The organism is Streptomyces sindenensis (assembly GCF_014649035.1).
Classification (GTDB): Bacteria; Actinomycetota; Actinomycetes; order Streptomycetales; family Streptomycetaceae; genus Streptomyces; species Streptomyces sindenensis.
Window position 1 is genome coordinate 57,672 of the sequence record NZ_BMSG01000026.1, and the last position, 56,566, is coordinate 114,237.

The window sequence follows — 56,566 nt, forward strand, 5'->3', positions numbered from 1 at the left end:
GTAGCCCCGCAGATGGTCGGCGCGGATACGGTCGGCGAGGTGGTCCTCCACCACGGTGACCGCCGAGCGGGGGTCCAGATTCCCGTAGTAGACGCCGTCGGGTACGACGACGACGTTGGCGGCGAAGCGGTCACCGCCCACGTGCGTGCACTCCCACACCAGGTCGGGCCAGCGCGCGCTGAGGGCCTGGCCCACGGGCCGGCCGCGCACCGCGCAGCAGGCGTCGTGCAGGCCGTGCGCGCAGACGAGGACGACGGGGGCGAGGCCCGGCTCCCCCGGGGAGTCCAGGGCGGCCACGATCCGCGCCAGGTCCTGGTCGCGGCGCCAGCTGCCCCATCGCTGGCGCAGCGTGCCGGAGCCCTCGTGGTGCAGTACCGCCCACCGGTCGCTGCCCTCGATGCGGCGACGTCCGTGCCGCCTGACGAGGAGGATCCGGGCCCGGTTCGCCCGGGCGGCGGCGAACACGAGGTTCTTGGTCTCCGGATCGAGGGCGAGGCCGTCGAAACCGTTGGCGGGCCAGGCGCGCCGGCACTCGATGAGGACCCAGGCGGAGCCGAAGGGGGCCGTGCCGACGAACGCGTCGTCACGGGCCCTGGCCGCGTCGGCGCAGAAGAACCGGTCCGGCGGGGTCACCGGTCCGCGGGCACCAGCACGCCCGCCCGCAGCAGCCGCCCGGCGAGCGCGAGGCCGAGGTCGCCGGCGGTGCGCACCCGGCCGTCGAGCAGCCGTGCCACGGGTACGAGATCGGATGCCGGGAGGTCGAGGTGCCCGACGCGGGTGTGCAGGCGTGTTCCCTCCAGCCGGGGCTCCAGCGCCTTGCGCAGCCGTACGGGTGAGGTCGTCGCGAGGCCCCTCAGCGCGGAGAGCTGCGCCACGGGGCCCAGTGGCGCCGGGCGGGCCTGGGAGCGGCGGGCGCGGTGGAAGAGCGGAGCCGGGTCGGCCTCGGCCACGGCGGACAGCAGGCGCTCGCGCACCAGGCCGAGGAGGTCGTCCGGGCCGGTTCCGCCACCTGGCTCGTTCGGCTCCGCCAGCGGCAGTGACCGGCGCATGGACGGATCGTCCCCCAGCGCCGCGAGGGCGGCCCGGGTCAGCTGCTCGGCCAGCGCGTAGCGGGTCCAGGCGTGGACCCCCAGCGTCAGATGGATCGAGACCTCCCCCTGGGCCTGCGCCGAGTGCAGCCAGCCGCGCGGCAGGTACAGCACATCGCCGGGGCGGAGCATCGTGTTCAGATGGGGTGTGCCGTGGGCGGCCCGGTCGGCGACGGCCGCACGGTGATCGGTCCACGGCTGATCGCGCAGCGGGTCCGGCAGCACGGGTTCGTGGATCACCCACCGCTTCGCCCCCTCGATCTGGAGGACGAAGACGTCGTGCACGTCGTAGTGCGCGTCGAATCCGCGGTTCTGCGGCGGGGTGACGTAGGCGTTCGCCTGTACGGGGTGCCCCAGCTCCGTACTGAGTCCGGAGACCAGGTCCGCCACCGGCTCCCAGGTGCGGTGCAGCGCCTGCAGGACGAGCGTGGCGCCGTCGGCGAACGCACGCCACAAGGCCGTGTCGTCGAGCTGGTCGGCGACGGTCGCCCCGACCCCCGCGGGTGCGGTGAAGGACGAGGAAGGCAGGGTGGCTCCGTCCTTGGCGACCCGGAGGAACGGCGTCCGCAGCCCCCGACGGGAGATCAGCTCGTCCACGGCGGACGGGGAGAAGACATCGGTGAAATCGCTCGCCTCCCGCGTCAGCGAGGCCGTGCGTGCCCAGATGTCACGAGCGAACTCCTCCCGGCTGAGCCCGGTCAGACGGGATTCCAGGATCCCGGCGCCTTCCCGCGCGCCGGGATCCCGGAGTTCGGTGCGGGACACGCTCAAGAGCGGCTGCCGGCCCCGTCGGCCCCACCGTCCGCGCCTCCGTCGGCTCCACCGTCGTGGACGCCCGGGGTGCCGGCCGCGCCACCGTCGGCGGGACCCTCCGCTCCGCCGTCCGCGCCCCCGTCCGCACCACCGTCGTGGACGCCGGGCGTACCGGCCGCGCCGCCGTCGGCGGGTCCCTCGGCTCCGCTGTCGGCGCCACCGTCGGCCCCGCCATCGGCTCCGCCGTCGTGGACGCCCGGGGTTCCCGCCGCGCCGCCGTCCGCAGGTCCCTCCGCCCCGCCATCGGCTCCGCCGTCGTGGACGCCGGGCGTACCGGCCGCGCCGCCGTCCGCAGGTCCCTCGGCTCCGCTCGCGTCGTGCTCGGTCATCATTCCTCCTGGGATCACACCATGGGGACGATGGTTTTCCGCTGTCCGGAAACCCGGTCGCCGGGATGTCGGTCTGCGCCGAAATGGCCAGTAATCACCGTATCCCTGTGGCTGGGAAACATCGATTCGGGCGGTGCGAAGTCGCCCGAATGCCGGACCTCACGCCCCCTCCGCGCCGCGCCGTCCACCTCCGCCCTGCGCTGCCGGCCGCGGTCGGCTTCGACGTCGGGAACAAGCACCGGGCAGGGCTGACCGGGGCAGCGGACCGCTTGATCGTCCCCGGGCGGGGTAGCGAATCGGTATGACCACTGACAGAACATCGCCCGCGACCGGCGGGTACGTACAGCCGGAGCTCGACGTCCGGGCGCTGGCCGGGGTGCTCGACGGTGAGTACGCCGAGGTCCGTGACCTGGTCCGGGCCAATCTGGTCAGGCACGCCTCGGTGCTGGACGAGGCCGACGAGCTCGACATGGACGCGTACCGCGAGCGGGTGCGCGAACTCGTGGTCGAGATGGCGGCGACGGGCCAGACCGGCATGGGCTTCCCGAAGCGGTACGGCGGAGGCGGCGACGTCGGGGCCTCGATCGCCGCGTTCGAGACGCTCGCCTTCGGTGATCTGTCGGTGCTGGTGAAGGTCGGAGTCCAGTTCGGGCTCTTCGGTGGCGCGATCCTGCATCTGGGCACCGAACGCCACCACGACGCCCATCTCCCCGGCCTGATCACCGGGGAGCTGATGGGCTGCTTCGCGATGACGGAGACCGGGCACGGCTCCAACGTCCAGGCGCTCGGCACCGTCGCGCGCTACGACGCCGACGCCCAGGAGTTCGTCATCACCACCGAGGGCGACCAGGCGCGCAAGGACTACATCGGCAACGCCGCCCGCCACGGTGAACTCGCGGTCGTCTTCGCCCAGTTGGAGGTGGCCGGGAAGTCCGAAGGAGTGCACGCCCTCCTCGTGCCGATCCGGACCGACGGCGGGACCGCGCCCGGGGTCCACATCGAGGACGACGGCCGCAAGATGGGCCTGAACGGCGTGGACAACGGGCGCATCCGGTTCGACGACGTGCGGGTGCCACGCGAGGCGCTGCTGAACCGCTTCGCCGACGTCACTCCCGAGGGCGTCTACGAGAGCCCGATCGACAACCCGGACCGGCGCTTCTTCACCATGCTCGGCACCCTGGTCCAGGGCCGGGTCAGCGTCGGCGGCGCAGGGGTCGGTGCCGCCAAGGTCGCCCTCGCGATCGCCACGCAGTACGCCCTGCGGCGCCGGCAGTTCGCGGCCGGGCCCCAGGGGGAGGAGCAGTTGCTCCTGGACTACGGACTGCACCAGCGGCGTCTGCTGCCGCTCATCGCCCGTACGTACGCACTGCACTTCGCCCAGGACGTCGTCCGCACCCAGCTCCACGAGGTCTTCTCCGACCTGGAGGACGACCCGCAGGCGCGCCGCCTGCTGGAGGCCCGGGCCGCCGGAACCAAGGCGCTCGCCACCTGGCACGCCACCCGGGTGATCCAGGAGTGCCGCGAGGCGTGCGGCGGCGCGGGCTATCTCGCCGTCAACCGGTTCGCCGCGCTCAAGGCCGACAGCGACATCTTCACCACCTTCGAGGGCGACAACCACGTCCTGCTCCAGCTCGTCGCCAAGGGCCTGCTCACCGACTACGCGAGCGAGTTCGAGGACCTGGACCAGCTGGGCATGGTCCGCCACGTCACCAACCTCGCCGTCGAGACGGTCATCGAGAAGACGTCGGCCCACAAACTGCTCGAACGGGTCCGCGACCTGCTGCCGGGCGGCGACGAGTGGGACCAGGAGGCCGGTCTGCTCGACTCGGAGTACCAGCTCGCCATGGTCCGCTACCGCGAGGAGCACATGCTCGCCGGGGTGGCCCGCAGGCTCAAGGCCGGCATCGACCGCAAGCGCGATCCGGGCGCCGTCTTCTCCGAGGTGCAGGACCACGTCATCGCCGTCGCCCGCGCCCACATGGAGCGGCTGGTCCTGGAGGCCTTCGTCGAGAAGACGCGGACGCTGCCCGACGGCGGCAACAAGGTCGCCCTGGGCCTCCTGTGCGACCTGTACGCCCTGTCGACGATCGAGGCGGACCGGGCGTGGTTCATGGAGCACGGACGGCTGACCGTCCAGCGGTCCAAGGCGATCACCCGTGAGGTGAACGATCTCTGCCGCAAGATCCGGCCCCTGGCCGGCGGACTCGTCGACGCCTGGGGGATCCCGGACGCCATGCTGCGCGCCCCGGACCTGGTGGGCGGTGCCTGAACCGGCGTCTGCCATGACCCCGGGCCCGTAGCCGTCGTCGCCCACGGCATGAGGGGGGTGCCTACGGCCCGGATCCGGACGAGGTCGCCGCGAGCACCAGGTCCACGCAGTGCGCCTCCAGCCGTTCGCGCGGTACGTCGAGCGTGCCGTGCAGCCACCCCGCGAAGAGGTTCGCCAGACCGCCTACCAGGGCGTGCGCGGCCAGGCGGCGGTCGATGTCGTCCCCCGTGCCGGCGAGCTGGCCGCCGACCAGGTCGGTGAAGGCCGGCATGAGCAGGTGGCTGCGGGCCCCGAGCACCGGGTCGGCGAAGGGCTCCAGGAGCAGCAGACGGCCCTTGTGCGGCGCGTCCAGGACCAGGGCGACGAAGGCGGAGACGGCGGCCCGGGCCCGGACCTCGCGCTGCGGGTCGCCGATCGCCACCGCCCCCTCCAGTGCACTTCGGGCCTCGTCGGCGACCCGCTCGAAGGCGGCGAGGAGCAGGTCGTCGCGGCCGGTGAAGCTCTCGTAGAAATAGCGGTCCGTCAGGCGCGCCCCACGGCAGACGGACCGGACCGTGACGGCCGCGCACCCCTCCTCGCCGGCCAGGCGCTCGGCGACGTCCAGCAGCGTTCGCCGACGGGCGGCGCGACGATCGGCGAGCTTGGTGCCGCCCCAGCTCCGGTCCGTCAACTCCGGTTCCCCCATGTTCTGTTCACGTAATCGATCACTGCTCAAGCAATTGACGACAGGTGTCCGCACATTCTAGCCTGAGGACAGGTGTCATCAGATTGCTCTCCACGGCCTCGCAACGGAGAACCCCAGCGGAGGTACACGTGACAGCGTCACCGCACGGACCGCACGGATCCCACCCGACCGGCCCGACCGGCCCGACCGGCCCGAGAAGCCCCGAACCGCTCGGCCCCGATTCCCTCACCTGGCGCTGGTTCGGCGACTGGAGGGGCCTCCTCCTCGCCCCCTGGGCCGGATCGATGCAGAACATGCACCCCGAGCTCGGCGCGGGCGTCGCCGAGCACTCACGCTTCTTCGAGGAGCGCTGGGAACGCCTCTTCCGCTCGCTGTACCCGATCGGGGGCGTGGTCTACGACGGCCCGCTCGCCGCCCGCACGGCCCGCGAGGTGCGCGGCTACCACGCCGCGATCAGCGGGACCGACGCGCACGGCCGCCCGTACCACGCGCTCGACCCGGGCACGTTCTACTGGGCGCACGCCACGTTCTTCATGCTGACCGTGCACGTCGCCGAGCGTTTCGGCGGCGGCCTCAGCGAGGCGCAACGGCGCACGCTCTTCGACGAGCACGTCCGCTGGTACGCGCTGTACGGCCTCTCGATGAAACCGGTCCCCGGCAGCTGGGAGGAGTTCCAGCGGTACTGGGACCACATGTGCGCCGACGTCCTGGAGGACAACCGGCCGACCCGGGACGTCCTGAACATGCGACGTATCGCCCGGCCGCCCCTCCTGCGGTGGCTGCCGTCGCCACTGTGGGCCCTCGCCCGCGTCCCGCTCGTCCGGCTGACCCTGTGGATCACGGTCGGCCTGTATCCGCAGACTGTCCGCGACCGCCTGGGGCTGCGCTGGACGCCCCACGACGAACGCCTGCTGCTGGTGCTGGGCCGGTCGGTGCACCACGCCTGGCGGTACGTCCCCGAGCGGTACCGCTTCCACCCGCGCGCCCGGGCGGGCTGGGACCGCGAACGGGGCCGGTCCGTACCGGGCCCCGTGGAGACACCGGCCCGGAACCTGCCGCCCGAGGACCGGCGAGGGCTCCCGCAGCACTACGTACCGAGAGGCGGCCTTCGCGACTGACGGCACTGTGCACCGAGCACCGGCCCTCGTGACCGACGCGGCCGACGGGCGAGCCCCGCCCCCCCCGGGAGCCCCGCCCCGGGAATCCCGCCCCGGGAGTCCCGCCCCCGGGCGCCCGCACCCTGTACGTCACCCGCTTTGCTCCGTCGTACCACCCTGCGGCTAGTTTGTGTGCAGCACGGATGAGCAGGCCCGTGGTGGCGGAGACGGACACACGGGGAACGGGAGGTCGGGGAGAGTGTCGCTGCGCGGAGGTGATCCAGCCGAGATCGGCGGTTATCCGCTGGAGGAGCGGCTCGGCTCGGGTGGCATGGGCACGGTCTTCCTGGCCCGTACGAGCTCCGGCCGGCGCATCGCGATCAAGCTGATCCACCAGCATTTCGCGGGGGACGACGAGTTCCGCATCCGGTTCCGGCAGGAGGTGGCCGCCGCACGGCGGGTGAGCGGAGCGTTCACCGCGGCCGTGGTCGACGCCGCCCCCGAGGCCGACCAGCCGTGGATGGCGACGACGTACATCGAGGGGCCCACGCTCGCCCAGCGCATCACCGACCAGGGCCCCCTGAACGGGCCGGAGCTGCGGAGCCTCGCCATCGGTCTCGCCGAGGCGCTGCGCGACATCCACCGGGTGGGCGTCGTCCACCGCGACCTGAAGCCCTCGAACGTGGTCCTCTCGGCCGAAGGCCCCCGCGTCATCGACTTCGGCATCTCGCGCGCCGTGGACCAGGAGACGCTGACGATGACCGGGCGGGTCATCGGTACGCCGCCCTTCATGTCGCCCGAGCAGTTGCAGGCGCCGCGCGGCGTGGGGCCGCGCTCCGACGTCTTCTCGCTGGGGACGCTTTTGGTGTACGCCGCGACGGGCCACGGGCCCTTCGACGCGGACAGCCCCTATATAACGGCCTATCAAGTGGTGCACGACGAGCCGTCGTTGGGCGCCGTGCCGGATGCCCTGCGCGCGGTCGTCGAACCGTGCCTGGACAAGGAGCCCGAGGGGCGCCCCTCGACGGACGAACTCCTCGTACTGCTGCGTGACCTGCCGGCCGACCTGGGCGGGCCCGCCACCGGCGGGCCGGGGGCGGGCCGGACCCGCGACATGCTCACCCAGCACCACCTCATGACACCGGAGACCCCGCCCCCGACCACCCCCGCACCGGCAGTCCGGACCACGCCCGCCGCTCCCGACGCCGGCCGCACCGGCACCGCGATCGGCGGCCGGCTGCGGCGCCGGTGGCGGCCCGTGCTCGCCGCGGCGGTCGCGGTGGCGGCGATCGGCGGGGGAGTCGCCGCGCTGACGACGAGCGGCGCCGACGGGAACGGCGACGGCACGGACGGCCGGGGCGCGGACGCCGGGCGGAGCGCCGCCGCACCGGGCGGCACCCTTCCGGACGGCTTCGAGCCGTGGCGGACGACCGTGCCGGGCGGCCGCGAGGACATCCCCGACGAGTTGCGCTGCGTGGCCCGCGACGACGCGCTGTTCTGCGGGGGCGGAGGCGTCATCGCGACCCGGGTGAACCCCGCGGACGGATCGCGGGTCTGGACCGCGAAGAGCCCGGGCGTCCCGGCCCAGGGCATGCACATGGTGGGCGCCACCGATGACACCGTGATCGGCTACCGCATCGCCGACCAGGACGCCCCGCAGGGCCCGCCCACCGAGGTGGTGGCCCTCGACGCGGACAGCGGCGAGGAGCTGTGGTCCACCCCGTCGGGCGCCCAGTCGACGGCTGTCACCGGCCGGACCCGGGACGCCGTCGTGGCCGGTTCCGCCGTGGTGACCGTCGACGCCTCCAACTCCCGCTTCGAGGCCCGGGACGCCCACAGCGGCGAGGTCGCCTGGACGGCGCCGTTCCCCGCCGGCACCCAGTGCGCGCCCGTGCCGGAGGGCCCGAGGCTTCTGGCGATGTGCGCGACCGACGCGGAGATCGACGCCCTCGATCGGCGCAGCCCCACCCTGCGTACGCTCGCCCTCGACTCCGGGGAGCTGGGCAGGCCCATCACGGTCGAAGGACCCGTTGTGCCGGTCGGCGACGCCGACGGCTCCCTCGTACTCCTCTCCCCGTCCTTCGAGGGCGTCGCGCACGCCGGGTACGACGGGTTGGCCCGCGTCGACCCCGCCTCGGGGAAGGTGACGTACTCCCGGTTCGACAAGGTGTACGACGGTACGCCCGGCATGGCGGACGGCACGGTCCACCTGAGCGGGCAGACAGGTCTCGTCACGGCGTTCGACGCTGCGACGGGCGAGAAGAAGTGGGAGCGGCAGACGGGCGTGGAAGGCGCGTCGGGGCCCGCCGCGGGTGACGGCGCGGTGTACTTCAGCTCCGCCAGCGGCCGGGTCGTCGCGCTGTCGCCGAACGACGGCAGGACGCTGTGGTCGACGGACCCGCGGGCCGACGGGCTGGCGGGGGAGCTGAACGCGAGCCCGCGCGTGACCGTCTCGGGGCGCGTACTGTTCGTGGCCGCGGCGAAGAACACCCTCTTCGCCATCGACGCGCGGAAGCCGCCGAGGTCGAGCTGACCCCGGCGGCTCCCTGCCCGCCCTCCTCCGCGATCCGCAGCCGCGGCCGCCGTCCGGCGTCGTCGAGGGCGGCGGCCATCGAGGCGCTGCCGGGACCGGTCAGGAGGCAGGTTCCGACGCCCTCCCGGAGGGGATCGGCCGTCAGACCGGTCAGCAGGAACACCAACGGACCGCCCTGCTGTCTGCGCGGCCCGCTCAGTCGCCGAGGATCCGCTCCCACAGCAGCCCGTCCCGCCAGCTCCCGTCGAGGAGGATCGCGGCGTGCGCGACGCCGTACGGGGTGAACCCGTTGCGGCGCAGCACCCGTTGGGAGGGCAGGTTCTCCAGATTGGTGGACGCCTCGGCGCGGTGCAGATTCAGCTCCTCCCGCATGACGCGGAGGGCGAGCCCGACGGCGTTCCCGGCGTGGCCCCGGTTCTGGGCGACGGAGGCGATCCAGTAGCCGACGGAGCCACGGCGCAGATGCGGCTGCGGCAGGATGCCCCCGATGGTGACCTGACCGATCACCTCGTCACCGGCGAGCACCGCACCCGGCCAGACCGTACCGGCCCGGTACCCCGCCAACAGGCCCTCGATCCGCTCCTCCTGGCCCCGAGGGGTGAAGAAGTCGTCCGGCTGGGCCGGTTCCCACGGCCGGAACGCCTCGGCGTCCCGTACCCGGTGGGCGGCGATCGCGGCGGCGTCGGCGGGCTCTATCAGGCGGATGCTGGTGGTGCTGGGCATGGGCCGGTCCTCGTCGGGATGGCGGGAGGGACCGGCCCAACCTACGCGAGCGCGTCAGGACCTGCGCATCAGGACCTGGGCGAGCCGGTCAGGACCCGTGCGAGCGTGTCAGGGCACCTTCACCCAGTCGAGGGTGCGCTCCACCGCCCGCTTCCAGCCCGCGTAGCCCTCCGCGCGCTGCTTCTCGGACCACTGGGGCGACCAGCGCTTCGACTCGTGCCACTGGGCGCGCAGTTCGTCGGTGTTCTGCCAGAAGCCGGCGGCGAGACCCGCCGCGTAGGCGGCGCCGAGAGCGGTCGTCTCGGCGACCACGGGACGGCTCACCTCGACGCCGAGGACGTCCGACTGGATCTGCATGCACAGGTCGTTGGCGGTGACGCCGCCGTCGACCTTGAGCACGTCCAGATGGACTCCGGAGTCCTGCTCCATCGCCTCGACCACATCGCGGCTCTGGTAACAGATGGCCTCCAGCGTGGCCCGCGCCAGGTGGGCGTTGTCGTTGTACCGGGCCAGGCCGACGATCGCGCCGCGGGCGTCGGAGCGCCAGTACGGCGCGAACAGGCCGGAGAACGCGGGCACGAAGTACATCCCGCCGTTGTCCTGGACGCTGCGGGCCAGCTCCTCGCTCTCCGGCGCGGACTTGATGATCTTCATCTGGTCGCGCAGCCACTGCACGGCGGATCCGGTGACGGCGATGGACCCCTCCAGGGCGTAGACCACCGGTTCGTCGCCGAACTGGTACGCCACCGTGGTGAGCAGGCCGTTCTCGGAACGGACCAGCTCGGAACCGGTGTTGAGCACCAGGAAGTTGCCGGTCCCGTAGGTGTTCTTGGCCTCGCCGGGGGAGAAGCACACCTGGCCGACGGTGGCCGCCTGCTGGTCGCCGAGGACACCGCCGATGGGAATGGCGGCGCTCAGCGGCCGGGAGGTGCGCGTGGAGCCGTAGGCGTCGGGGTGCGACGAGGGGTTGATCTTCGGGAGCATCGCCCGGGGGATGCCGAAGAAGTCCAGGAGTTCCTCGTCCCAGTCGAGGGTCTCCAGGTTCATCAGCATGGTGCGGCTGGCGTTGGTCACGTCGGTGGCGTGGATACCGCCGTTCGGGCCGCCGGTCAGGTTCCACAGGACCCAGGCGTCCGTGTTGCCGAAGATCGCGTGACCGGCCTCGGCCGCCCCCCGTACGCCGTCGACGTTCTCCAGGATCCACTGGATCTTGCCGCCGGAGAAGTACGTCGCCGGTGGCAGCCCGGCCTTGCGGCGGATGACCTCGCCCTTCCCCGAACGCTCCAGGTTCGCGGCGATGACGTCCGTACGGGTGTCCTGCCACACGATGGCGTTGTAGTAGGGCCGCCCGTTGCGCGGGTCCCAGACCACCGTGGTCTCCCGCTGGTTGGTGATCCCGATGGACACCAGGTCGGTCGGTGACAGGCCGCCGTGCCGCAGGGCGTTCTGGATCACCGAGTTGGTGCGCTCCCAGATCTCCACGGGATCGTGCTCCACCCAGCCGGAGCGGGGCAGGATCTGCTCGTGCTCCAGCTGGTGCTTGGCGACCTCGTTGCCGCCGTGATCGAAGATCATGAATCGGGTGCTGGTGGTCCCCTGGTCCACCGCGCCGATGAAGTCCGCCATGATGTGCTGCCTCTCCGGGCGCTGTGGTCAGTCCTGGGGCGCCGGGACCCGGCCCGGCGGTTCGGGTTCGGCGGACGGCAGGAAGCGTCCGACGAGGAACTTGTAGAGCCCCGCGCCCAACAGGCCGCCGAGCAGCGGGCCGATGATGGGGACCCAGAAGTAGAGATTCCCGTACTGGTCCCGCCACGCCCCGCCGTACCCGGTGAGGAAGCTCGCCAGCCGGGGGCCGAAGTCACGGGCCGGGTTGATCGCGTACCCGGCGTTCGTTCCCCAGGCCATGCCGATCGCGACCACGATCAGGCCGATGATGAACGGGCCCAGGTTCGCGCCGGGCGGGGTGTTGAGCATGTCGGTGACGGCCAGGATCAGCAGCAGCAGGATGGCGGTGCCGATGATCTGGTCGCGGAAGGCGCCCCATTCGTGCACCGGCAGCGCCGGATTTCCGTTGGCGGGCAGGGTGGAGAACACCCCTTGCGTCTTGATGGTGTGTCCGGGGTCGGCCTTCGCCAGCGCCTCGCTGTAGTTCCAGCGGACGATCAGCGCGCCCACGAACGCCCCGGCCGTCTGTGCCACCGCGTAGGGGGCGACCTTCTTCCACGGGAACCCCTTGAACGCGGCCAGCGCCAGGGTCACCGCGGGGTTGATATGGGCCCCGCTCAGCCGCGCCGCGACATAGACGCCGAGCGTGACGCCCAGCCCCCACGCCCAGGCGATGCTGTCGTGGTCCCCGAGTCCGCCGGCCGGATCCGTCAGGGCTCCGCCTGCTGCCACCTGGGCCACGACACCGCAGCCGAAGAGGATGAGGATCATCGTGCCCGCGAACTCGGCCGACAACTCGCCGACCAGTCCGGACTTCTTACGTAGCTCAGCCATGGAAGCTCGCCCTCCGCCGACGGTGCCGGCTGTCGACTATCCGAGCAGTGTCAGCAGGCTAAGGCGATTCGGCGGAAGGGGCATTTCGGGCGATACGAACGCGCGGGGGTGCCGGTGCGGCGCCCTGCGCACGGGGAACCGACGGACCGGAGACCGACGAGGGCGTCCCCTCGCCGACGTACGCGCATCGGTTGCTGACCGACGACGTCCGGAACGTGTCGGCGAGCGGACCGGCTACGGCCCGCAGGTCGTGGACCGGGCCCACCACGTGACGGAGTGAGCGTGCAGGCGGCTCCGGTACCGCCCCGGAGCCGCCGGACCGGACCATCCGCCGACCGGTGGCCGCGCCCCCGCCTCAGGGGCGCGGCCACCGCTCTGAGAGGCTGTCCCGGCACATGCCCGACCAGGCGTTCCCGTCGGCGGTCGCCCACCCCGCCTGATCCACCCGCAAGGAAGACATGCAGGGAGTTCTCACCGGATTCACGGTGATCGCCGCCGTCGTCGCCGTCGGATACGTCATAGGACGCCGCGGCTATGTGGGGCAGGACGGCCGCACCGTGCTGACCCGGCTCGCCTTCAACGTCGCGACCCCGGCCCTGCTCTTCACCATGCTCGCGGGCGCCGACCTGTCCGTCGTCCTGTCGCGGCGGCTGCTGGTCACGGCCATCGCCACCGGTGCCGCGGCCGTCGTGTTCGTCGCGGTGGCGGGGCCGTTCCTGCGCTGGGACGCCGGGCGGGTCACGATCGGCGCCCTGTGCTCCAGCTACGTCAACGCCGGGAACCTGGGCATCCCGATCGCCGTCTACGTGCTCGGCGACGCCTCACTCGTCGCGCCGGTCCTGCTGCTCCAGCAGATCGTGGTGACCCCGCTGGCCCTGACCGTCCTCGACCTCAGCCGCCCCGGGGAGCCCGTGTCGGTCCTGCGGCGGCTGACCACCCCCCTGCGCAACCCGATGGCGATCGGATCGCTGTCCGGGGTGACGGTGGCGGCGTCCGGCCTGACCCTGCCCGGCCCGCTGCTCGAACCGCTCGTCCTCATCGGCAACATGTCGGTCCCCGCGGTCCTTCTCGCCTTCGGGATGTCCCTGCGCGGCGCCGAGAGGCCCGGCCGTGGGCAGGACCGGGGCGTGCTGTATCTCTCCGCCCTGCTCAAGACCGTCGCCCAGCCGATCGTCGCCTGGGCCGTCGGCGCGGGCCTGTTCCGCCTGCGGGGCGAGGCGCTGCTGGACGTCGTCGTGATCGCGGCGCTCCCGGCCGCCCAGAACCTGTTCACGTACGCCTCGCACTTCCGGGTCGCCGAGCGGTTCGCACGGGACTCCATCCTGCTGTCCACGCTGCTGTCGGTCCCGGCGCTCATCACCGTCGCGGCGCTGCTGGGCTGACGGCCCGCCACCCGAGCGGCGCTGTAGCCGCCGACGAGGCTCGCGGGTGCCGGACCCGGCGCCATCCCGGCAGCCGGTGCGAGAACCTGATCGCCGAGGACACACCTGTCCCGCGAGTTTGCCGGAATGGCAACGCCCATGGCGCCGGGCGACCGCCGCGCCGCATGATCGGTCGGTATCCGCAGGCCGCCCGAACCGAGGAGAAGCGCCATGGGATCCGAGCCGACCGCCGTACTTCGCCACCGCACCGTCGAGACCCCGGCCGGGCGCCTGCACCTGGTCGAACAGGGCAGCGGCCCGCTGGTCCTGCTCGTGCACGGTTTTCCCGAGTCCTGGTACTCCTGGCGCCACCAGCTCCCGGCCCTGGCCGCGGCCGGCTACCGGGCCGTGGCGATCGACGTGCGCGGCTACGGCCGGTCCTCGAAGCCCGCCGCGGCCGACGCCTACCGCCTGCTCGACCTGGTGGAGGACAACGTGGCCGTCGTGCGCGCCCTCGGTGAGGAGAGCGCGGTGGTGGCCGGCCACGACTGGGGCTCCACCATTGCCGCCACTTCCGCACTCCTCCACCCGGAGGTCTTCAGCGCGGTCGGCTTGCTGAGCGTTCCGTACGCGCCGCCCGGCGGCCCCCGCCCCTCTGACGTCTTCGGCCGGATCGGAGGCCCCGAGCAGGAGTTCTACGTCTCCTACTTCCAGGAGCCCGGCCGCGCCGAGGCGGAGATCGAGCCCGACGTACGGGGCTGGCTCGCCGGCTTCTACGCCGCTCTCTCCGCCGACACCATGCCGGATCGGGGCGAGCCCGACCCGCACTTCGTCGCCCGCGGCGGGCGGCTGCGCGACCGTTTCCCCTCCGGTCCGCTGCCTTCCTGGCTGACCGAGGACGACCTCGACGTCTACGCCGGGGAGTTCGAGCGCACCGGACTCACCGGCGCCCTCAACCGCTACCGCTCCATGGACCGCGACTGGGAAGACCTCGCTCCCCACCGCGGCGCCCCGATCACCCAGCCCGCCCTGTTCATCGGCGGCACCGCAGACGCATCCACCACCTGGATGGCCGACGCCATCGACGCCTACCCCACCACCTTGCCCGCCCTGTCCGGCTCCCACCTCCTGGATGGCTGCGGACACTGGATCCAGCAGGAACGCCCCCATGAGGTGAACAGCCTGCTGACCGGCTGGCTCGCCACCCTCCAGGGCTGAACCCGGCAGGCCGTGCGTCCGGCCCGGCGGACCGGACGGGCCGGGCTCAGGAACGGGTGGCGGTGCCGCAGCCCCGGTCGCCGCCCTCCCGCATCCGCTCCTCGATCGGCGTGCTGCGGTCGTACGGGTCGACCGCCGGGCCGTCGCCCCCGGCGGAGGTGGTGCGGTCGGCGAGGAACGCGGGGACCAGATAGCCGGTGTAGGTGTCGCAACCGCCGTTGGTGGTGTCGACCTTGTAGGAGGCGAGGGAGAACGTCCCCGGCTCGATCACGATCTTCGCCGGGTCGTCCCAGCTCAGCACCACCTCGCGGCGCACGATGGTGCGCGCGACCTCGTCGTCGCCCGTGGCGCGCATGACCGGGTAGACGTAGGTGACGTCGGTGGACATCTCCACCGCGCCCTTCTCGCCCTCCCGGAAGGTGACCCGGCCGCGCGTCTTGACCACGTCGCCGACCGGCCGCACCTCGGCGGACCGGAAGCGGCTGAACAGCAGGAGCGGGTCGTTCTCGCGGTCGGGCGCGCGGAACGCCTTCTTCAAGTAGGCCTGCACGTCCGCCTGGTGCGGGTTGATGAGCGCCATGGCCTTCGTGGGGCGCTCGCCGTGCCGCACGGCAGGGTCGAGGCTGGAGGCGACGAGGAAGTCCCGGGTGCGGTCCAGCGCCGTGCCGACCTCCGCCCTGCTCATCCAGCCGGTCGCGCGGGGCGCGGGCAGATGGATGCCCGCCGCGCCGTCGGCCCACCGTGCCGCGGGGGATCCGGCGAACGGCTCGTCCTGTGTGGGAAGCGGGCCTTCCCCTTCCTGGGCGGGCGGCCCGTCCGGGCGCTCCGTCTCCGCGGTGAGGGGCAGGGTATCCACCGCGTCCCCGCCGTCGAACCAGCCGGCGATCCGGCCGGGGGCGACGGCCACGGCGACCAGCAGGACCACGACGACCGCCAGGCCGGCCGCGTACCAGCCCCTGCCGCGCCGGGGCCGGGGCGGCTGGTGCGTCCGCCACCCCTGCGGCGGCCCGGGCTCCTCCTGGAGCCGCCGGGCCACCATCCGGGCCCGCGCCGACGGTTCCTGGGGCGCGCCCGGGCTGCCCGCCTCGGACTCTCTCAGGAACCGCTCCCACTCCTCGTCCGGTACGGACGCCCCGCCCTTGCTCAACTCGCCGCTCCCGTCGCTGTTTCCGCGCCCGGTCCCTCCCCAGGTCCGCGCAGCTCACGGGGCATCATCACATGGCCCCGCGACAGCGACGACGGGCGGCCCGGTCACCCGCCGGGCGCCCCCGTGCGCAGCCCGTCCATGACGAGATCCAGGAGCCGGCCGGCCCTCGGCTCCCAGTCCTCCTGCGGATCGATCTGCCAGAGACCGGCGATGGCGAGGAAGAAGTCGTCCGGCGTCACCCCCGGGCGGATGGCGCCGGCGTCCTCGCAGGCGCGGAGCAGGGTTCCGGCCGCCTCCATCACCGGGGTGGGGCCGGGCCTGGCGGGTCCGCCCGGCGCGCTGGTCACCAGCCGGATCGCGTCCGCCAGACCCGCCTTCGTCATCGCGAAGCGGGCGAGGCGGTCCATCCACTCGCGCAGGGCCCTCTCCGGCGGCCGGGTCTCCAGCAACTCGCAGGCGGCGTCGGCGACCTGCTGCATCTCGTAGCGGTAGACCTCCAGGACCAGCGCCTCCCGGTGGGGGAAGTTGCGGTAGAAGGTGCCCTGCCCGACCCCCGCCTTCTTGGCGATCGCGCTCAGCGGGGCGTCCGCGCGCAGCGTCAGCTCGACCGTGGCCACCCGCAGGATGCGCTCGCGGTTGCGCTGGGCGTCCGAACGCAGGGCGGTGTCCTTCTTCGGCTGCTGGGACACGGATCCTCCTCGGGGAGTGTGGCCGGACTCGGGGGGCGTGGCCGAAACCCGTCCTTGTTAACCGGACAACTGTCCGTTACGTTTTCCGGGTAAGCGGACAGTGGTCCGGTTAGGGCCACCTTACTCCCGGCCGGGGCCCGCGGTCGCCGACCGAAGCCCTGGTTCTCCTCGTCACCCGACACCAGAGAAGGCTGAACATGGCCCCAGCGCCCTCGTCGACGTCCAGTGCGATCACCCTGAACATCAACGGCGAGAAGCACCACCTGCCCATCGACCACCGCACCACGCTCCTCGACGCCCTGCGCGAGCGCCTCGACCTCACCGGCACCAAGAAGGGCTGCGACCAGGGCCAGTGCGGCGCCTGCACCGTCCTGGTCGACGATCGGCGCGTCGTCTCCTGCCTCAGTCTCGCGGTCGCGGCCGAGGGACGCCGGATCACCACCATCGAAGGCGTGGCCGAGGGGGACGAACTCCATCCCGTCCAGCAGGCCTTCCTCGACCTCGACGGCTACCAGTGCGGCTACTGCACGCCCGGCCAGATCTGCTCGGCCATCGCCGTCATCGAGGAGCACGCGGCCGGCTGGCCGAGCGCCGTCACCGACGACCCGGCCCCCGAGGCGGGGCAGCCGCCGCTGACGCCCGAGGAGATCCGCGAGCGGATGAGCGGCAACCTGTGCCGCTGCGGCGCGTACGTCTCGATCGTCCAGGCCGTCGCCCGCGCCGCCGAGGAGCGGGCTGCCGGCAAACCCGCCGCCGAGGAGGCCGCCGCATGAGGGAATTCGACTATCGGCGCGCCCACGACGTCACCGGCGCCGTCGCCCTCCTCGCCGCCGACCCGGACGCGCGCTACCTCGGCGGCGGCACCAACCTCGTGGACCTGATGAAGACCGGCGTGGAACGCCCCGCCCTCCTCGTGGACGTCCGCGAACTCCCCCTGGACCGCATCGAACCCACGGCGGACGGCGGCCTGCGCATCGGGGCGACCGTCACCAACAGCGACCTCGCCGTCCACCCCGAAGTCCGCCGCCACTACCCGGCGTTGACCCAGGCCCTGCTGGCCGGAGCCTCCGGGCAACTGCGCAACATGGCCACCGTCGGCGGCAACCTCCTCCAGCGCACCCGCTGCGGCTACTTCACCGACCTCTCCCAGCCCTGCAACAAGCGGGCCCCGGGCACCGGTTGCCCCGCCGTCGCGGGCGAGCACCACAACCACGCCGTCCTCGGCGCCTCCGACCACTGCGTGGCCGTGCACCCCTCCGACATGGGGGTGGCCCTCACCGCGCTCGACGCCGTCGTCTCCTACGAGAGTGCCGACGGCCCCGGCGAAGTCCCGGTCACCGACTTCTACCTCCCCGTCGGCGACACCCCGCACCGGGAGACCGCCCTGCCGCCCGGCGCGCTGATCACCCAGGTGACCCTGCCCGCCGCGCCCGTCGCCGCACGTTCCCGCTACCGCAAGGTGCGCGAGCGCGCCTCGTACGCCTTCGCCATCGGCTCCGTCGCCGCCGCGCTCACCATCGAGGACGGCCGCATACGCGAGGCGCGCCTCGCCCTCGGGGCCGTCGCCTCCCGCCCCTGGCGCGCCCGCGCGGCCGAAGCCGTCCTGACCGGCGCTCCGGCCGACGGCGCGACCTTCGCCGCCGCCGCGGACGCCGAGCTGGCCGCCGCCCGGCCGCTGCCCCACAACGGATACAAGGTGACCCTCATGCGCAACCTCGTGGTCTCCGTCCTGACCGAACTCGCCGGGGAGGACGCCCGATGACCACCACCACCCCGGGCCCCTCGGTGTTCCGCGGCGCCGTCGGCACCGCCCGCACCCGCATCGAGGGCCGCGACAAGGTCACCGGCGCGGCACGCTACGCGGGCGAGATACCCTTCGCCGACCTGGCCCACGGCTGGCTCGTGCTCTCCACCGTCACCCGTGGCCGCGTCCTCGACGTGGAGACCGCGCCGGTCCTCGCCATGCCGGGCGTGCTCACCGTGCTCCACCACGGCAACGCCCCCCGGCTCAACACCGATTACGTCGGCATGCTCGGCACCCCGCCCGACCCGACGTGCGCCGTCTTCCAGAACGACCGGGTGCCCTTCGCCGGCTGGCCGGTCGCCCTGGTCGTCGCCGAGACCCCGGAGGAGGCCAGGGAAGCCGCCGAGGCGCTCGTGGTGACGTACGACAGCGAACCGCACGACACCGCGCTCCACCCGGACCACCCCGGCGCCTACCCCGCCGCGGGCCACATGCCCGCCGAGACGGAGAAGGGCGACCTGGAGGCACAACTGGCCGCCTCCGCCTTCGTGGTGGACGCCGAGTACACCACCCCCGAAGAGCAGCACAGCATGATGGAGCCGCACGCGGCGACCGCCCGGTGGGAGGGCGGCCGGCTGGAGGTCGTCGACTCCAACCAGGGCGCGGGCTGGGTCCAGAGCGAGTTGGCCGCGATGTTCTCGCTCGACGCGTCCTCGGTGCGGGTCCGCTCCGAACACATCGGCGGCGGCTTCGGCAGCAAGGGGCTGCGCGCCCACCAGGTGTCCGCCGTGATGGCCGCCACCGCCCTGCAACGCCCGGTGCGCGTGGTACTGACCCGGCGTCAGACGTTCTCGCTCGGCGGCTACCGCAGCCCCACCACCCAGCGGGTCAGGCTCGGCGCGGCCCCCGACGGCCGGCTGCTGGCGCTGGAACACCGCTCGCTGAACCAGACGTCCACGGTGTACGAGTTCGTCGAGCCCAGCGCGGGCGTCGCCCGGGTGCTGTACGACGCCGACGCCCACCGCACCGCCAACCACGTCGTCCGCCTCGACGTGCCGTCCCCGACCTGGATGCGCGCACCGGGGGAGGCCCCGGGATCGTTCGCGATCGAGGCGGCCCTCGACGAACTCGCCGAACACGGCGGCATCGACCCGATCGAACTGCGCCTGCGCAACGAGCCGGAGGCCGGCCCCGTCTCGGGACTCCCGTTCGCCGGCAACAACCTCGCCGCCTGCTTCCGCGAAGGAGCCCGCAGGTTCGGCTGGGCGGACCGCGACCCGCGCCCCGGTGTCCGCCGCGAGGGACGCTGGCTGCTGGGCACCGGCACGGCGGCGGCCTCCTTCGGCGCCGGGGCCGCCCCCTCCACGGCCCTGGTCACGGCGGAGGCGGACGGCTCCTTCACCGTACGGATCACCGCCGCCGACATCGGCACCGGAGCCCGCACCGCGCTCACCCTGATCGCCGCCGACGCACTGGAGACCGCACCCGAACAGGTCCGGGTCCGCATCGGCGACAGCGACTTCGGCCCCGCGATGATCGCCGGCGGATCCATGGGCACCCGCTCCTGGGCCTGGGCGGTCACCGCGGCCGCCGCCGAACTGCGCGAGCGCCTCGCGATGACCACGTCGATCCCCCCGGAGGGGATCACCGTACGGTCCGACACCACCGAGGCCCTCGGCGCGCTCGCCCGGAAGGAACGCCATTCGTTCGGCGCGCAGTTCGCCGAGGTCGCCGTCGACACCGCCACCGGCGAGATCCGGGTGCGCCGCATGCTGGGCATCTTCGCGGCGGGCCGGATCGTCAACCCGCTCACCGCCCGCAACCAACTCGTCGGCGGGATGACCTGGGGCATCTCCATGGCCCTGCACGAGGAGGCGGTCCGCGACCACAACACCGGCGGCCACTACGCCCCCGACCTCGCGGGCTACCACGTCGCCACGCACGCCGACACCCCCGCCATCGAGGTGGACTGGGTGGACGACCACGACCCGGACGACCCGGTCGGCATCAAGGGCGTCGGGGAGATCGGCATCGTGGGCGCGGCGGCGGCCGTCGCCAACGCGGTCTGGCACGCCACCGGCGTACGCCACCGGAATCTGCCGATCCGCCCCGACCGGGTCCTCGCCGCGACCGGGCCGGCGCACGCCGGGGGAGCGATGGATGCTTGACATCGCCGGTGAGCTGCACCGATGGATGGCGGAGGGCCGGGAGTTCGCGGTCGCCACCGTCGTCTCCGTCGGCGGCAGCGCGCCGCGCGGGCCGGGGGCGGCCCTCGCCGTCGACAGCGAGGGCACCGCGATCGGCTCGGTCTCCGGCGGCTGCGTGGAGGGCGCGGTGTACGAACTGTGCGCCGAGGCCCTCACCTCCGGCGAGAGCGTCCGGGCGAGCTTCGGCTACAGCGACGAGGACGCCTTCGCCGTCGGCCTGACCTGCGGCGGAGTCCTGGACCTCCTGGTCACGCCCGTACGGTCCGGCGCACCGGAGCGCGAGGTGCTGCGGACCGCCCTGGCCGCCGCGGTGTCCGGCGGGGCGGCGGCCCTCGCCCGGGTGGTGGACGGCCCGGACGGGTTCCTGGGGCGAGCCCTGCTCGTCCACGCCGACGGCTCCCACGAGGGCGGGCTCGGCGGCCACCCCGAGCTGGACCGTACGGCGGCGGCCGAGGCCTCGGCCCTGCTGGACACCGGCCGCACCGGCACCGTCGCCCTGTCCGAGGACGGCTCGCACTGCCCCGGCGGCCTCACCCTGCTCGTCGAGACCAGCGTCCCGCCGCCCCGCATGATCGTATTCGGGGCGGTCGACTTCGCCGCCGCGCTGGTCCGGGCCGGCAAGTTCCTGGGCCACCATGTGACGGTGTGCGACGCCCGGCCCGTCTTCGCCACGCCCGCCCGGTTCCCCGAGGCCGACGAGGTCGTCGTCGACTGGCCCCACCGCTATCTGCGGCGCACCCGCACCGACGCCCGTACCGTGCTGTGCGTCCTCACGCACGAGGCCCGGTTCGACGTGCCGCTCCTGACGGAGGCGTTGCGGATGCCCGCCGCGTTCGTCGGCGCGATGGGGTCGCGCCGCACCCACGAGGACCGGACCCGACGGCTGCGCGAGGCCGGTCTCGGCGACCGTGAGCTGGAGCGCCTGCGGTCGCCCATCGGCCTGGACCTCGGAGCCCGGACCCCGGAGGAGACGGCGCTCTCCATCGCGGCGGAGATCGTCGCGGCCCGGCGCGGCGGCACGGGCCTGCCACTGACCGGGGGAGCGGAGCCCATCCACCGGGAGCCCGGCCCGGCACGACGGGACGTCAGCCGGCTCTGAGGCCGCCCCGGATCCGCTCGACGACGGCCGGGACGACCGCGCCGAACCGCTCGTCCGGGGTGGGGAGCCGCAGCGCGGCGGCCTCCCGGAGGGTGGGGCTCGGCCATGGGCTCCGCCACCGTCGCGTCGACCGGACTCTCTGCGGCCGCCTCGGCCTCCTGTCCGTCGGTCGGAACGGGGAGATCAGCGTACGACGACCCCCCGAATGGCGGATCGCGCGTTTGGCGGAGCCGAACGCGGTCACTCCGGTAGAGCGGCGCGAGCCGCCGAGCACCGGACCGCCCGGTGACGGACCCCGGGCTCCGCCCCGCTGGCGAGGAGACATGAACCGCTCGACCGTGGAACTACTGCTGACCGCACAGGAGGACACGATGCGTGACGTAAGCAGGATCTTGCGGGCAAAGATCCTGAAGGCCCGTGGGCTGGCCAAGGAGTCCGACGGCAAGGCACTCGACGATCAGGGCCGCAGGGACGAGGGACGCCGTCACCAGGCCGACGCGGACCGTCTGACCCGTCGGGACCGCGCCGACGGCCCCGACGGGACGTCCCGCCGTTGAGCGCCGGCCGAGCGGTCGGGCTCTCCGAGGGCGAGGACGACCCGGTGACGGCGGCGGCCCCGCCGGATGCTCCCGTCACAGCCCCACCGGCGGGCGGGGCGGCCCCGCGTCCGGGCCGGGTCGTGCGGCTTCCGGGGGTCTACCGCCCGCAGACCGACACGCTGCTGCTGGCCCACGCCATGCGACGGGAGGGGATCGGCCCGGGCACGGATCTGCTGGACCTGTGCACCGGGAGCGGCGCGCTGGCCCTGCACGCCGCCCGGCTCGGCGCCCGCGTCACCGCGGTGGACATCAGCCGCCGGGCCGTGGCGTCCGCACGGCTGAACACCGCGCTCGCCCGCCTGCCCGTCACCGTACGCAGGGGAGACCTGCTCCGGGCCCTGCCCGGCCGGACGTTCGACACCGTCGTCAGCAACCCCCCGTACGTTCCGGCCCCCGGCCCGACCGTGCCTCGCCACGGGCCCGGCCGGTCCTGGGACGCGGGCCCCGACGGCCGGGTGATCCTGGACCGCATCTGCGACGACGCCTTCGCCGCCCTGCGCCCCGGCGGTCTGCTCCTGCTGGTCCAGTCGGGTCTGAGCCGGCCGGAGGAGACGGTGGGCCGGCTGTCCGCGGCGGGGCTCGACGTCTCCGTGACCGACCGGGTCACGATCCCGTTCGGACCGGTCACCCGCCGCCGGGCCGCCTGGCTGCGCGACCGGGGCCTGCTCAGGGACCGGCTGGAGCGGGAGGAACTGGTGGTGATCCGTGGCCGGAAGGAATGAGACATCGCGCCGGGTGGTGGTGAACCGGGAGGGTCCGATCCTGGTGGAAGGGCCGGTCGAGGTCGTCGGGGACGACGGTACGACGACCCGGTCCGACCGGTTCGCCGTCGCGATCTGCACCTGCCGCCGCAGCCGCGCCTACCCCTGGTGCGACACCAGCCACCGCCGCCGCAAGCCCGCCGGGCCCGCGAAGAGCCGCCCGGACGACGACGGCCCGCGGCCCGAGAAGAGCGAGCAGGAGCCCCGACCGTGACGACCCGGACCATCACCCACCGAGACAGCCCCGCGGCGCCTCCCGCGCTCCCTCCGGCACGCGGACCCCTCAGCGAGGGCGTCCTGACCGTGCTGGCGGGCGGCGGCACCCGCCTGCCGGCCGCCGACGCGATCCGCCGCTCCGATCCGTACGGGGACGACCTCCAGCTCCTCCTGTACGTCCTCTACGAGCTCCACTACCGGGGGTTCGCCGGGGTGGACGAGCGCCTGGAATGGGACCCCGCCCTGCTCGGCGTGCGCGCGGCGGCCGAGGACGTCTTCCTGGACGCGCTGCGCCGCGACGCCGGGTCGGGCGGGCAGGACGTGGCCGGGGCGGTGGACGAACTCCAGCTGGAACCTCTCGGGGACGACGGCCACAGCGTCAGCCACCACCTCAGGCGGGAGGGCGAGCTGTGGCAACTGCGCGAGTACGCCGCCCTGCGGTCGCTCTACCACCTCAAGGAGGCCGATCCGCATCTGTGGGTGGTGCCCAGGCTCCGGGGGCGGGCGAAGGCGGGCATGGTCGCCGTGGAGTTCGACGAATTCGGCGCGGGGCGGGCGGAGAACGTCCACGCCCAGCTCTTCGCCGACCTGATGACCGACCTCGGCCTCGACGCCCGGTACGGCCGCTACCTCGACGCCGCGCCCGCCCAGGCCCTGGCCATCGTCAACATGATGTCCCTCTTCGGCCTGCACCGACGGCTGCGCGGCGCCCTCGTCGGGCACTTCGCGACCGTGGAGATCACCTCGTCCCCCGGATCGAGGCGGCTGGCCGAAGCCCTGCGCCGGGCGGGTGCGGGCCCCGCCGCCCAGCGGTTCTACGACGAGCACGTGGAGGCCGACGCGGTCCATGAACAGGTGGTGCGCCACGAGGTGATCGGCGGCCTGCTGGAGGACGAACCCGGCCTGGCGGCCGACGTCGTCCTCGGCATCGAGGCGACCGGCCACCTGGAGGACCTCCTCGGCGACCACCTGCTCGCGGCGTGGCGCGGGGGCCGCTCGGCGCTGCGGACGCCGCTGACGCCTTGAGAGGCGACCGGGCGGCCGGGGCTCAGAACGAGACGTCCTCCGCGTCGAGGACCGTGGCCCCCATGTTGCGCTCCATCATGCGCAGCGCGGCCTCGGCGAGATCGCGGTGAATGTGCGCCACGGCGTCCTTCGGCACGGTCACCCGCAGATGCCGGATATGCGCGTCGAGCGCCGAATACAGCACACACTGCTCCGTCACCTGACCGCAGAGGACCACATGGTCCGCCGCCAATTCGGCGAGAAGATAGCTGAGCGGCGTCTCGTAGAAAATCGAGTGCCGGGCCTTGACGACGAAAAGGGAATCGTCGTCCGGCAGCAGCGGCTCGACCAGTTCCGCGTTCTTTCCCGCGAGAGTCTTCTCGATGATCTCGCCGTGGTGGGAGCGCCACTGGCCGAAATTGTCGTTCGCGTAGATCACGGGGACGCCCTGCGCGCGAGCACGGTCGATCAGGCCCGTGAGGTGCGGAAGCGTCGTGCGGGCGGAGGGGACGAGTAGCTCGGCGTCGGGGTGGTCGTACGTGTTGATCATGTCGATGACGATGAGAGCGCTGTTCCCCATGGCCCCATTCTCTCAGAATTCTCTCGAAAGCCCGGACCGAAGTTCCGCCGACCGGACGCCGTCCGTTTGGTTCCGGACGCGCAGGGAACCCGGCGTTCGGCCCTCGCGGGAAAAGCCGCGAAGGCGACCGGAGCGTACGGAAGGAGTGCGACGGTGCGCGCGTTGACCTACCAAGGAAAGCGGGACGTCCGGGTGGAGACCGTCCCGGACCCACGGATCCAGGATCCGACGGATGTCATCGTCAGGATCACGTCCACCGGCATCTGCGGCTCCGACCTGCACCTGTGCGAGGTGCTCGGGCCCTACCTCGACCCCGGCGACATCCTCGGGCACGAGCCCATGGGTGTGGTGGAGGAGGTCGGGCCCGAGGTCACCGCCGTCGCCCCCGGGGACCGGGTCGTCATCCCCTTCAACGTCTCCTGCGGCCACTGCCACATGTGCGGGCAGGGGCTGCACTCCCAGTGCGAGACGACCCAGGTCCGCGAGCGGGGGACGGGAGCCGCCCTGTTCGGTTTCACCAAGCTCTACGGGCAGGTGCCCGGCGGGCAGGCGGAGTACCTGCGGGTCCCGTTCGGCAACGCCCTGCCCATCAAGGTCCCGGAGGGTCCGCCGGACGACCGGTTCGTCTTTCTCTCCGATGTCCTGCCCACCGCCTGGCAGGCCGTGGAGTACGCGGACATCCCGCCCGGCGGCAGCGTCACCGTCCTCGGCCTCGGCCCGATCGGTGCGATGGCCGCTCGGATCGCCCTGCACCGGGGCGCCGGCCTCGTCATCGGGGTCGATCTGGTCCCCGAACGCCTCGACCGGGTCAGCGGGTACGGCGCCACCTGCCTCGACCTGCGCCGTTACGGCAAGAACCTCGGGGACGCCGTCCGCGACCTCACGGACGGGCGCGGCACGGACGCGGTGATCGACGCCGTGGGCATGGAGGCCCATGGCTCGCCCGTGGCCAAGGCGGCGCACACGGCGGTCGGGCTGCTCCCCGACGCACTCGCCCAGCGCCTGATGGAGACGGCGGGCGTCGACCGGCTCGCCGCGCTGCACACGGCGATCGACGTGGTGCGCAGGGGCGGCACGATCTCCGTCTCCGGCGTGTACGGCGGCTCCGCCGACCCGATGCCGATGCTCACCCTGTTCGACAAGCAGATTCAGCTCCGTATGGGCCAGGCCAACGTCAAGCGCTGGGTCGACGACCTTCTGCCCCTGCTCATCGACGGCGACCCGCTCGGCGTGGACTCCTTCGCCACCCACCATCTGCCGCTCGAAGAAGGGCCTCAGGCGTACGACACGTTCCGGAACAAGGGTGACGGCATGATCAAGACCCTGCTCATCCCCTGACCTCCTCACGCCCGCCCGGGGCCCCTGCCTTCGGCCGGGGCCCCTGCCTTCGGCCGGGGCCCCGGACTTCAGGGGGCGCCCTGGAGCACGCCCTCCCGCACGCGCTCGCAGGACCGGCTGAGCAGGCGCGACACGTGCATCTGCGAGATACCGAGGCGTTCGGCGATCCGCACCTGGGTCATGTCCTGGAAGTACCGGAGGTACAAAATGGTCCGCTCCCGCTCCGGAAGCCCCCGCAGCCCCGGCTTGACGGACTCACGGTCGACGGCGGTGTCCAGAGCCGTGTCGCAGGATCCCAGCCGGTCGGCCAGGGGCGAGCCGCCCTCCACGCCCGCGGGTTCGGCGTCCAGGGAGAGGGCGCTGTAGCTCTCCAGGGCCTCCAGGCCCAGCAGTACGTCGTCCTCGCCGAGCTTGGTGGCGGAGGCGATCTCGGCGCAGGTCGGGGATCCGCCCCCGCTGGTCTGCGCCAGTTCGCGGCGGGCCACCCGCACCCGGTTGCGGAGGTCCTGCACGCGGCGCGGCACATGTACGTCCCAGGTGTGGTCGCGGAAGTGCCGCTTCAGTTCCCCGGTGACGGTGGGGACGGCGTAGGTCTCGAAGGCCTTGCCCCGCTCGGGGTCGTACCGGTCGACCGCCTTGACGAGCCCCATCGCGGCCACCTGCCGCAGATCGTCCATGGCCTCGCCCCGGTTGCGGAACCGGGTGGCGATCCGGTGGGCCATCGGCAGCCACGAACAGATCGTCTCGTCACGCAGCGCGTCCCGTTCGGGACCCGGAGGAAGCGTCCGCAGCCGCTGGAACGCCTGGTCGGGCGAGGTGGCGTCCGTAGGACGGTCGGGCTCGGGGGTGGTTGCCGCGCGCATGGGGTCACTCCTCGTCGATGTTGCGTCAGGGGCGCCGCGGGAAGATGACCGGGCGGACAGAGGCCGCCCGGAATCCCACGGGCGCACCTCTTGTCCGAAGCACAAAACACCCCATACCCGATGAAATGATGATCAAACGCTAACGCCTCGCGCCCTGCGGTCCGTGCGCGTCAGCCGGGCCCCGCCCCGAACGGGCTGTCGTCGAGGTGGTCGAGCAGGTCGGCGACGTCGCGGTAGACCGCGTCCGCTCCCGCCCGCTCCAGGTCGGCGCGCGGGATACCGCCCGACAGGACGGCCACCGCACGTACCCCGGCGCGGGTCGCGGCCTCCATGTCCCACACCGTGTCGCCCACGAACACCGCCTGTCCCGGTGTGACACCGGCCAGCCGGCAGGCCAGCTCCACGGGCTCCGCGGCGGGCTTGCCCCGGTCGACGTCGTCCGAACTCGCTGTGTCCCGGACGGCCTCGTCCGCGTCCACCGCCCGCCGCAGTGCCGCCAGCTCCGCCCCGCTAGCCGATGTGGCGAGGACGACCCGCCAGCCACGTCCGGCCAGCGTCCGCAGCAGATCGCCCGCACGCCGGAAGGCGGGGAGCCGGTCGAAGTACGTTCCGTAGAGCACCGTGTGCGCGGAGCTGATGGCGCCGTCCTGCCCGGGGTCCCGGCCGGCCCCGAGCAGCCGCTCGATCAGGTCGCCGGAGCCGAGCCCGACCGCCCGGTGGATGTCCGTCATCGGCACCGTGTGCCCGGCCTGCCGGAACGCCTCCCACCACGCCACCACGTGCAGGTGGTTGGTGTCCGTGAGCGTGCCGTCCACATCGAAGATCGCCGCGCCTGCCATGCTCAGCCGTTCCTCTCGCCGCTCCCCCGCCTCCCCCCGCCGTCAGGCGTCGCCCATCCGGCTTCCCGGCCGTCAGACGTCGCGGCCCTGGGGGGTGTCCGCCTCGTCCGTGACGTGGACGGCCGCTTCCTCGGCCGACGCGGCGCCGCCGTCGATGCCCACGTCCTCGGCGAAGACGTCGTTCGCCCGCCCGGTCGCGTCGTCCGCGCCGCTGAGCCGGCCCGCCCGGGGCTCGACGGTGGACCCTTCCCGGGGTTCCCCCTCGCCCCCAACGAGGTCGCCGATGCCGTCACCGGCGGGCGGCTCCACATCGCCGACCTCCTGGGCGAGCCGCTGGTCCAGCGATTCGCCCCGGCGCTCCTCCGCCCCCGTCGTACCGAACTTGGTCACACCCAGAGGGCGTTCCGGAGGGCTGTAACCCTCTTCCAGCTGGTCGTCCAGGTCCCGTTCGTCGAGCGTGTTCTCCAGGTCCAGCTCATCGTTCGGGGGAATCGAGCCGTCGTCGTCCTGCGGCTGGTACACATCGTCGCCGCGTGCGTCTGCGGGCATGTCCTCCTCCTCCGTCGTGCGGGCGGGCCGTCCGGCCCGGGGGTGCCGGCCGTCAGCGGCCGTCAGCGTCCGAGGGCCTTGCGGAGCTCTTCCTTGTTCATGGAGGAGCGCCCGTCGATGTTCTTCTTCTTCGCCTCGGCGTAGAGCTGGTCCTTCGTGGGCCCCTGCGCACCCTTGTGGGAGCGTTCGCCGCCCCGCTCGTAGGCGGACTTCTTGTCCTGCGTCGACGTCCTGCTCGCCGTCTTCGACTCGCCGGACCGGGCGCGCTGCTTGTTGACGGTCCGGGCCGCGATCTCCTTCGCGCGGCTCTTCGACGCGCCCTGTTCCTCCTGGCTCTCCTTGATGTGCTCGTACTGCCGTTCACGCTTCTTGTTCGATCCGGCCGGCATGACGTGCTCCTCACTCGGTCTCGTCCGTCTCGGGGAACGATCCCCGCGTTTCCCGTACGGATCCCACTAAACAGCCCGCACCGGAACGACGCCCCTGGAGACGAGGACAGGAGGCAGCCCGCGAGGCCGGCGGACGGCGCCGATGGCTGCTTTCCCAACCGGTCGGCGCCTGAGTTCCGCGTACGCCGGATACCTGCTGCAGGAGTACCCCCGCGACGGATGCCAAACATGCCCCGGTCGGCGTTCGGCCGAACGGGTCCGTCGTCAGGTCACCGACGGGGGCGCAGACCGGGGCCGCCGATGGGCGGGGTGCCGGAGACGCTGCCGACCAACTGCGCACAGAGGTCGCGGAGCTTCACGTTGCGATGCTGCGACGCGGTGCGCAGGGTCCGGAGCGCTTCCTCCGAGCCGCAGCGGCGCTGGTTCATGACGATTCCGGCCGCCTGGTCGATCACGGCGCGTGACCGGAGGGCGGCTTCCAGGTCGGCGGTGAAGGTCCGGGTGTCCGAGAGCCGCTGGGCCAGCGCGACGGCCCCCGTCGCCTGGGCGGCGAGGGCACGCAGCCCGCTCAGATCGACGTCCGCGAAGCCGTTCTCCTTCGGCGAGTACAGATTCAGGGCGCCCGCGGTGTGGGAGTGCGCCGCGATCGGCAGGGACAGCGACGAGCGGGTCCCGGAGGCGACCGCGAAAGCGGGATAGCCGTTCCACCGGCGCTCCTCGCGCATGTCGCCCACGCTGACCTCGTGCCCCTCGCGCAGCGCCTCCAGGCAGGGGCCGTCGTCCTGCCCGTACTGGGCCTCGTCCAGCGGTGGCGCGCTGATGCCCGCGCTGGCCACGGTCAGGGGGCGGCTCTCACGCTCCAGGGTCACCCCGCAGCCATCGGCCGTGGGCGACATGAGCAGGGCGCTCCGAGCCAGCGCATGGAGGAAGTCGTCCAACGTGTCCGTGTCCAGCAGGAGGGAGACGAGGTCGGGCGGCCCCGGTGTGAGCACTCCGTCATCGGTCATGATCGCTCCCTTCCGGCCTGGACCCTGGGACCAGCATGGCACTGTGCGGACCGTGCCGCGCCGCTCCCTCCGGGTGCCCCGGGGTGCCCCTCCGGGGGACACCGCCGCTCGATCCCGTCATCGCCGGGCAGGTGTCGAGCGGCGGCGCCCGGGCATACGCGCGGTACGCAGGTCAGGAAGCGGCCGCGCAAGCAGCCCTGCTTCCCTGGAGTGCCCATGTTCCTGCTCAGCTATCACCTCGACGCCGCGCACCTGGTCGTGGAGCTCGGCGAGGTGGTCGACCTCGACAACGAGGCCGCGATCGAGCGTGAGATCGTCCGCCTCCTGCCGTGCTGCGGACCCCGGGCGATCATCGTGCACATCCGTACCCCCCTGCTCACCCCCCGGGCCCTGGGGCTCCTCCTGCGTGTACGGGGCGAGGCCGAGGAACGCGGCGTCTCGACGGCGGTGGTCGCCGGGTCCGACAAGGCCCGCCAGGTCCTGGGGGCCGCCGGGCTCCACCGTGTGCTGCGGGTCGCCGCCACCCTCCCGGGCGCGGAGCTGCGCAGCCGGGGATGCCGGCCGGAACCGGAGGCGTCGCGGAACGCGAAGTCCGGCGGTCGCCGCGGTGCGCCGCCGCCCGCCGGTGCCCCGCTGCGGCCACTCGGCCCGTACGCCGACACCTCCCGGCCTCGCTTCCCGGGGGAGCGCTGACGGCCGGAGCGGGTCGACGGGACTGACGGGGGATCGACTCCGCGGTGCACACTCCGCGGAGTCGATTCCCCGTCGTGCTGCGGCGATTTCGGGCCGGAGCGGACCAGCCCGGGGACGCCGGGCCGACCGCGCCGGACGGGAGAGGGCATAATGAAGCGCTGGAGGTCAGGAAACGGCCCGTAAGAATTCTTCCTGCCTCCGTGGAGTCTCCCGTGAACCTCTCCCCTCGTCGCCGCGCCGCCCTCGTGGACTCGGTCCCGCTTCCGGCCGCCGACGCTTCCGACGCCGCAAGCCCTCCGCCACGGGAGCCCCGCGGCATGCCTCCCGCGAGGAGAACCCACCCTTCCGCAGGCGGCCCGAAGGCGGCCCCCCGGTCCACGCCCGCCCCTCTGCGGCCACCCGGCCTCGACGACTGACCCCCCTCACCGCCCCACGCCCGGAGCCCGCTCGGCGCCGGTGCGTCGGTGGCGGCTGCCCCGTCCCGGCGGCCCGGACCGCGCCGCCCAGCTCTGCCCCGCCCTGTTCAGCGGCGGGTCACCGCCCAGAACGAGATGATCATGACTGACAGGCCCGTGGCCGAGGCGCCGGACACGACCGCGCTGCTGCTGGAGACCACGTCGCTGGACGACTTCCTGCGTGCCCTCGCCCGGAGCGCCCTCGCCCTGGTGGAGGAGGCCGACGGCTGCGGCATCACGCTGGAGAGGCTGGGGCGCCCCGTCACCGTATCCAGCGTGGGGGCCGCCGCGACGAAGCTGGACGAGGCCCAGTACGGCCAGGACGACGGCCCGTGTCTCCAGGCGATGCGGACGGGCCGGGAGGTCAGCGTGCCCGACACCCTGCGGGAGAGCCGCTGGGCCGACTACCCCGCCTACGCCGCGGTCTGCGGCGCCCGCTCCTCGCTGTCGTTGCCGATCGCACCGCACAGCCACACGGCAGGAGCGCTGAACTTGTACGCGCCCGTCCCGCACGCCTTCGACACGGCCGACCTGACAGCACTCAGGCTGCTCACCGCGCAGGCCACCGGGGCCATCGCCCTGGCTCAACGCATCGCGGACACCGAGGAGTTCGCCGCCGATCTGGAGGCCGCCCTGCGCTCGCGCACCGTCATCGACCAGGCGATCGGCGTCGTGGTCGGCCAGCAGCGCTGCACCCCGGAGAAGGCCTTCGACGTCCTGCGCACGGCGTCGCAGCACCGCAACATCAAGCTCCGCGAACTCTGCGCCGAGTTGATCGCCAGCATCACCGGCGAGGTCCCGCCCGAGGGCCGCATCCAGCCCCGGGGCTGACCCCCGGGGGCCGTCGGGGCGTCAGGACGCCGGGTACGGGCGGTCGGAGAGCAGCCGGGCCAGGTGGACGGCGTTCGCCGCGAGCGCCTCGGTGGTCGACGCGACGGCCTCGGGCGTCTCGTCCAGATCCTGGTAGTCGGTGCCCTGCATGGCTTCGCCGACCCAGTACGTGACGGCGCCGGGCGCCAGCGAGAAGCCGACGTCGTTGAGCCCCTGGAACACATCGGCGCTCACCTTGTGCGCCCCGTCCTCGTTGCCGACGACGGCCACGGCGGCGACCTTCCCGTAGGTGTGCGGGCGGCCCTGGTCGTCGGTCTCGGAGGACTCGGCGTTCAGCCGCTCCAGGACCCGCTGGCAGACGCTGGAGGGGTGGCCGAGCCAGATGGGCGTGGCGATCACCAGGATGTCGGCGGCCAGGACCTTCTCCCGCAGCGTGGGCCAGGCGTCGCCGTCGCCCATGTCCACCCCGATCCCCGGGCGGACGTCGTGGTCGGCGACCCGGACGACCTCGCCCGGCACCTCGTGCCGGGCGAACTGCGCCATGACCTGCTCGGCGAGACGCTGACTGCTGGACGGGGAGGGCGAGGCGTTCAGGGTGCAGACGAGAGCGAGTGCGCGCATGACGGAATGTCTCCTTCAGGCTTACGGGCGGGGGATCGGGTGAGGGGGAGAGGCGCCGCTGTCAGGAGTTCTCCCGGTCGGCGCACACCCGGACGGTCTCCAGGCCGGGATCGGCGGTATCGGGCACGTTCATGCCCGCCTCCACCCCGGAGCGCAGGTAGCGCAGCAGAGGCGCGGTGATCCGTTCGCCGGGGAGCACGGCCGGGATACCGGGCGGGTAGGGGGTCATCATCTCGGCGGCGACCCGCCCCACGGCCTCTGCCGCCGGTACGTCCTCGGTCTCGGCGAAGAAGGCGTCGCGCGGGAGGCAGACCTGATCGGGGCGGAGCTCGGCCGGGGAGGGCACCAGCACCTCGGGGGCGGGGCGCAGGGTGTGGGCGTTGCGGGACAGGTCCTCCAGCGCCGTCAGCAGTTGCCCGGTGGTGGACACGTCGTCGGCGTGGGTGATCTGCGCGCTGATCCGGCGATGGTCGACCAGGTGCATGTCGACGCGGTGGTGGCTGCGCAGCCAGTCGGCGGCCCGGTAACCGGTGGTGCCGAGCCCCTCGATGTCGATGATCACGGGCAGCGGGTCGAACTCCGAGGCCGCGCCGGGCCCGCAGAAGTCCTTCTCCCCGTTGACGTGCATCCCGTCGATCTCCTCGATGCGCCGACGGACCGACGCGGCCAGGTCGAGGGCCTTCGAGAGCAGGGCCCGGCCGCCCAGCGCCATCTGCCGCCGCCAGCCGTCGATCCCCGCGTAGAGCAGGACGGACGGGCTGGTGGTGCCGAGGAGGTCGGCGCGCGAAGCCAGCGTGTCGTGGTCCACCAGGTCGCCCTGGAGATGGAAGACCGAGCCCTGTTCCAGGCCGCTGCCCATCTTGTGAATGCTGGTCACGCAGACGTCCGCGCCCGCGTCCATCGCCCAGGACGGCAGGTCCGGATGGAACGGCAGATGCGCGCCCCAGGCCTCGTCCACGATCAGCGGGCGGGAGCGCTGGTGGCACACGTCCGCGATCGCCCGCAGATCCGCCGCCGTCCCGTACGGGGTGGGGCTGGTGACCAGGGCGCCGCGCGCGTCCGGGTGCTCAGCGAAGGCCCGCTCGACGGTCGCCGCCGACGGCGGGTGGGCGAGATGCCGCTCCGCGTCCCACCGGGGCTCCAGCCACACCGGCTCGATGCCGGACAGGATGAGGCCCGCGATGACGGACTTGTGGGCGTCGCGGCCGACCAGCAGTTTCTGATGGGGCGCGGCGACGCTGAGCATGGCCGCCTTGACGGACAGCGAGCTGCCGCAGGTGGAGAAGAAGGTGTGCTCGGCGTGGACCGCGTCGGCCATCAGGTCCTCGGCGCGCCGCAGCACGCCCGAGGTCTCCCGCCGGCTGTCCAGCCCGCCCGTGGCGAGGACGTCCCCCAGGAACACGGCGTCGCCCAGCACCGCCCGAACGGCGGGATCGGCGCCCCGGGCCTGCTTGTGTCCGGGTGGGGAGAAGCCCAGCTCGCCCCGCTCGTGATAGGCGGCGAGGGCATCGAGAACGGGTGCTTCGTTATGATTCCTTCGCATATGTCACGCCTTCCCTGCTGGGATACGGGCCAATCAGGCGCGCCGTCGGCTCAGGGAAGGGGCGTGCCGCCGGTGGCGTTCATGATCTCGCCGGTGATGAACGAGGCGTTCGCCGAGGCGAGGAAGACATAGGCCGGCGCCATCTCGGCGGGCTGCGCGGGGCGGCCCAGGGGGCTCTGCTTCCCGAACTCGGCCGTGTCGGGCAGCGTGGCCGGGATGAGCGGGGTCCAGACGGGTCCGGGGGCCACCGCGTTCACGCGGACACCGTCGGCGGCGAGCATCTGGGCGAGGCCCTGGGTGAAGGTGACGATCGCGCCCTTCGTCATCGCGTAGTCGAGCAGATGCGGGCTCGGCTTGTACGCCTGCACCGACGTGGTGTTGATGATCGAGCCGCCCGCCGGAATGTGCGGAAGAGCGGCCTTGCACAGCCAGAACATCCCGTACAGGTTCGTGCGCACCACCCGGTCGAACTGCTCGGTCGAGATCGCTGAGATCCCTTCGGGCCGGGACATCTGGTACGCCGCGTTGTTCACCAGGACGTCGATGCGGCCGCCCTCGGCCACGGCCCGTTCCACGAGCGAGCGGCACTGCTTCTCGTCCCGGACGTCACAGACGACCGCCACGCCCTTCCGCCCCGCCTCCTCCACCAGGCGGACGGTCTCCGCGGCCTCCTTCTCCTCCTCGGGAAGATGGGTCAGCACCACGTCCGCGCCCTCCCGCGCGAAGGCCAGGGCCACCGCGCGACCGATGCCCGAATCCCCGCCGGTGATCAGGGCCTTGCGGTCGACGAGCAGCTCACTGCCCCGGTAGGAGTCCTCGCCGTGATCGGGCGGCGGGTCCATGGGGCCCGTCCAGCCGGGATGCTCCTGGTCCTGCTGGGGGAAGTCCGGGCGGGGATGGAGCTGGTTCGGGTCCTGCGGCTGTTCGCCCCTCGTCATGGTGCTGCCTCTCTGCTCGGCTTTCTGCCCGGCTCTCTGCCGGACGGTGGCCGGGGCTCCGGGTGCCCCTCTCCGCCCGACCGAAACACCCCTCCGGGGAGGCCGCACCCCGGGTGAGCCGTGTCTCACCCGGGCGCCACGACTTGTCTATGCAACGAGTTGCATAGAAGGATCGCCGCATGGCCCTCGACCACGCGATCCTCGTCTCCCTGCTGGAGCGGCCCGGCTCCGGCTATGAGCTGGCCCGGCGGTTCGAGCGGTCCATCGGATACTTCTGGACCGCCACCCACCAGCAGATCTACCGCGTCCTGGGCCGCATGGTGACCGACGGCCTCCTCCAGGTCCGCGAGGTGGAGCAGCAGGGGCGGCCGGACAAGAAGGAGTACTCCGTCACCGGGCCCGGCCGCGCCGCCCTCGCCGCGTGGCTGCACAAGCCGATCGAGCCGGAGAGCCTGCGGCACGATCTCGCCGTGAAGATCCGGGGTGCGGCCTTCGACGACCCGGCCGCCCTGATCGACGAGGTCGAGCGCCACCGCCAGGTGCACCGCGACCGGCTCGCGCACTACCTTGCCGGGGAACTGCGCGACTTCACCGGGCCCGAAGCCCCCGCGCCGCAGGACGCCGGCCAGGAACTCCAGCACGTCGTGCTGCGGGGCGGTATCGCGTACGAGCGCATGACGATCGCCTGGCTCGACGACGTACTCGCCACGCTCCACCGGCTCGACGCCGCGGGCCCCGGCGCCTGAACGGCGCGCCGCCCGCCACCTCCGTACCACCGACGAAACCCTCACCCTCCCGGAAGGCACCCGCCATGGCCGACTCCGCGTCGCTCCTGTTCAACCCGCGCACCTACGACCCCGAGCACTTCGACCCGGAGACCCGCAGGCTGCTGCGCGCCACCGTCGACTGGTTCGAGGCGCGCGGCAAGCGCCGGCTGATCGAGGACTACCGCTCCCGTGCCTGGCTCGGCGACTTCCTCGACTTCGCCGCGCGGGAGGGCCTGTTCGCCACCTTCCTCACCCCCGCCTCCGCCGCGGGGAAGGACGACCAGCGCTGGGACACCGCCCGGATTGCCGCCCTCAACGAGATCTTCGGCTTCTACGGCCTCGACTACTGGTACGCCTGGCAGGTGACCATCCTCGGGCTCGGCCCGGTCTGGCAGAGCGACAACGCCGAGGCCCGCGCCCGGGCTGCCGAACTCCTCTCCCAGGGCGAGGTGTTCGCCTTCGGCCTCTCCGAGAAGACCCACGGCGCCGACATCTACTCCACCGACATGCTGCTGACGCCCGACGGCGACGGCGGCTTCCGGGCCTCCGGCTCCAAGTACTACATCGGCAACGGCAACGCCGCCGGTCTCGTCTCCGTCTTCGGCCGCCGCACCGACGTCGAGGGCCCCGACGGTTACGTCTTCTTCGCCGCCGACAGCCGCCACGAGGCGTACCGGCTCGTTAAGAACGTCGTCGACTCCTCCAAGTACGTCAGCGAGTTCCGCCTGGAGAGCTATCCGGTCGCGCCCGCCGACATCCTGCACACCGGCCGCGCCGCCTTCGACGCCGCGCTCAACACCGTCAACGTCGGCAAGTTCAACCTCTGCACCGCCTCCATCGGCATCTGCGAGCACGCGATGTACGAGGCCGTCACCCACGCGAGCAACCGCATCCTCTACGGCCGCCCCGTCACCGCCTTCCCGCACGTGCGCCGCGAGCTGACCGACGCCTACGTCCGGCTCGTCGGGATGAAGCTGTTCAGCGACCGCGCCGTCGACTACTTCCGCTCCGCCGGGCCCGACGACCGCCGCTACCTGCTCTTCAATCCGATGACGAAGATGAAGGTCACCACGGAGGGCGAGAAGGTCATCGACCTGATGTGGGACGTCATCGCCGCCAAGGGCTTCGAGAAGGACAACTACTTCGCCCAGGCCGCCATCGAGATCCGGGGCCTGCCGAAGCTGGAGGGCACGGTCCACGTGAACCTCGCGCTGATCCTGAAGTTCATGCGCAACCACCTGCTCGACCCGGTCGACTACCCGGCCGTCCCCTCCCGCCTGGATGCGGCCGACGACGACTTCCTGTTCCGCCAGGGTCCGGCGCGCGGCCTGGGCTCCGTACGCTTCCACGACTGGCGCGCCGCGTTCGACGCGTACGCCGGGGTGCCGAACGTCGCCCGCTTCCGCGAGCAGGCGGACGCCCTGTGCGCGTTCGTCGAGACGGCCGCCCCCGACGAGGAGCAGAGCCGCGACCTCGACCTCCTCCTGGCCGTCGGCCAGCTCTTCGCCCTCGTCGTCCACGGCCAGCTGATCCTGGAGCAGGCCCGGCTGACCGGCCTGGACGAGGAACTGCTGGACGAGCTGTTCGCCGTGCTCGTCCGCGACTTCTCCGCGCACGCCGTCGAGCTGCACGGCAAGGACTCCGCCACCGAGACCCAGCAGAACTGGGCGCTGGGCGCGGTCCGTCGGCCGGTCGTCGACGCGGCCCGTTCGGCGCGGATCTGGGAGCAGGTCGAGGCGCTGTCGGGGGCGTACGAGATGGGGCAGTAGGCCTGCGGACCGAGGGCCCGGGGGCATCCTCCGGGCCCGCTCCGGCGTCAGCGCGCTACCGGCCCGAGCCGGAGATCCACCACGCCATCTCCTCGAACGCGTCCAGGGTGCGCGGGTCATAGGGGCCGAGATCCGCCCGGCACTCTCCGGCCAGCGTCCGGTACAGCGTGATCGCCCCGCGCCTGTCGCCGGATTCTCCGGTGATTCTGGCGAGTTGCATCCGGGCGTCGAGTACCACGGGGTCCGTCGCGCGGTGCGTCGCCCGGAGCCGGTCGATCGTGCTTTCCAGCTCGCGGATCCGCTCCATGTAGGCCTCCGTGGTCTCCCGTACGGCGCGCGAAGACGTCTCCGTGCGGGACACGTCGTCGGCCACGCTCCTCAGCCGGTCGTCGATGCCGCTGACGTCCGTCCGCACAGAGCTCAGCTCCCGGGCCAGTCCGGAACGGTCCTGTTCCTGCCGCTCCTTGAGCGCGGTGACATCGCGCCCCACGTCGGAGAGCGCGTCGAGTAACGCAGCCAGGTCTTCCTGTGGATCTTCGGGTTCCTGCACCGGTCCCCCCGGGAGTGCGCGCAACGTGACGGCCGGGTCCGGCTCCCTCGGCCGTGCCCCGTGCGCTCATTATCAGGACGTTCCCGTCCGTCCGGGCCTACTCTGAGGATTCACCAACAGCACAACGGGGCGGGGGAAACGTGCAGCCGGGTCCGATCAGTCTTTTGTTCTTCGGGCGCGACGATGCCGAAACGGACCTGCAGGACGGCCTCTTGAAGGGGCCGGTCTTCCGTCCCACGTACGCCTACCGTGAGGCTCTGTCCGGCCGGAAGTTGCTCATCATCGGCCGAAAAGGCTCGGGAAAGAGTGCGATCTGCCGTCAACTGGCCACTCCGGAGGGCCATCCCGGCGCCTCGGTTCTCATCGCGCCGGACGATGCGGCCGGAGACGAGATCCGCCGTTTCGCGTTGCAGGGACTTACGCCCGACACGGCCAAGTCGCTGGTCTGGCGCTACCTTTTCGCCGTTCACGCGGCACGTCATCTCACCGACCACGCACGTGCCGCGCACGGCCGCCGGCTGCCGGCATCCGTCCGGGCCGTGCGTTCCTTCCTGGAGGCCAACGGCGAGTCGGACGACGCGCGTCTGTACGAAAGGCTCCGCCGAGGCATCGGCCGGCTCCAGTCCGCCGACCTCTCGCTGAAGGCCTTCGGCGTCGAAGCGGCTCTGGGCATCGGCGGCGCTTCCGAGGGAGCGGAGGCCTCCGGCCAGCTCGACGTCCTGGAAGCGGGGGTGCGGGCCGGGTTCGCCGATCTCGACTGCGCCCGCAGGCATCCGCCGCTCCTGCTCCTGGTCGACCAGCTGGAACAGGTGTGGACCGTCGAGCCCGAGAGCCACGCGCTGGTCACGGGTCTGCTGCTGGCCGCGAAGCACGCCATCTCCTTCTACGGCAACGCCCTCCGCGCGGCCCTGTTCCTCCGCGCGGACATCTACGACACCTTGAACTTCGGCGACGGCGACAAATTCCACAGCGACGAGATCCGTATTTCCTGGACCCGGGAAGCACTGGAGGACCTGGCGCTCTCCCGGGCCCGGGCCTCGATCGGACTTCCGCTCACCAGGCGGGACCTGTGGGAGGGGCTGTTCCCGGTGAGCGTGATGGGGGAGCCGACGTCCGAGTACATTTTCCGGCGCTCGTTGCCGCGCCCGCGCGACACCATCCAGTTCCTCAACGTGTGCCGCAACATCGCCGACGAGGCCGGTCACTTCACGATCTCCGAGGACGACGTCCTGGCCGCCACGGACCGGTTCTCCCGTTGGAAGCTCCAGGACCTCGCCAAGGAATACCTGATCAGTCACCCTTTCCTGCGTTCTCTCTTTCCGCTTTTCGAGAACACGGGCTATGTCGTGATGCGATCCACCCTGGAGGAACGCTTCGAAGGCCGCAGGGAAACCCTGCACCGGGAATTCTCCGACTACACCGAGAGTCTCACCACCCAGGGCGTCGTAGATGTCCTCTACTCAGTCGGCTTCATCGGCGTGAAGCGGGGGAACGACACCGTTTACGCCGGTGGCAGTGCCACGCCGCCGCTGCCCGACGAGCACGAGTTCCACGTGCACCCGTGCTTCCGGCCGGCGCTGAACTCCCTCGGAGCCATGGAGCTGCCCACCTATCTGCCCAGCCGAGCCCGCCACCCTGTCGTGGGACACGGCTCCCTCGCCGCCGCGATCACCGCCGCCGACGTCGGCCCCACGGTCAACCGCAACGTACGCCTGCTCAACGAGGTGACCGCCGCCGGCGAACGGCTGCTGCGGCAACTGACGCGGTCCGGCCTGCCGGACAGCACGCGGGAGGAGGTGTACGTCGGGATCGCGCAGGTCATGGCCGCGGCGGAGGCGTCCCGGGGCGAGCAGGCCGACGGCGGCCGGCTGGACGTGCCGAGGCATGTCCTGGCGGCCTCGGGCTACTTCGACGCGCTCGCGACACGACTGGCCACGCACGGTTTCCGGGACCGTACGGTGACGAGGGGCCTGGAGGACGAGGCCCGGGCACTCATCCGGTCCGTCGGAGGATCCATCGGTGGAGGTGGAGGCGGAGGATCCGACTCCGGATGATCGGGTTGCGCCAGGGCTTGTCCGACCCTTCCCGTCGTCGGCCGTAGGGCGTCTCGTCCGTTTGCGGCGTGATGGACATCGCGTTTGAGTGGGAGGGCCCCCTCGCCTTCCCTGGAGCTGACATGTCGATGGCGTTTGGTTCTCCCCTCGGTCCGTCCGATCCGTTCAGCGATCTGCTGAACCGGTTCTTCGGTATGTCGCCCGCCTCCTCGCCCCCCGCCATGCAGCGCGTCCCGATCGGGCGCCTGCTGACGGAGTCCTCCCACGAGCTGCTGGGCCGGGCGACGAGCAAGGCCGCCGAGGACGGCACCGCGGACCTCGACACCGAGCATCTGCTGTGGGCGGCGACCCAGGTCGAACCCTCGCGGGGGCTGCTGTCCCGGGCCGGGGTCGACCCCGACGCGCTTGCCGCACAGCTCGACGAGGTGCTGCCCCGGGAGTCCGCCGAGCCGTCCGCCGAGCCGGGGCTCACCCCGGCGGCGAAGCGGACCCTCACCGCCGCCTACGCCCGCTCGCAGGCGGCCGGGGTGTCCTACATCGGGCCCGAGCACATCCTCGGCGCACTCATCGACGACGCGGACTCCGGGGCCGGGCGGTTCCTGGGGGCGGACGACCTCGACGTGGGCAAACTGCGCGGAGCGGCCGACCGGGCGACGGGGCCGGACGGTGCCTCCGGCGGGGCCAAGCAGCCCGCCACGACCTTGGACGAGTTCGGCCGGGACCTCACGGAGGAGGCGAGGGCGGGGAAGCTCGACCCCGTGGTCGGGCGGGCCGAGGAGATCGAGCAGACCATCGAGATCCTCTCGCGGCGCTCCAAGAACAACCCCGTCCTCATCGGCGAGCCCGGCGTCGGGAAGACCGCCATCGTGGAGGGCCTGGCCCAGAGCATCGTCGCGGGCGAGGTCCCCGACACCCTCAAGGACAAGCGGGTCGTCTCCCTGGACCTGTCCGGCATGGTCGCCGGAGCCCAGTACCGGGGCCAGTTCGAGGAGCGGCTCAAGAAGGTCATCGAGGACGTGCAGAAGGCCGAGGGGGAGATCATCCTCTTCATCGACGAACTCCACACGGTCGTCGGCGCGGGCGCCACCGGCGAGGGCTCGATGGACGCGGGCAACATGCTCAAGCCCGCCCTCGCCCGCGGCGAACTGCACGTCGTGGGCGCGACGACGATCGACGAGTACCGCAAGCACATCGAGAAGGACGCCGCCCTGGAGCGCCGCTTCCAGCCCGTCCTGGTGCCGGAGCCCACCGTCGAGGAGACCGTACAGATCCTCGAAGGACTGCGCGACGCCTACGAGGCCCACCACCAGGTCCGCTTCGCCGACGGGGCCCTCACGGCGGCGGCCGAGCTGTCCGACCGCTACATCAGCGACCGCTTCCTGCCCGACAAGGCCATCGACCTGATGGACCAGGCCGGGGCCCGCGTACGGTTGCGCAGCGCCAACCGGTCCACGGAGGTCGTCAGCCGCGAGGACCGCCTCGCCAAGCTGCGGCGCGAGAAGGACGAGGCCGTCGCGGGCGAGGAGTTCGAGAAGGCGTCCGACCTGAAGCGGCAGATCGCCGAGGTCGAGGGTGAACTCGCCGGGATCGAGGAGCGCCGCGAGGGCGTCGTCTCGGTCACCTCCTCCGACATCGCCGACATCGTCTCCCGCCGCACCGGCATCCCGGTCTCCCAGCTCACCGCCGGCGAGAAGGAGAAGCTCCTCAAGCTGGAGGAGGAGATGCACGCCCGGATCGTCGGCCAGGACGAGGCCGTCACCGCGGTCTCCGAAGCCGTACGCCGCAACCGCGCCGGCATGGGCGACCCGAACCGGCCCGTCGGCTCGTTCCTCTTCCTCGGCCCCACCGGCGTCGGCAAGACGGAGCTGGCCAAGACACTGGCCGAGCTGCTGTTCGGCCAGGACGACCGCATGATCCGCTTCGACATGAGCGAGTTCCAGGAGAAGCACACCGTCGCCCGGCTCGTCGGAGCGCCTCCCGGATACGTCGGCTACGACGAGGCGGGCCAGCTCACCGAGAAGGTACGGCGCAACCCCTACAGCGTCGTCCTGTTCGACGAGGTCGAGAAGGCGCACCCCGACGTCTTCAACACGCTGCTCCAGATCCTCGACGACGGCCGCCTCACCGACGGACAGGGCCGCACCGTCGACTTCCGCCACTGCGTCGTCATCATGACGTCCAACATCGGCGCCCACCGCATCCTCGCCCACGAGGGCGACGCCGCCGAGCTCAAGGACGAGCTGATGGAGGACCTGCGCGGCCGGTTCCTCCCCGAGTTCCTCAACCGCATCGACGACATCATCGTCTTCCACAGCCTCACCGAGGACGACCTGTCCGAGATCGTCGACCACCTCCTGGACCGCAGCAAGCACCGCGTCCACGCCCAGGGCATGACTCTGGAGGTCACCGAGGCGGCGAAGAAGCTCCTGGTCGCCCACGGCTACCAGCCGGAGTTCGGCGCCCGCCCGCTGCGCCGCACGATCCAGACGGAACTGGACAACCGCGTCGCCTCCCTGCTGCTCGGCGGCGAAGCCGATCCCGGGGACACGATCGTCGCCGATGTGGTCGACGACTCCCTGAACTGCACCATCCGCAAGGGCGACGACGCCGGGAAGACCCCCGCCGCCGACACCCCCGACGGCGAGGAGTGAGCGATGTCCCATCACCACCACAAGTCGAACGAAGAGGTCGAGGGCGACCCCGACACCGGCCACAGCCGCGGAATGCCCCGCCGCCCGGACGAGAAGCGACTCGACGACCGCCTGGAGGAGGACCGCGAGGAAATGGGCCTCGCCCCGGACGGGAAGAACCGGAAGAAGAAGGCCGACTAGGCCCTGGCGTCAATCTGCCATCTGCCGGGCTTCGCACGGCAGATCGCAGATTGACGCGATCGCTCATAGCGGGCAGGCCCGCGACGGCGCTCAGGCGCCCGGCACCACCGTGATCTTGACGTGCTTCATGATCGGCTGGTCGCTCTGGGTGCTGTAGTCGCCCAGCGCGCAGAGCACGTTCATCTCCGGCATGTAGCCGGCCGCGCAGCCGCGCGGAATGTCGTACGGGATCGCCGTGTAGCCGTTCAGGAACCGCCGGCTGCCGTCCTTCGCCGTGCTCGTGATGTCGACAGGGCCCATGTCGGCGATCCCGCGCTCGCGCATGTCGGCCCGGTTCATGAAGATCAGCGTGCGCAGGTTCCTGATGCCCCGGTAGCGGTCGTTGTCGGAGTAGATGGTGGTGTTCCACTGGTCGTGCGACCGCATCGTGCCGAGTGCCAGGGTGCCGGGTTCGGGCACCACGTCGGGCAGCGGGGCCGCGGAGAACTCGGCGCGCCCCGACGGGGTCAGGAAGACCAGTTCGCGGGCGGGCTGCTTGATCCGGAAGCCCAGGGGCAGCCGGACCCGGCGGTTGAAGTCCTCGAAGCCGTCCAGCACCTCGGCCATCGTGTCCCGGATCCGGTCGTAGTCCTTGATGTACCAGTCCCAGGGGGTCTCGCTGTCCGGCAGGGCGGCGCGCGCCATCCCGGCGACGATGGCCGGCTCGGACAGCAGGTGCGGGGAGGTGGGGCGCTTCATCCCGACGGACATGTGGACCATGCTCATCGAGTCCTCGACCGAGGTGCTCTGCACGCCACTCCGCTGGTGGTCCTTCTCGGTGCGGCCGAGGCACGGCAGGATCAGGGCCGCGCGGCCGTGGACGACATGGCTGCGGTTCAGCTTGGTGCTCACCTGGACGGTGAGGTCGCAGGAGCGCAGCGCCGCGTACGTCGCCGGGGTGTCGGGTGCGGCGAGCGCGAAGTTGCCGCCCATCCCGACGAACACCTTCACTTCGCCGTCCCGCATCGCCCGGATCGTTCCCACGGTGTCCAGGCCGTGTTCGCGAGGCGGGTCGATCCCGCAGGCCCCGGCGAGCCGGTCCAGGAACTCCCCGGTGGGGCGGTGGTCGATGCCGCAGGTGCGGTTGCCCTGGACGTTGCTGTGCCCGCGCACGGGGGAGGGGCCCGCCCCCTCCCGGCCGAGATTGCCGCGCAGCAGCAGGAGGTTGACGATCTCGCGGACGGTGTCGACGCCGTGCTCGTGCTGGGTGAGGCCCAGGCACCAGCTGATGATGGAGCGGTCGGCCTCCTCGTACACCTGCGCCGCCTTCAGGATGTCGGCGCGGCTCAGCCCGGACTGGCGCTCCAGCTCCTCCCAGGGCGTGGCCTCGCACAGCTTCCGGTACTCCTCGAAGCCGGTGGTGTGACGGTCGATGAAGGCACGGTCCAGGGCCTTGGGGTCGCTCGCCGACTTCTCCAGGACCGCCTTGGCCATACCGCGCAGCAGCGCCATGTCACCGCCGATGCGCGGCTGGAGGTTCAGCGTGCTGGTTTTCGTGGTCCGGTACAGCGCCATGTCCGTGAAGTCGTGCGGCACGATGGTGCGGGTGGCCGCCGCCTCGACCAGCGGGTTGACGTGCACGATCTGCGCGCCGCGACGGTCGGCCTCGGCGAGGGCGGTGAGCATGCGGGGCGCGTTCGACGCGGCGTTGACACCCAGGATGAACAGGGCGTCCGCGGACTCCCAGTCCTTGAGGTCGACCGTGCCCTTTCCGGTGCCCAGGGAAGCCTGGAGGGCCCGACCGCTGGCCTCGTGGCACATGTTGGAGCAGTCCGGCAGATTGTTCGTGCCCAGCTCGCGGGCCATCAGCTGGTAGAGGAAGGTGGCCTCGTTGCCGAGCCGGCCGGAGGTGTAGTACGCCGCCCGGTTCGGGCGGTCGAGCCCGCGCAGGGTGGCTCCGACCAGCGCGAACGCGTCCTTCCAGCTGATCGGCACATAGTGGTCCGACTCGGCGTCGTACACCATCGGCTCGGTCAGCCGGCCCTGGTTCTCCAGGTCGTAGTCGCTCCACCCGTACAGCTCGGTCACCGAGTGCGCGGCGAAGAACTCCCGCCCGACGCGCTTGGGCGTCATCTCCCAGGTGACGTGCTTGATGCCGTTCTCGCAGATGTCCAGGTGCAGGCCCTTGGTGTCGTCCGGCCATGCGCACCCGGGGCAGTCGAAGCCGCCGTTCTCGTGGTTCATCCGCATGATCGCGCGCGGGCCGTCCACCAGCGCGCGTTCCTCCACCAGGAAACGGGTCACGCTCTTCGCCGCTCCCCACCCGGCGGCGGGGTGGTGGTAGGGCCGGAACCGGGGATCGCCCTCCGGGACGGGACCGACCCGGGGCTCCAGGGAGTCCTGCGCTTCCTTGCCGGTGCTCGCGTCCTTGTCGATGCTCACGGAGCTTCCACCCTTTCACCTGCGAATACGGCGGGTCGACGGACATGGTGGGGCGTAACGGGTCCTTCCGGCAGGCTATGCCCGGGGTTTCCCGGCTGCCAGTCGGCTCCGGGGGCCGTCGCCGGTCGGCCCCGGCACCTCTCGGGACTGCTCCGACACCCCTCCGGGACTGCTCCGGCGCCGCTGCGGAACTGCGGGGCGGATCACCCGCGCCTACGCTGGCATGGTCCGGCCCCGACCGCGGGGAACGCCTCGTGGCACAGGGCTCGGACTCCCCGGGCAGCCACGTGAGGCCTCACATGAACCGCCTGAAGCCCATGGACACGTATCGTCGGTTCCTGCTCCCCGCCGTTCCCCGGCTCGCGGGGTCCGCACTGGTCGGAGCCGCCGTCGGCGTTCTGGTCGGAGTCCTCCTCACCAACGTGCCGCTGGGCTTCCTCGTCGGCATAGCCCTCGCCCAGACCGTCTTCGTCGTCACGGGATGGCTCGTCCTGTGGCCGATGGACGCCGCCGCGACGCACGACAACGCCCGGCGCGAGGAGTTCCGGCCCGTCGCCGAAGAACTCGTCGTCGTCACGGCCGCCCTGTCCGGTCTGGTCGGCATCGTGCTGCTGTTGCTGATCGGCGACTCGGACCTGAGCCACACGGCGGCCGCCCTGGCGCTCGGCGGCGTGTTCATGTCCTGGGCGGCGCTCCATCTGATGTACACGGCCCGCTACGCGTACATCTACCACCAGACGCCCGGCGGCGGGATCGACTTCAACATGAAGGAACCGCCGCGCTACATCGACTTCCTCTACTTCAGCTACAACCTGGGCATGACCTACCAGGTCTCCGACAACAACGTCTCCACCTCCAGGATCCGCGCGGTCGCCCTCCGCCACTGCCTGCTGTCCTACATCTTCGGCGCGAGCATCCTGGCCACCACGATCAACCTGGTCACCGGCATCGTCACCGGCTGAGGGGCCGGGGTGATCAGCACTCCGGGAGCGTCAGCCGCCGGGTCACGCGCAGCGCCGACTCCAGCAACCGCGCCCTGACCTCGGTGGTCCGGTACATCCGGTCCGACCGGAACGATATGCCGATCGAACCGACCTGGTCACCGCTGTACACCGGCACCGCCGCGCACGTCGTACCCCGGGAGTACTCCCCCCGGTCCATCGAGAGCGGGCCGGCGGGGGCGTCGAGCTCCCGCAGCAGCTCCTCCCGGCGCGTGATCGTGCGAGGAGTGAGGTCGGTCAGGGAGTGGCGGGCGAGGTAGCCGGCGCGCGCCTCCGGGTCCAGCTCGCGCAGCACGCTCTTGCCGAGCGCGGTCGCGTGCCCGGCCTCCTGAAAGCTCACCCAGGCGTTCACCCGGGGGGCTCGCGGGCTGTCGACGATCTCCAGCACCCGGATCTCGCCCTCGTCGTAGAGCGTCAGATAGACGGCGGCGGACAGCTTGTCGCGCAACGACGACAGCAGGGGGCGGATGTGCTCCTGCGGCCCCAGGCCGTCGCCGGCGGACCGCAGCCCGGGGCCTCGCTCGTGGAGGGCGAACGCACCGTCGTCGAGCTCGTCCAGATAGCCGTCCCGGGCGAGGTCGTGGAGGAGCCGCCGGGCGGTGAGCTCCGGCATCCCGGCCGCCCGGGCCAGCTGTTGTACGGACGCGCCGCCCGGGTGTGCCCCGGCGGCCTCCAGCAACCGGAGGTCCTGCCGGACGGACACCGTCGGCTCGGGGCCGGCCTGGTCACCCATGGCACCAGGATGGACCCGGCGCCGGGGCGCGGCAAGGCCGGTCCTCCGGCCGGCGCACGCACGGCGGAGAGCCCTCCCGGCATGCGGTTGCGCTCTCGTCCGACCGGCTACGCGGGGGCCTCCGCGCCGACGCAGACCTGACCCGGTACGCCGGGGCGCCCGGCTCTCCCGGTACGCCGGGGGCGCCCGGCTCTCCCCGGTACGCCGGGTGCTCCCGGAGTCCCGGGGAGCGTGCCGCCCGGTCCGTGGCAGCGACACCCGTACCAGGCCCTGTTCTCGTATAGCTACGGCCAACGGACATGTAGCGCTGCGTGACTTGTGGTCGTCGTTTCCCCTCGCTGGGCGCCTCGTTGAGCTGAACGAGTGATCTCGGGTGGGGTAGAGGAGCGCGGGTGCGGCAGGACTGGGAGCCGGAGGACCTGATTGAGGTCTGGACACTGCTCGAAGACGACATGAAGCGGGTGCGGAACAAGTCCGGGACGACCAGGCTCGGCTTCGCGCTGTTGCTGAAGTTTTTCGAGGTGGAGGCCCGGTTTCCGGAGTCGGCCAAGGAGGTGCCGGCCGCCGCGGTGGAGTACGTGGCCCAGCAGGTGAAGGTACCTGCGGAGGCGTGGGGTGCCTACGACTGGCAGAGCAAGGCGATCCAGAGGCACCGGGGCGAGATCCGGGCGGCGTACGGGTTCCGGGCGAATACCGAAGAGGACCAGGATCGTCTGGCCGCGTGGTTGGCGACCGAGCTGTGTCCGGTGGAGCTGTCGCGTGACCGGCTCGCGGCGGCGGTGGTGGCCCGGTGCCGCAACGATCACATCGAACCGCCGGCGCCGGGGCAGGTGCGGCGGCTGGTCGGCAAGGCGGCCAAGGACTTCGAGAAGCGGTTCTGCCGCAGCACGACGGACCGGCTCAGCCACACCACCCGTTCGCGGCTGGAGGACCTGGTTGCGGGCGACGACACCGAGCACGGCACGGACAGCGTCGGCGCGGTGTCCGGGGGTGGGCGGTCGCACTTCACCGAGCTGAAGACGGACCCCGGCGCCCCGGGCCTGGAGAGCCTGCTGGCCGAGGTGAACAAACTGGAGCGGGTGCGTCGGCTGGAGCTGCCCGCGGACCTGTTCGCCGACGTGTCGGAGAAGTTGGTCGACGCCTGGCGGGCGCGTGCGTCGAAGGAGTACCCGGCGAACCTGGAGCGGATGAAGCCGCCGCGACGGCTGACGCTGCTGGCCGCGCTGTGCCATGTGCGGCAGACGGAGATCACCGACTCGCTGGTGGACCTGTTCATTCAGCTCGTGCTGAAGATCAACACGCGGGCGGAGCGGAAGGTCGAGAAGGAGCTGGGGGCGGAGTTGAAGAAGGTTCGCGGCAAGGAGGCGATGCTGCTGCGGGTCGCGGAGGCGGCGCTGTCGGAGCCGTCCGGCACGGTGCGGCGGGTGATCTTCCCGGTGGTCGGCGGAGAGAAGACGCTCAAGGCCCTGGCGGCAGAAGCCGCGGCGAACGAGGCCCGCTACAAGGCCAGGGTTCGCACCGTGCTGCGGTCGTCGTACTCGGCGCACTGGCGGCGGATGCTCGCGCCGCTGCTAAGTGCCTGTCTGAGATCCTCGTTGCTCTTCGGTGAGGCCGTTCCCACTCTTCTTCGTCGATGACGAACTGATCGCTGACGTGCTCTCGTGAGCTCTACGGATGTCCTGGTTTCCCTTGGTCCGATGGAAATATTCCAGATTCTTACCATTGTGCGGAGTGGAGAATACTGAAGGCATGAACTATGGCGTTGTGGAGCCCGATGGGATCGGTAGGACTCGGCTTCCCGATGGGCGGGAGTTGGCCTGGGCAGAGTGGGGGCCCCGGGATGGCAGGCCGGTGCTGTTCTGCCCCGGAGCCGCCACGAGCAGGTGGCTGGGCTTTGGCGGCAGCGTCCTTGAACAGGCACAGTTGCGGCTTATCAGCGTTGACCGGCCGGGTCTGGGTGCCTCTGACCCCGCGCCGAACCGGACTTTGTCGGCCTGGGCCGATGATATCCGCTATCTGATTGACGACCGCGGCTGCGGTACGCCGCTGGTCGTGGGGTTCTCCCAGGGGGCACCGTTCGCCCTTGCGCTGGCGGCAGCCGGGATGGCGGCGGCGGTAGCTGTGGTTTCCGGGACCGACGAACTTGCGCATCCTCGTTTCGCTGGCTCGCTGGTCCCGCAGGTGAAGGAAATGGTGGACCTCGTTGCGCAGGACCCCGAAACTGCTGAAGCCTCCTTCGCCGGCTTCGGCAGCGCCGAGGCCTTGTGGCATCTGATCGCTACGACGAGTTCCGAGGTCGACCGCTCTGTCTACACCGACCCCGTCTTCCAGCAGGCATTCCAGCGCGCGATGAATGAGGCGTTCATCCAGGGACCGGACGGCTATGCGCGGGACACTCTGCTGGCGATGGGCCGCTGGCCATTCGATTCCAGCAGTATCTCCGTACCGGTCGACCTCTGGTACGGCCGGCAGGACACGAGCCCCGTCCACTCACCGGACCTGGGCGAGTCACTCACCCGTATGATCCCCGCAGCAAACCGCCATCTGCTGCCCGACGCGGCGGGATCCCTGCTGTGGACCCACACCGAGATGGTCCTCAGAACGCTGCTTGATCACGTGCGTTGAGCGCCGGATTAACCTGCGGGCCTTTTATGGGTGAGGCGACGGGTCATGAGGGTGATGAGTGCCCAGGTGAGGTGGGCTTCGGAGTGTTGGGGGAGGCGTTCGTAGTCTCTGACGTTGCGCCGCGCTTTCATGATCCAGCCGAGGGTGCGTTCGACTTTCCACCGCCGTGGCAGGACGACGAAGCCTTTCGCGCCGCGGGGCCGCGAGACGGTCTTCAGGGTGATGTTGAGGAAGTCGTCGGCCCAGGTGATGAGCTGGCCGGCGTAGGCAGAGTCGGCCCAGACCTGGGTGATCTGGGGCTGCATGAGGCGCAGGCGCCACAGGAGTTCGCGGGCGGCGTCGCGGTCGGTCATGTCGGCGGGTGTCACCGTGATCATCACGGGCAGGCCGAGGGTATCCACCGCGATGTGTCTTTTGCGTCCGTTGATGTTCTTCGCAGGGTCGTAGCCGCGGGTGGCCTTCGAGACGGTGTCGGCGCCCTTCACCGACTGCGAGTCCATGATCAGCGTGACCGGCCAGGGGCATCGCCCTTGGCCCGTGCGTATGTGGCGGCGGAGCTGGTCGCGGATGAAGGCGACGACCCCGGCCCGCATCCAACGGGCGAAGTGGTAGTACACGGTCTGATACGGCGGATAGTCCGCAGGCAGGGCACGCCACTTGATCCCGTTGTCGACGAGGTACCGGATCGCGTCAACGATCTCCCGGCGGTGCCACTTCTCCGGCCGACCCCCGGCCTTGGTCTGGCAGGCCGGGACGGGCAGGAGCGGTTCAAGCAGTGCCCATTCCGCGGTGGTGGTGTCGGAGGGGTAGCGGCGCCGGCGGGAGGTCAGGGGCATCGCGGTGTCCTGAGGTCGGTCGTCGGTCCTGGAGGCTATTTGGTGAGTTGGGCGAGGGTGGCGCGGACGCCGGTGAGCTGGGCGGATGCCAGTTGGGCCCATTCGTCGTCGGGGTAGCGGGCCAGGTGGGGGTCGAGTGTGCCGGTGATCATCCGGGTCAGGCGGCCGAGGATGAGCTGGAACTGCTGTTTCTCGTAGGCGATCCAGTCGGCGGGCTCGTCGGAGAAGAGGTAGCCGTCACGGCGGCGCCAGATGATCGGCGTCAGGTGCTCGGCCGCGCCGACATCCCGCAGGTGACGGACACCGCGGGCGACCTGGGACGGGGTGAGCCGTGTCGCGGCGACCAGCTGCCGGGTCTGGAGGCCGGCGGGCCGGGCTTCCATGAGGGCGACGCGGACCAGGTCGCCATAGTGTGTGCTCAGCGGTGTGGCCGTCTTGGGTATGCGGCGGCGGCGGGCAGCACCTCACTCGCCCCTCAACAGCTGAGCGAGCTGCTCGTCCAGGGTGAAGCGCCCGCTTTCCAGGGCTGCCTCCAGCCAGTCGGCGGCCCCGCGTACTTTGGAGATTCCCCGCCGGAGCGTGGCACGCTCGTCATCGGTGAACTCCTGGCCGCGCATCCGCGGCACCAGCCTTCCCAGCGTGGCCACATAGCTGTGGCAGGAGCCGACCAGGTCCAGGTATTCGATGGTGTGCTCGATCCTGCGGACTGCGGGCATCCGCTCCCTGACCTTCTCTTTCACCTGTTCGGAGTTGTCGAACTGGGCGCGGTTGACGGTGAAGCGGGTGTCGTCGTCGCGCATCGCCTCCCGCGCGACCCGCGGGCGCTGCAACAGCCGAGAAGTCACGCGGGTGGCGACCTCGTCGTCCCGGGTCAGTTCCTGCACCACCCGCACCCGCTCCGCCGCCGGCAACAGGGCGGCGGTCTCCGGCCTGCTCAGCAAACTGGCCGTCACCGCCACCGCGACCTCGTCATCACGGGTCAGGTCGCGGACGGCCCTCACCTTCTCCTCGACCGTCACCGGCCGGTCCACCTGCTGTCCCACCAGGCGTTTCGCGCCGTCGGTGGTCCACTGCTTCCGGTTCCGGCGCGGGTTGAACGGGGCGTCCTCGATGGCCACCCAGCGTTCTGCCTCATCCGGGATCGAGGCCAGGATCTTGTGGACGGTGAACGACACCCCGCTCCTGCGTTTCCCGGTCGGCCAGCGGGAGGCGACCCACCGCCAGTCCTCCACCGTCGACAGCGCCACGCCTATGTCGTCGGCGAACATCTGCAACGACTCCTCGACCGTGAACAGATCATCCCCGCCCCTGGCCGTCGAACCGCCGACCGCACGCATCGGCTCGATCTCCAACGCCCGGTCACCGAGCCCGAACTGGGCCCTCGCAACCTGCTCGACCAGCTCCCGCGCCTCGGCGACGAGCTGCTCGTAGCGCGACCGCGAGACGTTGCCCACCCGCTCCGCCATGATGCCTCCACCCCTCGTGGTTCCCGGGCAGGGCGAATCGCCCGACAGCGACCGCTCAGTTAGCACATCAGCCCAGGTCACCACCAGCATGGGCGCGCACGCATGACCGGCGGCAGGCGCGAAACAGGGGCGCGCGAGGCGCGAACAGACCGGCCGTTCGACCCCGTACCGAACAGACGTGACCCCCGAGACGGACGCGGCGTTCGGCTACGGCGTCACCGTGACGGAATCGCGCGACGCCCGCTCCCGCCACGCTCGCGTCCGGCACCGCGCGGAACAGAACACCGCCGAGCGCTGCAAGTCCACTCCCACCGTCCAGCCCTGCCCACAGACCGGGCACTCCGCCATCTCGCCACGCTGCATCGCCGCCACCCGCCGACGGGCATGCTCCAGGGCCCGCCACCGGCGTGACCTGCACCTACCCGAACAGAACCGGGCTGCCGCCGACTTCGCCGGCGGCAGCAGCACCCCACACTCCCGGCAATACCTACGGACCACCACGCCAAGGGCCATGACACCAGCATCCCGACCCACGGACCCCTCGACCAGGGATCTCAATCAGGCACTAAAGGTGCTGGAGATGAAGTGCAACAACACCGCCTATCGGCCGGTGATGGATGCGATCGACCTGCTGGGGCAATACCTGGAGCAGCCGCTGAAGGAGGGCGCGTTCTTCGACCTGGCCGAGACGGTGCCGCTGGAGGGCGTGGTTCCCGAGCAGTGGCGGGCGGCGGTCGTCGACGACAAGGGCCGCGTCGAGCGCATCCCGTACGAGCTGTGCGTGCTCGTCAGTCTGCGGGACGCGCTGCGCCGTCGGGAGATCTGGGTGGTGGGCGCGAACCGGTGGCGCAACCCGGAGGACGACCTGCCCGCCGACTTCGAGGACAACCGGGACGTCCACTACGCCGCCCTGGGCCAGCCGCAGGACGCCGGCGAATTCATCACCGCGCTGCAGGGCAGGCTCCGCACGTCTCTGGACCGCTTCGAGCAGGCCCTGGCCGAGGGCACCACGGGCGGGGTCGCGATCGTCAAGAAGCGCGGCGAACCGTGGATCCGCGTCTCCCCGCGCGGCAAGCAGGAGGAGCCGGAGTCTTTGGTGGCCATCAAGGCCGAGATCGAACGGCGCTGGGGCACGATCGACCTGCTGGACATCCTGAAGTACGCCGAGTTCGATACCGACTTCATCGCCGAGTTCACCTCGGTCGCCACCCGCGAGAACCTGTCCAAGGACGTGCTGCGCCGCCGGCTGCTGCTGGTGCTCTTCGGACTGGGCACCAACATGGGCATCAAGCGGGTCGCGGTGACCGGCAAGCACGGCGAGTCCGAGGCGACGCTGCGCCGGGTGCGGCACCTGTTCGTCAACCGGACCAACATGCGTGCCGCGCTGGTGAAGCTGGTCAACGCCACCTTCGCCGCCCGTGACGAGATGTGGTGGGGCACCGGCACCGCCTGCGCGTCCGACAGCCGCAAGTTCGGCGCCTGGTCCTCGAACCTGATGACAGAGTGGCACCAGCGCTACCGCGGCCCCGGCGTGATGATCTACTGGCACGTCGAGCGGAAGTCGGTCTGCATCTACTCCCAGCTCAAGTCCTGCTCGGCCTCCGAGGTCGCCTCGATGATCGAGGGCGTGCTGCGGCACTGCACCGACATGGAAGTGGACCGGCAGTACACCGACACCCACGGTGCTTCCATCGTCGGCTTCGCCTTCGCCCACATGCTCGACTTCAAGCTGATGCCGAGGCTGAAGAACATCGGCTCCGCGAAGCTGTACCGGCCGGCCGCCGGGGAGGACGACAACTGGCCGAACCTCGCGCCGGTGCTGTCCACCAAGACGATCAACTGGGACCTGATCCGGCAGCAGTACGACCAGATCGTGAAGTACACCACCGCGCTCCGCCTGGGCACCGCCGAGGCCGAGCAGGTCCTGCGCCGGTTCACCCGCGGAGGCCCCAAGCACCCCACTTACCAGGCGATCGAGGAGCTCGGGAGGGCGGTGCGTACGGCGTTCGTCTGCGACTACCTCGCGGACGTCGAGCTGCGCCAGGAGATCCACGAGGGCTTGCAGGTCGTGGAGAACTGGAACAGCGCGAACAAGGACCTTTTCTACGGCAAGGACGGCGACCTGGCCGGGCAGGACAAGGAGTCCCAGGAGGTGTCCATGCTTGCGCTCCACCTGCTCCAGTCCGCCCTGGTCCACGTCAACACGCTGCTGATGCAGCAGGTCCTCGCCGATCCGAAGTGGGCCGACATGCTCACTGCCGCCGACCGGCGGGCGCTGTCCCCGCTGTTCTGGACCCACGTGAACCCCTACGGCCGGTTCGAGCTCGACATGAACAACCAGCTCGACCTCACTCCATCGGCCACCGTGCCCGGTCCCCGGATGGCGCCGGACGCGCGGGTGTCGGCTACGCCCTCGAACGGAACCTATCGGCTCCCGGACCGGTAAGGCGCGGCAGAGGCTACAGTCTCCGCGTTCGTGCAGATCAGAAGGAGGGGACATGGTCAGACGCTGGGGGGTGGCCTCGATCGCGGTGCTCGCGCTCGCGACTGGCTGCGGGGCCGAGGTGCAGCGCGGGGCGAACGTCTACGACTACGCGGCCGGATACCTGAGTGGACGCAATGAGAGCCAGGCGGGGGCGGACAAGGGCTCCGGGTGCGTACAGCAGCTTCAGGACTACGAGGCCGCCATGGATGAGGGCGCGATCTCCGAGGTGCGTAAGTACTTCATGAAGGGGTGCATGGACGGCTTCGACGGCACCAGCCCCGCGATGTGGCCAGAGGACCAGCCGAAGCCGTAGATCGAGATGCGGCGGTCCAGCCCGGCGCAGGCGACGTCCGTGACAAGGATTCGCCCGCTCTGGCCAACCGCGCGGGCCCAGGGGGCAGCTACGCGGACGGTTCGCTTCGTGCGTTGCGGGCTCGTTCCAGCCGGCCATGAAGTCCGCCGTGGTCGCGTAGGGCCTTCGTCGCTGTCCCTATGAAGCGGTGCCCTTCATCGTCGAGATTGAACTCAACGACAGTTCGGACGCCGTCCTCTGGCCGGCCGCTCTCGGAGGTGATCACGAGGTACTGGATGCGCTTCGGCCGACGGCCGCCGACAGGGCCCTCTGGGTCGAACACGGCGATGTCGTCGAAGGGAAGGTCCATGCTTCTCGCCGGGAGACTCGGACTGTCGAGGGTCACGATCACCCGGTGGTCCGTCAGGTAGAAGCGCACAGGAAGCGGCGGGGCGTCAGCAGGAACCCACATGCCACCACACGTGACCCACTGGACCTCTCCCTCTTCGAGGGTGTCCTCAACAAGCTGCCACAGGAGGGACTCGGATATCAGAGCGTCCGCTTCCTTCTTGGGAGCTGCCAACGCGCCTGCGAAGCGAGTTCCGAAAGGTTCCACGGCGTGATCAGTGATCTCACGTGACTCCTGATTCTCCTTGCGGCGGCGGAACAGTGCCATGGGCTCTCCCTTGGGGGTGCGGTCCGAAGTGCATCGTCGGCGTGCTATGCCGCAGCTGCACGAGGGACGCTACCAACCGCCCACTGTCTCGTACCTGGCCTGGCCCCGGTCTCCTATCTCTGACCCACGGTGCAAGGTAGGGCCGAGCCCGCTACCGGTTTCGGCGACGTGCAGCAGGGTCGCGCTTCGCAACGCGCCGGGCGACCGCGTCGACGCCCGGGCGGGCGTACCGCTCCAGGGGACGGAGGCGTGCCGGGAGCAGGCCAGCAGCATCGGGGTGGAGGTGCCGCCCTCGTTCACCTCATTGAGGACGAGATGAACGACCTCCAGACCGAGGAACTACCCGCGGTTCGAGTCATAGCTCCACCGAGCCCTGCCGTCCTTGCCCATGAAGCACTTGGCAGGACGTCCGTCTCCGGCGACGCCAAGCGCGCCGACAGGGGAGCAGGCGTATCCAAACTGGATGCCTACCTGGCCGTCGGAGTCCTGGCCGCCTGGCCCGTCAGCGTGGTCTTCCTCTGCCTCTGCCTCCGGTGGTGCGGGCTGTTCCGTTTCCTCCGCCGGTGGGTCATCGGGCGGAGAGGCGGTTTCAGTCACTGTCACAGCAGGGCGTGGCGAGGGCTCTGACCCCAGCTCGTCAGCGTCGCACTTGTAGACAAAGAAGGCGATGATGAGGCCGAGTACGACGATGCCTATGCAGCTGTCACTGGCATCGTTGTTTCTGGATCTACCCAAGGTGTTGTTCCCATACGGTCGGCTGCGGAGGCATGTCGCCCTCGGGGGGTCAGGTGAGGTCGACGAGGGATGGTGCCACCTCGGCCTCCAGGTCATACTCCTCGAACTCCCACAGCACAATGTTCGCGTCTTTAGGCACGCGGTACACGAACTTCATCTCGTCCTTGAAGCCAGGCTGCAGCTGCGCGTTGCACTCGGGGTTCCCCTGGACGTCGGACAGATCCTCGATCGTGTCGAAACGCCGGTCCTGGTCATCGATCAGCGCATTGACGATGGGCAGCGAGCACGTGAGGTCCATGCTGGCCTTGGTCTCGTTGCGGACGACGGTCTCAAGGACCACATACTTGGCGTCTACGCCAGCCTGTTTGACGGCTCCGTCGAAGGTGATGCCGTTGGCCTCTCGGACCTTCTTGATCGTGACGACGGTGCCTCGATTGCGCGCCTCCTCCCCGACCTTGAACTGGGCTTCGGTAGGCGCCTCAGTGCCGGCTCCACCGCTGGTCGCTCCTCCTGCCGCGAGGATCTTGTCGCCTGCTTGGGACTGCTGCACGGATGAGTGACACCTGACCTGGCTTGCTGAGAAGCGGCCTGGAAGGA

52 protein-coding genes (1 of these 52 running past the window's edge) are annotated in these 56,566 nt (G+C 71.4%); 26 read left to right on the forward strand and 26 right to left on the reverse strand.

Annotation, left to right across the window (positions count from 1 at the left end; translation table 11 throughout):
- The 3 genes in view from IE145_RS24465 to IE145_RS24475 are tightly spaced (each overlapping or abutting the next) and all read right to left on the reverse strand, a layout consistent with a single transcriptional unit that may run on beyond the window.
- Nucleotides 1-633 carry the 5' portion of a ferredoxin family protein gene (locus IE145_RS24465; protein WP_189527602.1) on the reverse strand. Its footprint begins 264 nt before the window's first position, so 633 of the gene's 897 nt are visible here — the first part of the coding sequence; the start codon lies at nucleotides 631-633; its stop codon lies off the left edge, out of view.
- Nucleotides 630-1,859 (reverse strand): cupin domain-containing protein, encoded by a 1,230-nt coding sequence (locus tag IE145_RS24470; protein ID WP_189527603.1) that lies wholly within the window; start codon nucleotides 1,857-1,859, stop codon nucleotides 630-632. Before IE145_RS24470 ends, IE145_RS24465 begins: the two co-directional genes overlap by 4 nt.
- Complete coding sequence (locus tag IE145_RS24475; protein ID WP_189527604.1) at nucleotides 1,856-2,233, reverse strand: BatC protein; 378 nt, start codon at nucleotides 2,231-2,233, stop codon at nucleotides 1,856-1,858. The genes IE145_RS24470 and IE145_RS24475 overlap by 4 nt, the downstream gene beginning before the upstream one ends.
- Before the next feature lie 298 nt (nucleotides 2,234-2,531).
- On the opposite strand from IE145_RS24475, the gene IE145_RS24480 reads away from it, so the two are divergent.
- Complete coding sequence (locus IE145_RS24480; RefSeq protein ID WP_189527605.1) at nucleotides 2,532-4,499, forward strand: acyl-CoA dehydrogenase family protein; 1,968 nt, start codon at nucleotides 2,532-2,534, stop codon at nucleotides 4,497-4,499.
- A gap of 61 nt (nucleotides 4,500-4,560) precedes the next feature.
- Here IE145_RS24480 and IE145_RS24485 read toward each other — a convergent pair whose 3' ends face one another.
- Complete coding sequence (locus IE145_RS24485) at nucleotides 4,561-5,169, reverse strand: TetR/AcrR family transcriptional regulator (protein ID WP_189527606.1); 609 nt, start codon at nucleotides 5,167-5,169, stop codon at nucleotides 4,561-4,563.
- Nucleotides 5,170-5,312: 143 nt separating this feature from the next.
- Between IE145_RS24485 and IE145_RS24490 the strand changes: the two genes are divergently transcribed.
- Nucleotides 5,313-6,302, forward strand: a complete 990-nt coding sequence (locus tag IE145_RS24490; RefSeq protein ID WP_189527607.1) for an oxygenase MpaB family protein — start codon at nucleotides 5,313-5,315, stop codon at nucleotides 6,300-6,302.
- 238 nt (nucleotides 6,303-6,540) lie between these two features.
- On the forward strand, nucleotides 6,541-8,814 hold the full coding sequence (locus IE145_RS24495) for a serine/threonine-protein kinase (RefSeq protein ID WP_189527608.1): 2,274 nt from the start codon (nucleotides 6,541-6,543) through the stop codon (nucleotides 8,812-8,814).
- Nucleotides 8,815-9,009: 195 nt separating this feature from the next.
- On the opposite strand, the gene IE145_RS24500 is transcribed toward IE145_RS24495, so the two are convergent.
- From IE145_RS24500 to IE145_RS24510, 3 genes are all read right to left on the reverse strand, one after another.
- Complete coding sequence (locus tag IE145_RS24500; protein WP_189527609.1) at nucleotides 9,010-9,537, reverse strand: GNAT family N-acetyltransferase; 528 nt, start codon at nucleotides 9,535-9,537, stop codon at nucleotides 9,010-9,012.
- A gap of 108 nt (nucleotides 9,538-9,645) precedes the next feature.
- Complete coding sequence (gene glpK, locus IE145_RS24505; protein ID WP_189527610.1) at nucleotides 9,646-11,163, reverse strand: glycerol kinase GlpK; 1,518 nt, start codon at nucleotides 11,161-11,163, stop codon at nucleotides 9,646-9,648.
- A gap of 27 nt (nucleotides 11,164-11,190) precedes the next feature.
- Nucleotides 11,191-12,036, reverse strand: a complete 846-nt coding sequence (locus tag IE145_RS24510) for an MIP/aquaporin family protein (protein WP_189527611.1) — start codon at nucleotides 12,034-12,036, stop codon at nucleotides 11,191-11,193.
- 458 nt (nucleotides 12,037-12,494) lie between these two features.
- Between IE145_RS24510 and IE145_RS24515 the strand changes: the two genes are divergently transcribed.
- Nucleotides 12,495-13,418, forward strand: a complete 924-nt coding sequence (locus IE145_RS24515; protein ID WP_189527612.1) for an AEC family transporter — start codon at nucleotides 12,495-12,497, stop codon at nucleotides 13,416-13,418.
- A 210-nt stretch (nucleotides 13,419-13,628) separates the two neighbouring features.
- A complete protein-coding gene (locus tag IE145_RS24520) occupies nucleotides 13,629-14,615 on the forward strand; it encodes an alpha/beta fold hydrolase (protein ID WP_189527613.1) in 987 nt (328 codons plus the stop codon).
- Nucleotides 14,616-14,661: 46 nt separating this feature from the next.
- Here IE145_RS24520 and IE145_RS24525 read toward each other — a convergent pair whose 3' ends face one another.
- Both IE145_RS24525 and IE145_RS24530 read right to left on the reverse strand, forming a co-directional pair.
- The gene (locus IE145_RS24525) at nucleotides 14,662-15,762 is read right to left on the reverse strand and encodes a hypothetical protein (RefSeq protein ID WP_189527614.1); all 1,101 of its coding nucleotides are present in this window, start codon (nucleotides 15,760-15,762) and stop codon (nucleotides 14,662-14,664) included.
- Between the two features lie 104 nt (nucleotides 15,763-15,866).
- Nucleotides 15,867-16,451 (reverse strand): TetR/AcrR family transcriptional regulator, encoded by a 585-nt coding sequence (locus tag IE145_RS24530; protein ID WP_189527615.1) that lies wholly within the window; start codon nucleotides 16,449-16,451, stop codon nucleotides 15,867-15,869.
- A 197-nt stretch (nucleotides 16,452-16,648) separates the two neighbouring features.
- Here IE145_RS24530 and IE145_RS24535 point away from each other — a divergent pair, with 197 nt between their 5' ends.
- From IE145_RS24535 to IE145_RS24570, 8 genes are all read left to right on the forward strand, one after another.
- Nucleotides 16,649-17,224, forward strand: a complete 576-nt coding sequence (locus tag IE145_RS24535; RefSeq protein ID WP_189527616.1) for a (2Fe-2S)-binding protein — start codon at nucleotides 16,649-16,651, stop codon at nucleotides 17,222-17,224.
- Complete coding sequence (locus IE145_RS24540) at nucleotides 17,221-18,213, forward strand: FAD binding domain-containing protein (protein ID WP_189527617.1); 993 nt, start codon at nucleotides 17,221-17,223, stop codon at nucleotides 18,211-18,213. The genes IE145_RS24535 and IE145_RS24540 overlap by 4 nt, the downstream gene beginning before the upstream one ends.
- Complete coding sequence (locus IE145_RS24545; RefSeq protein WP_189527618.1) at nucleotides 18,210-20,363, forward strand: xanthine dehydrogenase family protein molybdopterin-binding subunit; 2,154 nt, start codon at nucleotides 18,210-18,212, stop codon at nucleotides 20,361-20,363. Before IE145_RS24540 ends, IE145_RS24545 begins: the two co-directional genes overlap by 4 nt.
- Nucleotides 20,356-21,501 (forward strand): XdhC family protein, encoded by a 1,146-nt coding sequence (locus tag IE145_RS24550; RefSeq protein WP_189527619.1) that lies wholly within the window; start codon nucleotides 20,356-20,358, stop codon nucleotides 21,499-21,501. Before IE145_RS24545 ends, IE145_RS24550 begins: the two co-directional genes overlap by 8 nt.
- 323 nt (nucleotides 21,502-21,824) lie before the next feature.
- Nucleotides 21,825-22,058: a hypothetical protein gene (locus tag IE145_RS24555; RefSeq protein WP_189527620.1), complete on the forward strand. Its 234-nt coding sequence runs from the start codon at nucleotides 21,825-21,827 to the stop codon at nucleotides 22,056-22,058.
- Nucleotides 22,055-22,822 (forward strand): HemK2/MTQ2 family protein methyltransferase, encoded by a 768-nt coding sequence (locus IE145_RS24560; RefSeq protein ID WP_373296630.1) that lies wholly within the window; start codon nucleotides 22,055-22,057, stop codon nucleotides 22,820-22,822. Before IE145_RS24555 ends, IE145_RS24560 begins: the two co-directional genes overlap by 4 nt.
- Before the next feature lie 13 nt (nucleotides 22,823-22,835).
- On the forward strand, nucleotides 22,836-23,075 hold the full coding sequence (locus IE145_RS24565; protein ID WP_189527652.1) for a CDGSH iron-sulfur domain-containing protein: 240 nt from the start codon (nucleotides 22,836-22,838) through the stop codon (nucleotides 23,073-23,075).
- Complete coding sequence (locus tag IE145_RS24570; protein ID WP_189527621.1) at nucleotides 23,072-24,103, forward strand: iron-containing redox enzyme family protein; 1,032 nt, start codon at nucleotides 23,072-23,074, stop codon at nucleotides 24,101-24,103. Before IE145_RS24565 ends, IE145_RS24570 begins: the two co-directional genes overlap by 4 nt.
- A gap of 22 nt (nucleotides 24,104-24,125) precedes the next feature.
- Here IE145_RS24570 and IE145_RS24575 read toward each other — a convergent pair whose 3' ends face one another.
- Entirely contained in the window at nucleotides 24,126-24,662 is a 537-nt protein-coding gene (locus tag IE145_RS24575) for a cysteine hydrolase family protein (protein WP_189527622.1), read from the reverse strand.
- Between the two features lie 153 nt (nucleotides 24,663-24,815).
- On the opposite strand from IE145_RS24575, the gene IE145_RS24580 reads away from it, so the two are divergent.
- Nucleotides 24,816-26,000 (forward strand): zinc-dependent alcohol dehydrogenase, encoded by a 1,185-nt coding sequence (locus IE145_RS24580; RefSeq protein ID WP_189527623.1) that lies wholly within the window; start codon nucleotides 24,816-24,818, stop codon nucleotides 25,998-26,000.
- Between the two features lie 68 nt (nucleotides 26,001-26,068).
- Here IE145_RS24580 and IE145_RS24585 read toward each other — a convergent pair whose 3' ends face one another.
- From IE145_RS24585 to IE145_RS24605, 5 genes are all read right to left on the reverse strand, one after another.
- Nucleotides 26,069-26,863: a SigB/SigF/SigG family RNA polymerase sigma factor gene (locus tag IE145_RS24585; RefSeq protein ID WP_189527624.1), complete on the reverse strand. Its 795-nt coding sequence runs from the start codon at nucleotides 26,861-26,863 to the stop codon at nucleotides 26,069-26,071.
- Between the two features lie 170 nt (nucleotides 26,864-27,033).
- Nucleotides 27,034-27,702, reverse strand: coding sequence for an HAD family hydrolase (locus IE145_RS24590; RefSeq protein WP_189527625.1), 669 nt, complete (start codon nucleotides 27,700-27,702; stop codon nucleotides 27,034-27,036).
- Between the two features lie 72 nt (nucleotides 27,703-27,774).
- Nucleotides 27,775-28,251: a DUF5709 domain-containing protein gene (locus tag IE145_RS24595; RefSeq protein ID WP_189527626.1), complete on the reverse strand. Its 477-nt coding sequence runs from the start codon at nucleotides 28,249-28,251 to the stop codon at nucleotides 27,775-27,777.
- Between the two features lie 62 nt (nucleotides 28,252-28,313).
- Complete coding sequence (locus IE145_RS24600; protein WP_069739632.1) at nucleotides 28,314-28,640, reverse strand: plasmid stabilization protein; 327 nt, start codon at nucleotides 28,638-28,640, stop codon at nucleotides 28,314-28,316.
- A gap of 269 nt (nucleotides 28,641-28,909) precedes the next feature.
- The gene (locus IE145_RS24605; protein ID WP_189527627.1) at nucleotides 28,910-29,647 is read right to left on the reverse strand and encodes a GAF and ANTAR domain-containing protein; all 738 of its coding nucleotides are present in this window, start codon (nucleotides 29,645-29,647) and stop codon (nucleotides 28,910-28,912) included.
- Nucleotides 29,648-29,863: 216 nt separating this feature from the next.
- On the opposite strand from IE145_RS24605, the gene IE145_RS24610 reads away from it, so the two are divergent.
- Nucleotides 29,864-30,340, forward strand: coding sequence for an STAS domain-containing protein (locus IE145_RS24610; RefSeq protein ID WP_189527628.1), 477 nt, complete (start codon nucleotides 29,864-29,866; stop codon nucleotides 30,338-30,340).
- A 557-nt stretch (nucleotides 30,341-30,897) separates the two neighbouring features.
- On the forward strand, nucleotides 30,898-31,626 hold the full coding sequence (locus IE145_RS24615) for a GAF and ANTAR domain-containing protein (protein ID WP_373296631.1): 729 nt from the start codon (nucleotides 30,898-30,900) through the stop codon (nucleotides 31,624-31,626).
- A gap of 21 nt (nucleotides 31,627-31,647) precedes the next feature.
- Here the strand turns inward: IE145_RS24615 and IE145_RS24620 are convergent, their stop codons facing one another.
- The 3 genes from IE145_RS24620 to IE145_RS24630 form a co-directional block, all read right to left on the reverse strand.
- On the reverse strand, nucleotides 31,648-32,247 hold the full coding sequence (locus tag IE145_RS24620) for a flavodoxin family protein (RefSeq protein ID WP_189527630.1): 600 nt from the start codon (nucleotides 32,245-32,247) through the stop codon (nucleotides 31,648-31,650).
- 61 nt (nucleotides 32,248-32,308) lie between these two features.
- The gene (locus tag IE145_RS24625) at nucleotides 32,309-33,790 is read right to left on the reverse strand and encodes an aminotransferase class I/II-fold pyridoxal phosphate-dependent enzyme (RefSeq protein ID WP_189527631.1); all 1,482 of its coding nucleotides are present in this window, start codon (nucleotides 33,788-33,790) and stop codon (nucleotides 32,309-32,311) included.
- Nucleotides 33,791-33,840: 50 nt separating this feature from the next.
- Entirely contained in the window at nucleotides 33,841-34,728 is an 888-nt protein-coding gene (locus IE145_RS24630; RefSeq protein ID WP_189527632.1) for an SDR family oxidoreductase, read from the reverse strand.
- Nucleotides 34,729-34,907: 179 nt separating this feature from the next.
- Here IE145_RS24630 and IE145_RS24635 point away from each other — a divergent pair, with 179 nt between their 5' ends.
- Together IE145_RS24635 and IE145_RS24640 are read left to right on the forward strand one after the other, a co-directional pair.
- Nucleotides 34,908-35,474 (forward strand): PadR family transcriptional regulator, encoded by a 567-nt coding sequence (locus IE145_RS24635; RefSeq protein ID WP_189527633.1) that lies wholly within the window; start codon nucleotides 34,908-34,910, stop codon nucleotides 35,472-35,474.
- 65 nt (nucleotides 35,475-35,539) lie between these two features.
- A complete protein-coding gene (locus IE145_RS24640; protein ID WP_189527634.1) occupies nucleotides 35,540-37,264 on the forward strand; it encodes an acyl-CoA dehydrogenase family protein in 1,725 nt (574 codons plus the stop codon).
- Nucleotides 37,265-37,319: 55 nt separating this feature from the next.
- Here IE145_RS24640 and IE145_RS24645 read toward each other — a convergent pair whose 3' ends face one another.
- Nucleotides 37,320-37,814, reverse strand: coding sequence for a hypothetical protein (locus IE145_RS24645; RefSeq protein ID WP_189527635.1), 495 nt, complete (start codon nucleotides 37,812-37,814; stop codon nucleotides 37,320-37,322).
- 140 nt (nucleotides 37,815-37,954) lie between these two features.
- Here IE145_RS24645 and IE145_RS24650 point away from each other — a divergent pair, with 140 nt between their 5' ends.
- The 3 genes from IE145_RS24650 to IE145_RS24660 all read left to right on the forward strand — a co-directional run bounded on the left by IE145_RS24650 (nucleotide 37,955) and on the right by IE145_RS24660 (nucleotide 42,699).
- Nucleotides 37,955-39,868, forward strand: a complete 1,914-nt coding sequence (locus IE145_RS24650) for a P-loop ATPase, Sll1717 family (protein ID WP_373296632.1) — start codon at nucleotides 37,955-37,957, stop codon at nucleotides 39,866-39,868.
- Nucleotides 39,869-39,990: 122 nt separating this feature from the next.
- A complete protein-coding gene (locus IE145_RS24655; protein WP_189527637.1) occupies nucleotides 39,991-42,519 on the forward strand; it encodes an ATP-dependent Clp protease ATP-binding subunit in 2,529 nt (842 codons plus the stop codon).
- A gap of 3 nt (nucleotides 42,520-42,522) precedes the next feature.
- Complete coding sequence (locus IE145_RS24660) at nucleotides 42,523-42,699, forward strand: hypothetical protein (protein ID WP_189527638.1); 177 nt, start codon at nucleotides 42,523-42,525, stop codon at nucleotides 42,697-42,699.
- 90 nt (nucleotides 42,700-42,789) lie between these two features.
- Here the strand turns inward: IE145_RS24660 and IE145_RS24665 are convergent, their stop codons facing one another.
- Nucleotides 42,790-45,120: an FdhF/YdeP family oxidoreductase gene (locus tag IE145_RS24665; protein ID WP_189527639.1), complete on the reverse strand. Its 2,331-nt coding sequence runs from the start codon at nucleotides 45,118-45,120 to the stop codon at nucleotides 42,790-42,792.
- Between the two features lie 317 nt (nucleotides 45,121-45,437).
- Here IE145_RS24665 and IE145_RS24670 point away from each other — a divergent pair, with 317 nt between their 5' ends.
- Nucleotides 45,438-46,082 carry a DUF1345 domain-containing protein gene (locus tag IE145_RS24670; protein ID WP_189527640.1) on the forward strand — a complete coding sequence of 215 codons (645 nt, stop codon included), beginning with the start codon at nucleotides 45,438-45,440 and terminating at the stop codon, nucleotides 46,080-46,082.
- A gap of 13 nt (nucleotides 46,083-46,095) precedes the next feature.
- Here IE145_RS24670 and IE145_RS24675 read toward each other — a convergent pair whose 3' ends face one another.
- Nucleotides 46,096-46,854, reverse strand: a complete 759-nt coding sequence (locus IE145_RS24675; protein WP_189527641.1) for an IclR family transcriptional regulator — start codon at nucleotides 46,852-46,854, stop codon at nucleotides 46,096-46,098.
- Nucleotides 46,855-47,246: 392 nt separating this feature from the next.
- Here IE145_RS24675 and IE145_RS24680 point away from each other — a divergent pair, with 392 nt between their 5' ends.
- Both IE145_RS24680 and IE145_RS24685 read left to right on the forward strand, forming a co-directional pair.
- A complete protein-coding gene (locus tag IE145_RS24680) occupies nucleotides 47,247-48,491 on the forward strand; it encodes a DUF4158 domain-containing protein (RefSeq protein WP_189527642.1) in 1,245 nt (414 codons plus the stop codon).
- Between the two features lie 112 nt (nucleotides 48,492-48,603).
- Entirely contained in the window at nucleotides 48,604-49,479 is an 876-nt protein-coding gene (locus tag IE145_RS24685) for an alpha/beta fold hydrolase (RefSeq protein ID WP_189527643.1), read from the forward strand.
- Between the two features lie 8 nt (nucleotides 49,480-49,487).
- Here IE145_RS24685 and IE145_RS24690 read toward each other — a convergent pair whose 3' ends face one another.
- The 3 genes from IE145_RS24690 to IE145_RS24700 form a co-directional block, all read right to left on the reverse strand.
- Complete coding sequence (locus IE145_RS24690; RefSeq protein ID WP_189527644.1) at nucleotides 49,488-50,315, reverse strand: IS5 family transposase; 828 nt, start codon at nucleotides 50,313-50,315, stop codon at nucleotides 49,488-49,490.
- A 35-nt stretch (nucleotides 50,316-50,350) separates the two neighbouring features.
- Entirely contained in the window at nucleotides 50,351-50,698 is a 348-nt protein-coding gene (locus IE145_RS24695) for a hypothetical protein (protein WP_229825794.1), read from the reverse strand.
- 81 nt (nucleotides 50,699-50,779) lie between these two features.
- A complete protein-coding gene (locus IE145_RS24700; RefSeq protein ID WP_189527645.1) occupies nucleotides 50,780-51,781 on the reverse strand; it encodes a DUF6192 family protein in 1,002 nt (333 codons plus the stop codon).
- Nucleotides 51,782-52,292: 511 nt separating this feature from the next.
- Here IE145_RS24700 and IE145_RS24705 point away from each other — a divergent pair.
- Both IE145_RS24705 and IE145_RS24710 read left to right on the forward strand, forming a co-directional pair.
- Nucleotides 52,293-54,227, forward strand: coding sequence for a Tn3 family transposase (locus IE145_RS24705; protein WP_373296634.1), 1,935 nt, complete (start codon nucleotides 52,293-52,295; stop codon nucleotides 54,225-54,227).
- A gap of 52 nt (nucleotides 54,228-54,279) precedes the next feature.
- A complete protein-coding gene (locus IE145_RS24710; protein ID WP_189527647.1) occupies nucleotides 54,280-54,579 on the forward strand; it encodes a hypothetical protein in 300 nt (99 codons plus the stop codon).
- An 88-nt stretch (nucleotides 54,580-54,667) separates the two neighbouring features.
- Here the strand turns inward: IE145_RS24710 and IE145_RS24715 are convergent, their stop codons facing one another.
- Nucleotides 54,668-55,234 (reverse strand): hypothetical protein, encoded by a 567-nt coding sequence (locus IE145_RS24715; protein ID WP_189527648.1) that lies wholly within the window; start codon nucleotides 55,232-55,234, stop codon nucleotides 54,668-54,670.
- A gap of 784 nt (nucleotides 55,235-56,018) precedes the next feature.
- Nucleotides 56,019-56,566: hypothetical protein (locus tag IE145_RS24720; protein ID WP_229825795.1), on the reverse strand; the 548-nt coding region annotated here is incomplete at its 5' end.

Coding starts and splice junctions, on each gene's coding strand:
- IE145_RS24515 (WP_189527612.1), top strand. CDS start 12,495: ATGCAGGGAGTTCTCACCGGATTCACGGTGATCGCCGCCGTCGTCGCC.
- IE145_RS24695 (WP_229825794.1), bottom strand. CDS start 50,698: ATGGAAGCCCGGCCCGCCGGCCTCCAGACCCGGCAGCTGGTCGCCGCG.
- IE145_RS24620 (WP_189527630.1), bottom strand. CDS start 32,247: ATGCGCGCACTCGCTCTCGTCTGCACCCTGAACGCCTCGCCCTCCCCG.
- IE145_RS24630 (WP_189527632.1), bottom strand. CDS start 34,728: ATGACGAGGGGCGAACAGCCGCAGGACCCGAACCAGCTCCATCCCCGC.
- IE145_RS24575 (WP_189527622.1), bottom strand. CDS start 24,662: ATGGGGAACAGCGCTCTCATCGTCATCGACATGATCAACACGTACGAC.
- IE145_RS24715 (WP_189527648.1), bottom strand. CDS start 55,234: ATGGCACTGTTCCGCCGCCGCAAGGAGAATCAGGAGTCACGTGAGATC.
- IE145_RS24590 (WP_189527625.1), bottom strand. CDS start 27,702: ATGGCAGGCGCGGCGATCTTCGATGTGGACGGCACGCTCACGGACACC.
- IE145_RS24655 (WP_189527637.1), top strand. CDS start 39,991: ATGTCGATGGCGTTTGGTTCTCCCCTCGGTCCGTCCGATCCGTTCAGC.
- IE145_RS24625 (WP_189527631.1), bottom strand. CDS start 33,790: ATGCGAAGGAATCATAACGAAGCACCCGTTCTCGATGCCCTCGCCGCC.
- IE145_RS24700 (WP_189527645.1), bottom strand. CDS start 51,781: ATGGCGGAGCGGGTGGGCAACGTCTCGCGGTCGCGCTACGAGCAGCTC.
- IE145_RS24555 (WP_189527620.1), top strand. CDS start 21,825: ATGAACCGCTCGACCGTGGAACTACTGCTGACCGCACAGGAGGACACG.
- IE145_RS24510 (WP_189527611.1), bottom strand. CDS start 12,036: ATGGCTGAGCTACGTAAGAAGTCCGGACTGGTCGGCGAGTTGTCGGCC.
- glpK (WP_189527610.1), bottom strand. CDS start 11,163: ATGGCGGACTTCATCGGCGCGGTGGACCAGGGGACCACCAGCACCCGA.
- IE145_RS24550 (WP_189527619.1), top strand. CDS start 20,356: ATGCTTGACATCGCCGGTGAGCTGCACCGATGGATGGCGGAGGGCCGG.
- IE145_RS24585 (WP_189527624.1), bottom strand. CDS start 26,863: ATGCGCGCGGCAACCACCCCCGAGCCCGACCGTCCTACGGACGCCACC.
- IE145_RS24535 (WP_189527616.1), top strand. CDS start 16,649: ATGGCCCCAGCGCCCTCGTCGACGTCCAGTGCGATCACCCTGAACATC.
- IE145_RS24595 (WP_189527626.1), bottom strand. CDS start 28,251: ATGCCCGCAGACGCACGCGGCGACGATGTGTACCAGCCGCAGGACGAC.
- IE145_RS24610 (WP_189527628.1), top strand. CDS start 29,864: ATGTTCCTGCTCAGCTATCACCTCGACGCCGCGCACCTGGTCGTGGAG.
- IE145_RS24675 (WP_189527641.1), bottom strand. CDS start 46,854: ATGGGTGACCAGGCCGGCCCCGAGCCGACGGTGTCCGTCCGGCAGGAC.
- IE145_RS24615 (WP_373296631.1), top strand. CDS start 30,898: ATGACTGACAGGCCCGTGGCCGAGGCGCCGGACACGACCGCGCTGCTG.
- IE145_RS24685 (WP_189527643.1), top strand. CDS start 48,604: ATGAACTATGGCGTTGTGGAGCCCGATGGGATCGGTAGGACTCGGCTT.
- IE145_RS24710 (WP_189527647.1), top strand. CDS start 54,280: ATGGTCAGACGCTGGGGGGTGGCCTCGATCGCGGTGCTCGCGCTCGCG.
- IE145_RS24600 (WP_069739632.1), bottom strand. CDS start 28,640: ATGCCGGCCGGATCGAACAAGAAGCGTGAACGGCAGTACGAGCACATC.
- IE145_RS24540 (WP_189527617.1), top strand. CDS start 17,221: ATGAGGGAATTCGACTATCGGCGCGCCCACGACGTCACCGGCGCCGTC.
- IE145_RS24520 (WP_189527613.1), top strand. CDS start 13,629: ATGGGATCCGAGCCGACCGCCGTACTTCGCCACCGCACCGTCGAGACC.
- IE145_RS24545 (WP_189527618.1), top strand. CDS start 18,210: ATGACCACCACCACCCCGGGCCCCTCGGTGTTCCGCGGCGCCGTCGGC.
- IE145_RS24475 (WP_189527604.1), bottom strand. CDS start 2,233: ATGATGACCGAGCACGACGCGAGCGGAGCCGAGGGACCTGCGGACGGC.
- IE145_RS24635 (WP_189527633.1), top strand. CDS start 34,908: ATGGCCCTCGACCACGCGATCCTCGTCTCCCTGCTGGAGCGGCCCGGC.
- IE145_RS24705 (WP_373296634.1), top strand. CDS start 52,293: ATGACACCAGCATCCCGACCCACGGACCCCTCGACCAGGGATCTCAAT.
- IE145_RS24660 (WP_189527638.1), top strand. CDS start 42,523: ATGTCCCATCACCACCACAAGTCGAACGAAGAGGTCGAGGGCGACCCC.
- IE145_RS24500 (WP_189527609.1), bottom strand. CDS start 9,537: ATGCCCAGCACCACCAGCATCCGCCTGATAGAGCCCGCCGACGCCGCC.
- IE145_RS24640 (WP_189527634.1), top strand. CDS start 35,540: ATGGCCGACTCCGCGTCGCTCCTGTTCAACCCGCGCACCTACGACCCC.
- IE145_RS24480 (WP_189527605.1), top strand. CDS start 2,532: ATGACCACTGACAGAACATCGCCCGCGACCGGCGGGTACGTACAGCCG.
- IE145_RS24605 (WP_189527627.1), bottom strand. CDS start 29,647: ATGACCGATGACGGAGTGCTCACACCGGGGCCGCCCGACCTCGTCTCC.
- IE145_RS24670 (WP_189527640.1), top strand. CDS start 45,438: ATGGACACGTATCGTCGGTTCCTGCTCCCCGCCGTTCCCCGGCTCGCG.
- IE145_RS24690 (WP_189527644.1), bottom strand. CDS start 50,315: ATGCCCCTGACCTCCCGCCGGCGCCGCTACCCCTCCGACACCACCACC.